The organism is Zhongshania guokunii, from assembly GCF_040892635.1.
In the GTDB taxonomy this organism is placed as follows: domain Bacteria; phylum Pseudomonadota; class Gammaproteobacteria; order Pseudomonadales; family Spongiibacteraceae; genus Spongiibacter; species Spongiibacter guokunii.
In genome coordinates, this window is the sequence record NZ_JBFRYA010000006.1 from 1 (window position 1) to 57,671 (window position 57,671).

Here is a 57,671-nt window from a genome sequence, read left to right on the forward strand (position 1 = left end):
TATTAGAAACTGGGAACCGATAAAAGACGTTTATCTTAACCCGGAAAAGCCAGCGGTCGTGGACGAGAAAAACAAGGCGGCATAAATCAATCTGAGGCGACAACTACCTTGAAAAACGCCGTACTTGATAGCCCTCATCAATCCAAGTGGGAAGGTATTTAGATAGTTCTCCGTCGGAATTGCGCACGGTATTGCGGTAATGAGAGCTATCCACTCCCTCGTGATGCCCCGCATTGTCGATATTCATCGGGTGTATCAACATAAAGTCGGGGTTGTGGCGGCGACGCAGTGATTCTGCATCGAGGTATACATAGCTGTCGGGATAGTGATCGCCATGATAGAAGCAACCGTGCTGAATTAATTGTTCAAGGTCCTCGGTATGGCGATCTCGCGCTGCATTGTAGGGGCTGCGGTTGTATAGCTCGCTAAACCAATGAAATGCGGCTGCCGCGGTGGTGAGCTCAGCCTTGCGAGCTAAGCTAAAAACGCTTTGTTGATTGGAGTTGCGGTTTACATCGTTGTGCACAATACCACTGAGCACAGGGGTAACTCCCGTTAGGATTGTTTCGTATAGCGGGCGAGACTTAGAGGGCAGCTCGCACTGTAGCTTGTAAAGGGTGGTTGCGCCCTGCGCATTTAAACCTTGAAGAAACCCCATACACTGTTCGGCAGTGTTGTAGGCAAGGCCATCAAGTACTATCAGTATTACTTTGTTAGACATATTCTCCTATCAATATCATGGCCGAATAACATCGGTCGATAACTCAAATTCATTGCGCCGAGATTAGCTTGTTAATATGAAGGATATGTGACAAAAAAATTAGGATGTGAAGCTTAAGGGATCATAGCTGTTTATATTTTTGATGGGTAATCATTTTCACCCATTAGCAGAATCAACGGGCAATGACTGTAGCTGCTGCGATTGCAACTTGCATTCTGGGAGGCTAAGTGGGACGGTTGAACGTCGTAAATGAATAATTTTCCCCTACTTGCGTATCATTTGTTTATTGAGAGCTGCTATGTTCAAACTTAAGGTGATGGTTTTTGTATTGCTTGCGTTTCTGCTTCAACCAGTTCTCGCACAAAATACCAAAAATGCTACCAAGCTTGTGTATGACGCCGAGCTTAGCACCTATGCGTATGATTTTGATGTGAATTATCTTGCCATTCAAGCTCAGCGGCAGTCGTTGAAAATGGCCTATATCTATCTCAAAGGTGATGCTGATAAGCCTGTTGTGACTTTGATGCACGGTAAAAACTTTAATGCCGACTATTGGACCGATACAGCGCTCTTTTTGCAGAGCAAAGGCTATGGAGTCCTGATTCCCGACCAGATAGGTTTTGGAAAATCCTCTAAGCCGGCTAATTTTCAGTATTCCTTTGCCGTAATGGCGCTGCATACACGCTCATTACTGGCATCTCTGGAAATTGAAGAATCGATTGTGATTGGGCATTCCATGGGAGGGATGTTGGCTAGCCGCTTTGCTTTGATGTATCCAGATGTTACTCGGCAGCTCGTTCTGATTAACCCAATAGGCCTGGAAAATTACCTGCAATACGTGGAGTACAAAGATACCGACTTTTTCTATAAAAATGAGTTAGCAAAAACGACCGAAAGCATAAATGCCTATCAGCAAAAAAATTACTATGATGGTAAATGGAGTGAGCGATACGAGGAGCTTACGCAGTTTATGGTTGGTCAGCTTAACGGCCCAGATAATGACTTAATTGCCTGGGTGAACGCGAAGACCTACGATATGATTTTCACTCAGCCTGTTATTACCGAGTTCAAAAATTTATCAGTTCCTGTCAGCTTGATTATTGGCACTCGTGATCGAACTGGTCCGGGGCGCAATTGGCAGCATTCAGGTACCGACTATGAGTTGGGTCGCTACGATCGTCTAGGGGCCGCGGCCGCTAAGATAATATCTGATGCTACGCTATTTGAACTGCCTGGTTTGGGGCATTTGCCGCAGATTGAAAACTTTGAGCGATTTAAAATGGCACTGTCGAGCGCCCTCGCTAGTTCGGCCCAGTAAGCTACTTATTGTGGGATTTATTGCGGTGGCCCGGTAGACGCCGCGCCGCCGCAGTTTCTCATTGTTCGCCTACGCTTTAGAAAAAGTCCTTTTTGTTGCCCGCGACACCTCAATGATCTCCAGTTTTGTTGAGCGATTATGCAGTAAGGGCCATTCTATTATTGCGCCTACTTGCTCACCGATAAGTGCAATTCCGATAGGTGACAGAATAGATATCCGCATTTCGGTAACGCTGGACTCCCATGGCATAACGATAGTTACTGTGCGGCGACCGCCCGTTATAAGGTCTTTGAAATGCGATTTACTATAAAGTGAAACGATGTTGCTAGGCATTAGGTCGTCAGGATAAACGTCGGCTTTTAGCAGCTCTTTATCGAGGGCAGCAGTCGCGTCAGATCGACTGATTTTAATCAGTCGCGCTAATTTTTCGTAATCTGATTCGGAAATAATCAATTCATTTTCAATAGGCATAACAAGCCCTCACCAATTTAAAAACAGTGCGCGTAGGTTTTCAGTCCGAGCATTTGAAGCGCTCAGAGCGATATGTTTATTTGATGGATTATTTTCGGGCGGTTAAGACAGTACTGCGCTTAACCGCCAATAGTGAGGAAGGCGCTAACGGGGTAGAGTTCCCGTAGGCCGAAGGAGAGTTGTTGTGTGGAATAAGGTCGTTTGTTCATAGGGAGAGATTACTATGTTTGTAGACTTAAGCAAGGCTTTCTCATTTGACCCTACCAGTGTTTTTTTGGCTGCTTGCTATTACTGGATATTGGCATAAGGTTTGAGGAATGATCCTAATTGGTGAGGAAGGGTGAAGAATGACGACTAATTTTCCGGTGAGCTTGGACGAATTTATGGCCGGTGTTGTACGTCGCAACCCCGGTGAACTGGAATTCCATCAAGCCGTGTTTGAAGTTGTACAAGATATTTTTGTGTTTATCCGCGACAAAGAAATTTATCACTCTGCGCAAATTTTGCGGCGCTTAGCGGAGCCTGACAGGGTGATCTCGTTTCGGGTGTGCTGGGAGGATGATGGCGGCAATATAAGGGTTCAGCGTGGTTATCGTGTTCAGAATAGTAATGCGATAGGACCCTATAAAGGTGGTTTGCGTTTTCATCGCAGTGTAAATCAAAGCATTCTCAAATTTCTTGCCTTTGAGCAGACCTTTAAAAATAGTTTAACCGGTTTGCCGATGGGCGGTGCCAAAGGTGGTAGTGACTTTAATCCGAAAGGTAAAAGTGAGCGTGAAATTATGCGCTTTTGCCAATCGTTTATGACCGAGCTTTATCGGCATATAGGAGAAGACACCGATGTGCCGGCTGGTGATATTGGCGTGGGTGCTAGGGAAATTGGTTATATGTTTGGCCAATACAAGCGTATTAGCAATCGTTATGTGGGGGTTTTAACCGGTAAGGGAGTTGATTGGGGTGGCAGCTTAGTCCGCACCGAGGCGACAGGTTATGGTTTGCTTTATTTTGTTGAGGAAATGCTCAAGTACCGGAATGAGCACCTTGAGGGAAAGCGAGTAGTTATATCGGGCGCCGGTAATGTTGCCCTGCACGCCGCAGAAAAGGCGATTGCGTTGGGTGCACAGGTGTTAACGGTATCAGACTCTGGTGGTTTTCTTCACGACCCAGTAGGTATTGATAGCGATAAGATCAAATGGCTTAAAGCCTGTAAGTTTCTGGGCGATGGTGATTTGGCCAGCTATCCTACGACGTTTGCCGGTACAGCGTATTACGCCGAAAAGCGTCCGTGGGCAATTCCATGTGATATTGCGCTGCCCTGCGCGACTCAGAATGAAATTAGCCTGGATGATGCTCGTACGCTTATCGCCAATGGCGTTAGCTTGGTGGCAGAGGGCGCAAATATGCCCACCCACAATGATGCCGTGCATTTGTTTCGCGACGCCAAAATTTTATTTGGCCCAGCTAAAGCGGCTAATGCTGGCGGTGTTGCGGTGTCGGGTTTGGAGATGAGCCAGAACAGCCAGCGGCTGTATTGGAAAGAAGAGCAGTTGCATAGCTTGTTGCGGGAAGTGATGCAAGATATCCATAGCCGCTGTTTGCGCTATGGCCTGCAAGACGACGGCCACGTGGATTATTCACGCGGCGCCAATATCGCCGGCTTTAAAAAGGTGGCCGATGCAATGCTGGCCTTTGGGGTGGTGTAAATAACCGATGGTTAATCTGGTGCTTGTTCAGCTTGCTTCTTTTTGACTAGCCGGCCAAACACAATTCCCACTTCAAAAAGAAACCACATCGGTACCGCCAGTAGGGCTTGGGAGATCACGTCGGGTGGGGTGAGCAACATGCCAAAAACAAAGCAGCCAATGATCACATAGGGGCGTTTTTGGGCTAAATCATTGGCGGTGGTTACGCCGGAGGCAATCAGAAGCACTGTCGCAATGGGAATTTCAAAGGCGATGCCAAAGGCCAAAAATAGCTTTAGGGCAGTGTCGAGAAAGCGGGCGATATCGGGAGTGTAATTGACGCCTTCGGGAGTGATGCCGCTAAAAAAGCCAAAGACCAGCGGAAAGACCACGTAATAGGCAAATGCTAAGCCGGCGTAAAACAAGATAACGCTCGAGGCGAGCAGCGGAGCGGCAATGCGTTTTTCGTGACGGTACATGCCAGGCGCCACAAATTGCCATATTTGGTGAAGTATCACGGGCATGGCCATGCAAAATGCCGAGACTAATACCAGTTTAAATGGGGTTAAAAACGTCGAGGCAATTTCGGTGGCGATCATGCTGGTGCCTTCCGGCAAATAGCGACGTAACGGCTCAGCAACAAAAGAGTAAATAGTATTGGCAAAGGGCATGAGGCCCACCGTGCAGACGAGTATTGCGAGCACAATACGCAGCAGGCGGTCACGTAATTCCGTTAGGTGGGCAACCAGTGGCTGGCCTTGATCCTGATCGGCATCCGTCATGATTTAGGGTCTTGTGGTGAGGGTTTGCTGGGTTTGTCGTCTGCGCTCACGGCGGGCTCGGGTTCTGCTGTCGTATCTGGGCTTGAGCTGGATTTGGGAGCGATACTGTTTTCAATATTGCTGAGCTCTTTGCCGGCTTTGTCTATTTCTTTATTAATTTGGTCTTTGCTTTCTTTTAACGACGCTATAATTGATTCGTTGTGAAGTTGACGACGAATTTCGTCGGCGCCGACCTCACGCTCGATTTCACTGCGAATATCGCTAAAACTGCGTCGCAAACGGCCTATCCACAGGGCAACCGTGCGCACTGTACCCGGCAGACGCTCGGGGCCAATTACCAGCAGACCGAGTACGCCAATAACCAAGAGTTCTGCAAAGCCGATATCGAACATTTACAGTTTGGTCTCTTCTTTGCTCTCGGTTTTTGTGTTGCTGTCTTGTGGCGTTTTGCCTTCGAGATTTTTGGCCTCCTCATCTTCCTCGCCTTTCATGCTGTCTTTAAAGCCTTTGAGCGCGCCGCCAAGGTCGGTGCCCATGCCTTTAAGCTTTTTGGTGCCAAAAAGTAAGACCACAATGGCGAGAATGATTAAAAGTTGCCAAATACTGATGCCGCCTAAGCCCATGAGTTTGTCCTTTTTTCTAAGTTTGAATAAAAGTTATTATTTACGCGCTGCTTTTTCATCAAGGCCAGATAGGCCAAAGCGTCGCGCCAGTTCGTCTAGTACCGGTTGGTGATTTTCGCCGAGTTGGGAGAGCATCACCAAGCTGTGAAACCACAGGTCGGCGGTTTCATAAATGAGTTTGCTATTATCGCCGCTGATTTCAGCGTCTTTAGCGGCGAGCACGGTTTCTATCGCCTCTTCGCCAACTTTTTCTAATATTTTGTTCAGCCCTTTGTGATGGAGGCTGGCCACATAGGAGCTGTCGGGGCTGGCGTCTTTGCGGGCCGCGAGTACCACGTCGAGCTGGGCTAAAATGGATTCTGCCATACTATTGGTCCACGCTTTTATACATTGTTGCTGGGTCTTTTAAGACTGCTTCGGTGCTCTGCCAATCGCGCTCCTGCAGTTGGCGATAAAAGCAGCTCTGGCGGCCAGTATGGCAGGCAATGCCGCCAATTTGTTCAACTTGCAGCAAGAGGGCGTCGCCGTCGCAGTCTAGTGACATACTGTGAATTTTTTGAACATGGCCGGAGCTTTCGCCCTTGCGCCACAGCTTACTGCGCGAGCGCGACCAGTACACCGCGTCGCCACTGGCAATACTCAGTAGCAGTGACTCTTGATTCATCCACGCCATCATCAATACGCGGCCACTGGCGGCGTCTTGGGCAATGGCGGCAACAAGGCCGTCGCTATTCCACTTTACTTGATCTAGCCAAGTGCTGTCTTGGGGTTTACTGCTCATGTGCGTTCCGTTGGGCATAACTGCGACATGCTTATATCTGCGCCCGTATTTACAAGGGCCATACTTTACCTCAGCGGCTGCGGATAAAGAAATATAAAGCGATACTAAAAAGGCCAATACTGATATTGGGCAGGCTTTGCAGGCCGAGTCTAATGCCTGGGTCGGCGAGCAGCGCGGCGGCTAGCGCAGCCATAATCGCAATGCGTTGATTGCGGGCGCGAGCTGATTGCTGGCGTAGTTGGGCGCTGAGCTCACTGTGCGGCGGGGGGCTATTGCCATTACCGTTGGCGGGCTGCTTAGCGGTACTGCTGCGCTCAAGTAGGGCCTCGGGTAAGTTGGGCAGTTGCTCCAGCCAGCCCGGCAGGCGATGACTGACCTTTTTAAGCACGCTTTGCGGTGAGTAGCGGTCGCGCACCCAACGCTCTAAAAATGGCATGGCGGTAGACCACAAGTCGAGCTGGGGATAGAGCTGGCGACCCAAGCCTTCAATGTTGAGCAGGGTTTTTTGCAGCAGCACCAGTGAGGGCTGTACTTCCATGTCAAAGCGGCGGGCGGTTTGGAAAAGTTGCAAGAGCAATAAACCGAAGGATATCTCTGACAGTGGCTTTTCAAAAATTGGTTCGCTCACCGTGCGAATTGCGGCTTCAAACTCATGCACGCGGGTTTCTGGCGGCACCCAGCCACACTCCACGTGCAGCTCGGCCACTTCGCGGTAATTGCGTTGGAATATCGCCAGTAAATTGCGCGCCAAATAATACTGATCGAAATCGCTGAGGCTGCCAATAATGGCGCAGTCGATGGCGATGTACTGCGGCGAATTGGGGCGGTTGTGGGCAATAAAAATATTGCCGGGGTGCATGTCGGCGTGGAAAAAACTGTCGCGAAACACTTGGGTAAAGAAAATCTCTACACCGCGCTCGGCGAGCTTTTTCATGTCGGTGCCCTGTTCGCGCAGGGTGGCTAAATCGGTGACGGGAATACCGTGAATCCGTTCCATCACTAAGACGTTGCGACGGGTGTAATCCCAGTAGACCTCCGGCACATACAGAATGTCGGAATCTTTAAAGTTGCGGCGCAGCTGGGAGGTGTTGGCGCCTTCGCGCTGCAGGTCGAGCTCGTCGAGTATGGTGTGGCGGTAGTCATCAACGACTTCGGCTGGGCGCAAGCGGCGGCCGTCGGGAATATAGCGGGCAATCAACACCGCAATGGTTTGCAGTAGTTTTAAGTCGGCGTTAATGGTGTGTTCAATACCTGGGCGCACTACTTTGACAACCACGTCGATATTGTTGTCGAGGGTGGCGGTGTGCACTTGGGCGATAGAGGCCGAGGCGAGTGGCTGGCGGTCGAAGGCAATGAAAAGCTCATCTATCGGCTTGCCCAGTGCCGTCTCAATAACCGCCACGGCTTGGTCGCTGGGGAACGGTGGCACTTGATCTTGAAGCTTGGCCAGCTCCATGGCGACGTCGTCGGCGAGCAGGTCGCGGCGGGTAGAGAGAATTTGACCAAATTTAATAAATATTGGCCCGAGTTGCTCTAGTGCAAGACGCAGGCGTTCGCCGCGGCTGTGTTGACCCTTGGGGAAGAGTCGCCAAGGTCCGCAGCGCAGCAGCAAGCGGGCGCGCAGTGGTAGGCGCTCAGCGGGAATTAGCGTGTCGAGGCGGTAGTGACAAATAATCCAGCAAATAGTGAGCAGGCGGCGCAGCCCCATAGCGTGTTTCCTTAGTTTTTATTGGTTTGGGGCGTTAGGCGCTGCTGTAGGCGGCGCATTTTGGCTTCGAGGCGTTCGCTGCGGGTTTTGAGTTCGTCAATATCTTGGTAAAGCTCAGCTGCCTGGCAGGGGTGGGGAACCAGCTGGCTTTCTTCTAATAAAAATTCTTCGAGTTGGCGGTGTAAATTTTTACGGGTACTGTTCAGCCAGTGGTGGCCGGCGCGCAGACCTGTGCCAATCTGATGGGCGGCAACATCACCAAAGGAGTCGGCTAGGGGCTGTTCCCAGTCGATGTCGAGTTCGGCGAGAATTTTGCGTAGCGCGAGTAGCGGCGCGGTATCGCCGCTGATTTGAATATTGCCATTAATCAGTGCCGCAGCGGGATCGGTAGCAGTGGCCACGCTGGCAAATTCGCGCCAGGTGCCGCTGAGTCGAGTGCTAATGCCGTCGTTGAGCTTGCCCAGCAGGCGCAGGCGACTGCCGCTCACGCCAATGCCTAAATTTAAATCGGGGTCTTTTAACTCCAGCGCAAAGCGCTGGCCGTCTAGCCCGCGCAGTTTGGCGCGGGCGCCGGGGTCGAGGTGCAGAGCCTTGTTAATTAGGTTTTCGAGGCCGGAAATCGCGGCACCTTGCAGTACCGGCGGAATCACGGTTTGACACCTCGGTGCACGGCAACCACTCCAGCGGTCATATTGTGGTAGCGCACATCCACAAAGCCGGCGTCGCTCAGCATGCCCTTGAGGGTTTCTTGGTCGGGGTGCATGCGAATACTCTCGGCCAAGTAGCGGTAGCTGTCTTCGTCGCTGGCGACCAGCTGACCCATTTTGGGCAGAATGTCGAAGGAGTAGCGGTCGTAGAGTTTGGCCACCACGGGGTTAACTGGCTTGGAGAACTCTAATACCAGCAGTCGGCCGCCGGGTTTGAGTACGCGGTTCATGGAGCGCAGCGCAGCGTCTTTATCGGTGACATTACGAAGGCCAAAGGCGATGGTGATACAGTCGAAATAATTGTCGGGAAAGGGCAGGCACTCGGCATTGGCCTGAACGTATTCGATATTGCCAACAATACCTTTGTTGGTGAGTTTTTCGCGGCCAACGGTGAGCATGGAATCGTTGATGTCGGCCAGTACCACTTTGCCATCGCTGCCGACTAAGCGGCTGAATTTTGCGGCGAGGTCGCCGGTGCCGCCAGCAATATCGAGGACTTTATTGCCGGGCCGCACTCCAGATAATTCAATGGTGAAGCGCTTCCACAAACGATGAACCCCGCCAGACATCAGGTCATTCATAATGTCGTATTTGGCTGCAACCGAGTGAAAGACACCTGCGACCATTTTGACCTTGTCTTTGCTGTCGACGGTTTTGTAGCCGAAGTGGGTGGTTTTGTCGTCTGCCATAAATTCTGCCTGCTTGGTATGGTCTTGGCGGGGCGGCCCGCGTAGTTAGGCCGCTATTGTAGCGTTTGCGTGGGCGCCCTGCACGATAGGATTTTGTGGGATTTTATACGCGCAGCTCAGATATCCAGTTCATCGCGAAGCTGTTGCATGCGCTGACGCTGCTCGTCGGGGCTGAGGGGCTTGCTAATGGTTTCTGGTAGGGCGATTTGCGCTGGCAAGCTCAGGGTTTCGCCATTAATCACGCGCTGGCAAATGTCTTCGTAGTGGCGCTTAAAAACAGGGTAAGCCGCGTGTTCGGTATTGCCTGCCAAAAAAAACCAGTCGCAGGCGCGGCCAGCGTGGTAAACCGCAGGGTGCGACCAAGAGTACTCCGCCTTGGGTTGCGGCGCGCGGCAGGCTTCGAGATAGGCGCTATGACTGTCGGGCAGGCCGAGTTCGCGTAGGTCGGGCTCGCAGTATTTTAAAATGCCTTTTACGGTGGGCAAAAATTCAGACTCGCGAATGGCGCGGTGGGTTGCGGCAATAATACGCTCAGGGCTGATGTGGCGCAGATTGCTAAACCAGATTTTTTTGGCGTAAGAGAGCTTTTCGGCATTGGAAAAGGCCTTGTTGTACTGGTTGTGGTAAACCAGTTCAAACTCGGCAAACATTTGATTGAGTGCGTCAATTACCGCGTCTCGATCGGGCAGTGGCTCAGAGTTCGTCGGCCCAGCTGCGGTCGGTGTGTTTGGCGATGAAGCCAGTTGCCGATTTGCTTGCTCCAGAAGCTTGTTGCTGTCTTGCATCGCTCTGTCCCAGTTGATGATTGTTTGCCCAACGGTATTTTACATGTTGGAGAAATTTTGTGTTCCACGAGCGGTGCGCCTGACCGCTGTCTTGCCAAAATAAAATGAATTCGGCAATTTGTGCTCTGGCAAATTCGGGGTCGATGCGGGCCATGCGCAAGATATCGAACACCGCGTCGTTGGGTTGCCAGTCGCCGCGAATTGGGGCTATTTCGTTTTCATTGCTGACGGTATTGGTGTAGCGCGCCCACTGCAAGCGAATATGCTGTATAAAGCGCGAATTCCAGTTGCTGTCGGCGGTGCCGCGCTCTCGCCAGAATAGGGTGAACTCGGGAATCGCGTCTTCTATAAAATTGTGACTGATGCCGTCGCGCTCTAAAATTTCGACGGCGTCGAGACTGGGTTTCCAGCTGTCGTTAATGGGCAGATTGCGCGACTCTTCGATTTTTTGGTACTGCTGCTTTTTCCAGCGCCGGCTTACATACTGGCTAAAGGCGCTGCTCCACGAGCTGCGGGTTTCGCCGGTTTCGCGATAGTGGGCAATAAACTCAGGTAGTACCGCGTTAATAAAAGCGGGATCGACTTGGTTGAAGCGCGTGAGATAGTCTATGCCGGCTTGGTCCGGCAGCCAGTCGGCGGCAATGATACTATTGCCGGGCACGGGGTGACGCGGGCTGGCAGTATTGGTGTGGCGATTGATGCGCGTACTGTTGGCCACCAGCTGGCCGCTGCGGTCGGGCTGCTGGGCCGGTAATGGTTGTTGAGGTTGCTGTGGCACACGAGCAGTGGGCGCTTGGGTGTTGTTGGCTCGCGGCGGGGCAGATTTCGACTGCGCCGAGTTGGGCTGGGCTAATTTGGACTGCGCCAAGGCGAGCCGAATATTTTGGGCATTGCTCATTAAGGCGGCGCCAATAATAATGACACCTTGGTCGCTGAGGGTGCGCAGCACTTCTTCAATTTTGTCCATGTCCCAAAAGGGCAGCTGTTTGTTGAGGCGCTGCTTGTCGATGATATACCAAGCAACACCTTGGCTTTCGCGACTGTCGAGCAGGGGCAACCAGTCGGCTAGTAATTGGTATAGCAAGGCTGCCTCTAAGCCGAGGGTTGCGGCGAGGGACGGGGATACCAATAGTTGACGTTCTACAAATGCAGCCGACATTCAATTTACTCTATGGATAGCGGGCCATTGTACGACCTTGCATGGGCCGCTGTCAGCCCTGTCTTTACCCCCTAGGTTTTAGGCTTGTATCGTCCATTTTTATCAGTGAGAGGGAGCGATTGCTTCAATATTATGGCAAAACAAAAAACCGCATATGTGTGTGTTGACTGTGGCTCAGATCACAATAAGTGGCAGGGCCAGTGCCAAGATTGTGGTGCATGGAACACCCTGTCGGAGCTGCGGCTAGGGCCGGCAAATAGCGCTAAAGCTGCGCCGGTGCGCCAAGGTTACGCTGGCGAGGTTGGCGGCGAAGTGCAAATGCTGGCCAATGTAAGTATTGAGGCGCTGCCGCGACGCTCCACGGGTTTTGATGAATTTGATCGAGTGCTGGGCGGCGGTTTGGTAGCGGGCTCCGCGGTATTGATTGGCGGCCACCCCGGCGCCGGTAAAAGTACCTTGCTGTTGCAGGTGTTGTGCCGTTTGGCGGCTCAGTGCGAATGCTTGTATGTGACTGGAGAGGAGTCGCTGCCTCAAATTGCGATGCGCGCTCAGCGCCTGAATTTAAGTGCAGATACTTTAAAGCTGTGTTCGGAAACGAGCTTGGAGCTAATTTTGGCTCAGGCGGTGGCGAATAAGCCGGCAATATTGGTGGTTGATTCTATTCAGGTTTTGCACAGCGAACAGGTCAGTTCGGCGCCGGGTAGCGTGTCCCAAGTGCGGGAGTGCGCGGCGGCCCTAACCCGCTTTGCCAAACAGAGCGGCACGGTGTTGCTTATGGTTGGCCACGTTACTAAGGATGGAGGCTTGGCTGGTCCGAAAGTGCTGGAGCATATAATCGATTGTTCCATCATGCTTGAAGGCAGCAGTGATAGCCGTTATCGGACCTTGCGAGGTAGTAAAAACCGCTTTGGCGCGGTGAATGAGCTGGGCGTGTTTGCGATGACGGAGCTGGGTTTGAAAGAGGTTAAAAATCCCTCGGCAATCTTCCTTAATCGCGGTGACGTAGTGTCTTCGGGTAGCACGGTGATGGTGGTTTGGGAGGGTACGCGACCCTTGTTGGTGGAGATTCAGGCCTTGGTTGACAGCTCCGGTTTTGGCAATCCGCGCCGAGTAGCAGTGGGCTTGGAACAAAATCGTTTGGCGATGTTGCTGGCGGTGCTGCATCGTCACGGTGGCCTGCAGGTTGGCGATCAAGATGTGTTCGTGAATGTGGTGGGCGGCGTCAAGGTTTTGGAGACTGGCTCGGATTTGGCGCTGTTGTTTGCCATTGTGTCGAGCTTTCGGGATCGGCCATTGCCGGAAGACTTGGTGGTGTTTGGTGAGGTCGGTTTATCTGGGGAAATTCGCCCAGTGCCCAGTGGTCAAGAGCGTCTGCAAGAGGCCCGCAAGCACGGTTTTCGCCGCGCAATAGTGCCTCATGGTAATGCGCCACGGGGGAATCTGGCGGGGATGGAAGTGGTGGGGGTGAAAACCCTCGCCGAAGCGCTGGAGGCGATTTAGGCCGCCAGCGACTTCGTTTCGGGCTTGGCGTTAGAATATTTCGATTGGGTCGTCACCAGCACTGCCACCGTAGGGGCTTTGTGGTTGGTTGAAGCCTTCGCTGGGCGCATTTTCACTGCGGAAGAATTCGAAGATGGCGTTCGCTTGCCCAGGGTGAGCAAGGTTGCCGGTATCGGGGTCAATTCGCACCGAAATAATACTGTCTGGCTGCTTTAGGTGGCGCTCAGGCTTGTTTAAGAGCGCTTCCTTCATGTAGTCAATCCAAATAGGTAGCGCTACCGAGCCGCCGTATTCGCGGCGGCCAAGATTGTGGTTTTGGTCAAAGCCGACCCATGTCGAGGTCACTACGCCGCCACTGTAGCCGGAGAACCACGCATCGGTAGGCCCGTTGGTGGTGCCGGTTTTACCGGCCGCATCGCTGCGGTTTAGCACTAGTGCTTTGCGTCCGGTGCCGCGGGTGATGACATCTTGCAGAATACTGTCGATCAGAAATGCTACTTCTTCACTGAGTACTCGCTTGGCAAAGTTGGCTTGGGTCATGTCGCTGCCGCGATTGATAATGTCGTCAAGGGAGTCAGCTTCGATGCTGTGATGGGCATTGTCGTCATCGTTATCATTGCCGCAGCTGCGACAGACAATTTCCGGTTCGGCGCGATAGAGGGTGTTGCCGTCGCGGTCGATAATGCGGTCAATAAGGTAGGGTTTTATTTTGTAGCCGCCGTTGGCAAATACCGCGTAGCCGGTGACGATATCCAGCGGTGTCAGTGAATGGCTGCCTAGCGCAAGAGACAAGTCGCGTGGCAATTTGCTGGGGTCGAAGCCGAAGCGGGCAACATAATCGATAGCCTTGCCGATACCAAGATCTCTTAGTACCCGAATAGATACCAAGTTGCGGGACATATACAAAGCCTTGCGCAGCCGCATGGGGCCATTAAATGTGCCATTGTCATTGCTGGGCCGCCAGGTATTGCCCAAGCCGGCATCGTCGAACACAATCGGCGCGTCGTTGATAATGGTGGCAGGGGTAAAGCCGTTGTCTAGGGCGGCGGTGTAAATAAAGGGTTTAAAGTTGGAGCCTGGCTGTCGCTCGGCTTGGGTAACGCGATTAAAGGCGCTTTTTTGATAATCATAGCCGCCCACAAGGCTGATAATGGCGCCGCTATCGGCATTTAATGAAACCAGCGCACCTTGAATTTTAGGCAGTTGCGACAGTTCCCAGTGGCGGGGCTCGTCGCTACTCATCCGCAAGCGAATTACGTCGCCGGCCTTGAGTAGTTCACCCGCAGTTTCTGGGGCATAGCTGACTCGATCTTCGCTAATATAGCGCACGGTGCCTTTAAGGCCATGTTCCCAGTTCAGCGTGGTTTGCTGGCCGGTGGCGAGTAGAACTGTAGCGCTTTGTTCGGCAACCGCTAGTACCAGGGCTGGATGCCAAGCGCCAATACTGCCCACTTCCTCGAGTTTTTTTGCTAGGCGTTGGCGCTGTTCCTCGTCAATATCCTTACTTAAGCTCCAGTGACGTTCGGCGCCACGGTAGCCGTGTCGGGTATCGTACTCAACGACGCCGTCGAGCAGGGCGTGATTGGCGACTTCTTGTAGGTGGCTATCAACCGTGGTGATAACGGTGTAGCCGTCTTCATAGGCGGTCTTGCCGTATGTGCTGAGCATGTGCAGGCGCACCATTTCTGACACATAGGGCGCGTCGACATCGAGCTGAGTGCCATAGGCTTTGGCGCTAATGGGTTCAACAATGGCGGTTTGATAATCGTTTTGAGTGATGTAGCCCAAGCTGAGCATGCGACCCAAAATCCAGTTGCGTCGTACCTTGGCGCGCTGCGGGTTAGCAACTGGGTTATAGGCTGAGGGGGCTTTGGGTAAGCCTGCGATCATCGCCATTTGGGCTAGATTAAGTTCTTTTATCGGTTTTCCGTAATAGACTTGGCCTGCAGCTTCTATACCGTAGGCGTGGTTGCCGAGGAAAATCTTGTTTAAATAGAGTTCGAGGATATCTCCCTTGCTGAGGGCCCGCTCTATTTCAATGGCGAGGAAGATCTCGGTAAATTTGCGGGTAAAGGTGCGTTCCTGACTGAGGAAATAGTTTTTTGCGACCTGCATGGTGATGGTGGAACCGCCGGATTGGATGCTGCCACTGGTGATTAATTGGGATGCAGCGCGCAGCAAACTGGTAACGTCAACGCCGTGGTGAACATAGAAGCGGTCGTCTTCAGCGGCAAGGAAGGCTTTGATGAATAGCTCTGGCACCTCTTGGAAACTGATCGGAGAGCGGCGTTTTTCGCCAAATTCACCTAATAACTTACCATCTGCGCTATATATCCGCAGCGGGGTTTGTAGTTGAATGTCTCTCAAGGCCTCGACGGACGGTAATTTCGGGCTAATATAAAGAAAGGCAGCGGCAAAAATCATGATGGCGCCGCAGCTGGCGAGCGCGCCTAGGCCGATGAAAAGACGGATGAAACGGGTCTTGCTTGGCATATTTTTCCTGTAAATCCAGAAGTCGGTAGAAATTCGAAGGCTAGGATAACTAAATCTGTGACATTATCGGCGTCTTTTTTTCATAACTATTTGCGCATTGGTATACACTGGTATTTAATCTTGTATATAAAAGTGCGCCCTAAGTCCACGATGTAAATAGGAAAATTACAGTGCTAGATGGCTTGTTTGGCGGTCAGAGTTCCCGCAGTCTGCTCGGTATCGATATAAGTTCCAGTGCGGTTAAGCTATTGGAACTGAGCCGGAATGGCGATAAGTATCGCGTAGAAAGCTACGCGGTAATGTCGTTACCCTCGCAGTCTGTGGTCGAAAAAAATATTGCTGACGTTGAGTCGGTGGGTGAAATCGTGCGCGCAGTGCATGCGCGATCGAAAACCAAGCTCAAACGAGCGGCTGTCGCGGTGCCGGGGTCGGCGATTATTACCAAGGTCCTGCATATGCCCGCAGGCTTGCACGATAATGCGATGGAAACCCAGATTTCCCTAGAAGCAGATCAGTATATTCCCTATCCCCTTGATGAAGTCTCGCTGGATTTTGAAGTTCTTGGTGAGTCGGAGGGCAATCCCGATCAAGTCGATGTAATGCTGGTGGCTTGTCGGCGTGACAATGTTGATACCCGCAGTGAGTCATTGGAAGTTGCTGGTTTGGTGCCAAAAGTAGTGGATGTTGAGGCCTACGCCATTGAACGCAGCTTTGAATTAATTGCGAGCCAGTTAGGTTGTGATGATAATACCGTGGTCGCCATAGTTGATGTAGGGGCGAGCATGACCTCGCTGAGCGTGGTGGTAGCCGGTGAAACCGTGTATACCCGCGATCAATTATTTGGCGGTCGCCAGCTAACGGAAGAGATCCAGCGCCGCTATGGTCTGACCGTGGAGGAAGCCGGTTTGGCCAAAAAGCAGGGCGGACTTTCCGATGACTATGACAGCGAGGTTCTAGCTCCGTTCCGCGAGGCTGTGATTCAGCAAGTCTCGCGCTCGCTACAGTTTTTCTATTCGGCCAGCCAATATAGCGGTGTCGATATTATTTTGTTGGCGGGTGGTGTTGCAGCGATGCAGGGTTTGGTTGAATTGGTGCAGGAGCGCTTGGGCATTAATACGATTGTTGCCAATCCCTTTGCGGCGATGTCAGTCGCGCCGGGGGTGGACGCCACTAAATTGACCAGTGATGCTCCGGCCATGCTGATTGCTTGCGGTTTGGCACTGAGGAGTTTTGATTAATGGCAACGATTAACTTATTGCCTTGGCGCGAGGAGCGCCGCGAGCTAATTAAACAGCAGTTCCTTGTGGTGCTTGGCGGGGTCGCGGTGCTTGGTGCGCTGCTGGTTATCCTCGCAATGTCGATCGTTAATAGTGCGATTAGCGATCAAGAAGCCCGCAATAATTATTTGCAGGGTCAAATTACTAAAATTAACAAGGAAGTGGCTGAAATCCGCGACCTTGAAAAGCGGCGTCAGCAATTGCTCGATCGCATGACTATTATTCAAGACCTGCAAGGCACGCGGCCTTTAATTGTGCGGGTGTTTGATGAAATGGTGAGAACCCTGCCAGATGGTCTGTTTTATACCTCGGTAGTTCGCAATGAGAAGCGGATTAATGTTGAAGGTATTGCCGAATCTAATAACCGCGTATCGAGCTTGATGCGTAAGCTCGATGCCTCGCCTTGGTTTGCAGACCCAAATTTGACGGCGGTAAGCGCGGCCTCGGCGTATGGCGACCAAGCCAGCAGTTTTAAATTGTCTTTCCAGATCAGTGCGCCTGCGCCTGATGATGAGAAATAGGGAGCGATAGCGGTGGCTGCGTGGCAGGAATTAGTTGAAGAGCTAAAAAGCTTTGATCTGGGTGAACTCAATGTCGAGAATATTGGCGCTTGGCCGCTACTGGTTCGAGCGGTAGCTTGGCTTGTGGTGTTTGTACTCTGTTTGGCCGGTGGGTATTTTTACGTGGTGGCTGATCTGCGGGTTAAATTGGCTGGGGTCGAAGCTAAAGAATTACAGCTCAAACAAGACTTTGAGAAAAAGGCGTTCAAGGCGGCGAAGCTCATTCCCTTGAAAAAACAGATGGCCGAAATGGAAGAGTCTTTCGGTATTTTGCTCAGTCAGTTGCCGGTCGATACCGAAGTGCCTGGCTTACTTGAAGATATGACAGAAAAAGCTGTTTCCAACGGTTTGGAAATTAGTAGTATTCAGTTGCAGACTGAGCGGGTTCAAGAGTTTTATGTTGAGCTGCCGATCGCTATTAAGGTCAGCGGTAGTTACCACGATTTAGCTGCGTTTGTGAGTGGCATAGCCGGCTTGCCGCGCATAGTAACTTTGCATAATTACAATATCAGCTCTAACAAAGACAGCAGTCAGCAAAGTATGTCGATTACCGCCAAAACCTATCGCTACAAAGATACGGAGGCGGGTTCATGAGCAAGTTTTCCGGTATCTCATTCGGTATATTGGCGGTGTTGGTGCTGTCTGCCTGTAGCGGCCACAATGAATTCGCTGATCTCGATGCTTTTGTGGCCGAAAAGCGGGCGGCACCGTCGGGGCAGATTCCCCCTATTCCAGCATTAAAAGCGTATCGCGCCTTTAGCTATACTGCATCGGGATTGCGCGCCCCTTTTAATCGCCCTGTTGATGTTAAAGAGATTGCTCGCCTTGAAGCGGCGAGTAGTGTTAAGCCCGACACCAAGCGCGAAAAAGAATATTTGGAACAATACTCACTTGATTCCTTGACGGTAGTGGGCACTGTTCGGCTCAGCGGAAAATTGTGGGCGCTGGTGAAAGACGCTGATGGCGGCGTGCATCGGGTGAGCAAAAATAATTACCTAGGGCGGAACTATGGCAAGATCATTGAGGTTGCGGAGAATTACCTGACGGTTATTGAGATTGTTTCCACCGGCGGGGATGGTTGGGTTGAACGGCCGCGCTCCCTTGAACTGAAAGTCCGTAATTAAGAATTCGATTGGCGGAGAAGTAGATGAATACCCGAATGCAAATACAAGGCGCAATGCAGTGCAAGCGCGCTGGTGCCGCGACCACACGTATGGGGCGACAGATCCTAAGTGGGGTGTGTTTGTTGTTGGCGTCGATTGCCGCCTCAGCAGCGAACTTGACCGATGTGCAATTTAACTCTTTGCAGGGCGGTAGCTTTGAGGCGCGTCTTAGTTTTGACGGGCCGGCTCCCGATGTGAAGGGCTATACCATTGAAAAGCCAGCGCGGATTGCGCTGGACCTAGTGGCTACCGGCAATAAGTTGTCGCAGAAGAAATTCCCTCTGTCTTACGATAATGCCAGTAGTGCAGTGGTGTTAGAGGGTAGAGATCGAACTCGCGTGGTATTTAATCTGATTAAGCTGGCGTCTTATCAGACGCGGGCTGAAGGCAATACGTTGGTTGTCGAAGTGGGCAGCGGTGGTGGCCAAGCCTATCTGAAAGAGAAATATAATAGCCCGCTGGTCGCATCTTCGAAGCCCGTGGTGGCAGCAGCTAATAATATAACCGACTTGGATTTCCGTCGTGGCGATAAAGGCGAAGGTCGTTTAGTGATTCAGTTGGCCGATGCCAAGGCGGATATTAATGTCTATGTAGAAGGCTCTAAGATAAAAGTCGATTTTGGTGGAGTTAGCCTGCCAAGTAATTTGCAGCGTCGTTTTGATGTAGCCGATTTCGCCACGCCGGTGAAATCAATTGAGGCTCGTATGGGTGAAAAGGGTGCAAAATTATCCTTAGAAGCGCAGGGCGAATACGACTATTTAGCTTATCAAACAGATACTGAATACGTGGTGAGTGTTAAGCCGCTAACGAAAAAAGAAGTGGCAGACCGCCGTCGCGAATTTGCCTATGTAGGTGAAAAGCTGTCGCTTAATTTCCAAGATATTGAAGTGCGCTCAGTGCTGCAGTTGATAGCCGATTTTACCGAGTTAAACTTGGTCGCCAGCGACACGGTTAAGGGCAATATTACCTTGCGTTTACAGAATGTACCTTGGGATCAGGCGCTGGAATTAGTGCTGAAAACTAAGGGCTTGGACAAGCGTCAGATTGGTAATGTACTAATGGTGGCGCCGGCCGCAGAAATTGCTGAACGTGAGCGTCAAGAAATTGAAGCGCAAAAGCAAGTTGAAGAATTGGCGCCTTTGCAAAGCGAATTTATTCGCGTGCGTTACGCCGATGCAGCGGAATTGTTCAAGCTATTTTCGCGCAATGGCGATCGGGATAATGGAAATGGCAACGGCAATGACGATGGCCCATCGACCGGCAGTATTCTTTCGCCGCGGGGCTCGGTGATTGTTGATGAGCGCACCAATTCTTTATTAATTACTGAAACTGCCGAGCGCTTAGATGAGTTTCGGCGTTTGATATCCCTTATTGACGTGCCGGTTCGTCAGGTGCAGATCGAGGCGCGTATCGTTCGCGCGAGCTCTGATTTTGACCGTTCGCTGGGGGTTAAGTGGGGCGGTGCCTACGTTAAGCAAGATGGCGATAAGGTTTATTCTGCCAACGGTGATATCGCTAGCGATCAAGCTACCCAGAATAATTATCTGAGCGCATTAGCGGCGGGCTCGCCAACCTATAACGCAGTGCCAGGTTTGGTTACCGATTTGGGTGTTTCCGGTGCGGCAGGTTCTTTTGCTCTTGGTTTTATTAGCCCAGATGTATTGTTGAACTTAGAGTTGTCGGCACTGGAGTCGAAAGGTCGTGGCGAGATTGTGTCGCAGCCACGGGTTGTTACCGGTGATAAAGAGCCGGCTGTTATTAAGTCCGGTACTGAAATTCCCTACCCCCAGTCCTCAGCGAATGGTGAAACCACCATCGCATTTAAAGAGGCAGTGCTTAAATTGGATGTTACGCCGATTATTACCCCAGATGACCGGATTATTATGGATTTAACCATTAATCAGGACACTATCGGCTCGTTGGTTATTTCTACCGGTTTAGGTGGTCAAGTGCCAACAATTGACACCACTGAGTTAAAAACCCGCGTTCTGGTCAGTAACGGGGAAACCGTGGTACTGGGTGGGGTTTACGATCAAATTGATGTGCAGTCGGAAACCAAGGTGCCATTGCTTGGCGATATCCCGTTCTTCGGACATTTGTTCAAGACCACAACTGTGACTCGTGAAAAGCAGGAGACCTTGATTTTTATAACACCGCGAATTCTCGCCGACAGCTTGGTAGATTGATTGGTGATGTTGAAATCGGGTGCAATATTTTTAGTGGGGCCAATGGGTGCAGGGAAAAGTACTATTGGGCGTTTGCTTGCAGAGACCTTGCGTTTTGAGTTTTGCGATGTAGATCGTGAAATTGAAGAGCGTAGCGGCGTTGATATCCCTTGGATCTTCGATATGGAAGGTGAAGAGGGCTTTCGCGACCGCGAAGAAAGTATGCTGGCGGCATTAAGCGATGGCTCCCAGGTGGTTATTTCTACCGGTGGTGGCGCAGTGCTGCGCAGTGTCAGCCGTAAATTAATGGTTGCTCGCGGTACTGTGATTTACCTTAAAACCTCAGTAGAAGAGCAGATTCGTCGTACTGCACGGGATCGTAAGCGGCCCTTATTGCAGACCGGCGATCCAGGTACCACCTTGCGCAATTTAATGGCGTTGCGTGAACCGTTGTACGAAGAGATTGCCGATTACACGGTGCTAACCGATAATCGCACGCCAAAGTCTGTTGTGCAGGAATTGTGTACTCAGCTCGGCGCCGGCGACCCCAGCGCACAATATTGATATACTCCGTATCCCGGTCTAGTGCCCCTTACTCTTTTCCCGGATACGTCATTAATGAAAAACCTCGAACTCGATCTGGGAGAGCGTAGCTATCCCATCTTTATCGCGCCCGGCATCCTTGCTGATGGCGCGCTGTGGCTGAAGTATATTGCTGGCAGCCAGGTGTGCATTGTAAGTAACGACACCATAGCCCCCCTGTATTTGGCTGACCTGAAGGCGCAGCTGAGTGAGAAAAATGTTTGTGAAGTAATACTTCCAGATGGCGAAGCACATAAAACCTTGGCCGTTCTCGAGCAGGTTTTCGACACCCTGCTGGCCAATAACCACAATCGCAGCACGACATTAATCGCTTTAGGCGGTGGGGTGGTTGGCGATATGTGCGGTTTTGCTGCGGCTTGCTACCAGCGCGGGGTACAGTTTATCCAGATACCTACTAGCTTGTTGGCGATGGTGGATTCTTCGGTTGGTGGTAAAACTGGGGTAAATCATCCGCTGGGTAAAAATATGATTGGTGCGTTTCACCAGCCCAATTGCGTGCTCGCTGATCTAAACGTGTTGAAAACCCTGTCGGATCGCGAATTTTCCGCAGGCATGGCGGAAGTCATTAAATATGGTTTGATTTGTGACGCCGAGTTTTTCGGGTGGCTAGAGCAAAACATAGCGGGTTTGATGGCCCGCGACGCCGAATTATTGAGCGAAGCGGTATATCGCTGCTGTGAAAATAAAGCGACGGTCGTTGCTGAGGATGAGCGCGAAGGCGGGCGGCGCGCAATTTTAAATTTGGGTCACACCTTTGGTCACGCCATTGAAACCGCCGAAGGTTATGGCAATTGGCTGCACGGCGAAGCTGTTGCAGCAGGTACAGCGCTGGCCTTGGCGTTATCGGTTAAGTTGGCTTGGTTGGCACCAGATGTTGCCGCTCGCGGTGTCGCGCTGTTAGAGCAGGCTGGACTGCCTGTTGAGCCGCCTTCGAATATGAATGTGGATCAATTTTTGCAGTTAATGGGACGTGATAAGAAAGTTGTCGACGGCCGCTTACGTCTTGTTTTATTGGTCGGCTTAGGCGAAGCAGTGGTAACTAGTGAGGCTTCTATCGAAATTATCACCGAGGTCTTGCTTGCTGCAGGCGTCAGTGCTTAGCTGTCGAAATTGGTGGTAATTGTTTAAAAATTGACCGCGAGGCAGGGCTAAGTTTGTCGCTTATGCTCTGTCCGTGTAGAATGTCACTCCTTTTTTCGGGTATGTGAAAAATCCTGAAACATTCTTTCCGACTATCTTTTTGTTTTTCTTAGTAAATTTTGCGAGAGTCGTTTTATGAGTACAGGCCTGTACAGACCTGAAGATGTGCGCGACAACTGTGGCTTTGGCCTGATCGCTCACATGCAGGGCACCGCCAGTCACGCTTTATTGCAGACTGCCATTGAGTCGCTGACCTGCATGACGCACCGCGGCGGTATTGCTGCCGACGGTAAAACCGGTGACGGCTGCGGCTTGCTGCTTAAAAAGCCCGATGCATTCCTGCGGACTATGGCCCGCGAAGCAAATGGCGTTGAGCTAACGGCAACCTATGGTGTTGGCCAAATCTTTTTGAGCCGAGATCCCCTGCGTGCCAAAGCGGCTCGGGAAGCCTTTGAGGCTGTCCTCAAAAACAACAACTTACAGCCTGCTGGTTGGCGTGAAGTTGCTATCGATCCAACGGTGTGCGGCGAAATCGCCCTGTCTAGCCTGCCTCGCATTGAACAGTTGTTCATTAACGTTGAGGGCATGGATACCCAACAGCTGCGTACTTGCCTCTTTGTGGTGCGCCGCGAAGTGGAAATTGCGACAAAAGATGATCCAGATTTTTATATCTGTAGCCTCTCGGCCGACGTAATCGCCTATAAAGGTTTGGTGATGCCGGTGGATTTGCCGCGTTTTTACCTAGACCTAGCAAACCCTGAGCTGGAAACGGCGATATGCGTATTCCATCAGCGCTTCTCAACGAATACGAGTCCACGCTGGCCGCTGGCCCAGCCATTTCGTATGCTGGCCCACAATGGTGAAATTAACACTATTGAAGGTAACCGCAACTGGGCAGAGGCGAGAACCAAAAACTTCAGCAGCCCGCTGCTGCCTGATGTTGCAGATTTAATGCCGCTAGTGAATCGCACTGGCTCTGACTCTTCGAGCTTGGATAATATGCTTGAATTGCTGGTTGCTGGGGGCATGGATCTATTCCGCGCGGTGCGTATGTTGGTGCCGCCAGCTTGGCAAAATATTGAACACATGGATGCGGATTTAAAAGCATTCTACGAATACAATTCCATGCATATGGAGCCGTGGGACGGCCCTGCTGGTTTGGTGCTTACCGACGGCCGTTACGCCGTGTGTATGCTCGACCGCAACGGCTTGCGCCCGTCGCGCTGGGTGATTACCAAAGACGGTTTTATTACCGTGGCATCGGAAATTGGCACTTACGGTTATCAGCCCGACGACGTTGTTGCCAAAGGACGAGTTGGGCCTGGGCAAATATTGGTTGTTGATACTGAAACTGGTGAAGTCCTTCACACCGAAGAAGTGGATAATCGCCTGAAGTCTGCACACCCCTATAAACAGTGGCTGCGCGAAAACGGCAATCGTCTGCAAGATCAGCTGGGTCAGGGTAATCGTCCCGAACTACCCGAGGGTGATACCCTCGTTGCCATGCAAAAGTATTTCCAAGTCAGCTTCGAAGAGCGCGAGCAGGTATTATCTGCTTTAGCTGATAGCGGCAACGAAGCTGTTGGCTCGATGGGTGATGATACGCCGATGGCGGTTCTGAGCCGTCAGCAGCGCTCGCTATACGATTACTTCCGTCAGAAATTTGCGCAGGTTACCAATCCGCCAATCGATCCCTTGCGGGAGTCGATTGTAATGAGTTTGGAAACGTTGCTCGGCGCTGAGCAAAATGTTTTTGAACAAACGGCTGACCACGCCGACCGTTTGATTCTGACTAGCCCAGTATTGTCGCCAGATAAATTTGACCGGCTGATGCACGTTGATTCGCCGCGCTACCCTCTAGCGCGGATTGAACTGGCGTATGACCCAGCATTGACCTCACTGCAAGACGCAGTGACGGCTGTTGCCGAAGCGGCTGAAGCCGCCGTGCGCAGCGGTAAAGTTATTTTGTTATTAAGTGATCGTGGTATTGAACCTGGCATGTTGGTTGTTCACAGCTTGCTGGCAACGGGCGCCGTGCATCACCACTTGATCAAACAGGGTTTACGCTGCGATGCCAATATCGTTGTTGAAACTGGCAGCGGTCGCGACTCTCATCAAATGGCCTGCTTGTTTGGTTTTGGTGCGACGGCGGTCTACCCTTATATGGCTTTCGCTGTTATTAGCGATATGTTGGAAGATGGCTCGATTCTCGGCGACGAGCAAACTGCGCACACCAATTACTGCAAAGGCATTAATAAAGGTCTGCTCAAAATTATGTCCAAAATGGGCATATCGACTATCGCTTCTTACCGTGGTGCCCAGTTATTTGAGGCTATCGGTTTAGCTGACGAAATTGTGAACACTTGCTTTAAGGGTGTTGCTAGCCGTATCGCTGGAGCAGGTTATGCCGAATTGCAACGCGATCAAGAAGCTTTGGCGACCATCGCATGGCTGCCGCGTAAGCCGCTAGATCAGGGTGGTCTACTGAAATACGTGCACGGCAAGGAATATCACGCGTTTAACCCCGATGTCGTGATGACTCTGCAAGACGCGGTTAAGAGCGGTGACTACGCGGTTTGGAAAAAATACGCCGACTTAGTGAATACTCGCCCCGTGGCAACCTTGCGGGACTTGCTGGGTATTAAAGACGACGTTAAACCGATACCGTTAGACGAAGTGGAGCCTATCGAAAGTGTGCTGCGCCGCTTTGATTCGGCGGGTATGTCGTTGGGTGCATTGAGCCCTGAAGCTCACGAGGCGCTGGCAACGGCAATGAACCGCTTGGGTGGTCGCTCTAACTCTGGTGAGGGCGGTGAAGATCCCGCGCGCTACGGCACTGAGCGGGTATCTAAAATCAAGCAGGTTGCTTCTGGGCGATTTGGTGTAACCCCTCACTATTTGGTGAATGCCGAAGTTCTGCAGATTAAGGTCGCTCAGGGTGCTAAGCCTGGTGAGGGTGGTCAGCTGCCTGGCGGTAAAGTGAACGCCTTGATCGCGCGCCTGCGCTATGCGGTGCCCGGCGTAACTTTGATTTCACCGCCGCCACACCACGATATTTATTCTATCGAGGATTTGGCCCAGCTGATTTTTGACCTTAAACAGGTTAACCCCAGCGCGCTAGTGTCGGTTAAGTTGGTATCTGAGCCCGGTGTTGGCACTATCGCCGCGGGTGTTGCTAAAGCCTATGCCGATTTGATTACCATTTCTGGTTATGACGGTGGTACGGCGGCCAGTCCAATTACCTCAATTCGCTATGCTGGCTCGCCTTGGGAGCTCGGTTTGTCCGAAGCCCAGCAAACTTTGCGCGGCAATGGCTTGCGCGGCAAAGTGCGGGTTCAGACCGACGGCGGCTTAAAAACCGGCCTCGACGTGGTTAAGGCTGCAATGCTCGGTGCTGAGAGTTTTGGTTTTGGCACCACGCCAATGGTGGCGTTGGGTTGTAAATACTTGCGTATTTGCCATTTAAATAACTGTGCGACCGGTGTTGCAACCCAAGATGAACGTCTGCGCGATGAACACTTTATTGGTACTGTGGAAATGGTGATGAATTTCTTCACCTTTATCGCAATGGAAACCCGCGAGTGGATGGCCAGCATGGGCATTCGCACCATGGCTGAGTTGATTGGCCGCACCGATTTAATGGAACAGAAACAGGGCCAGACTGACAAACACGGCTTGCTCGACTTGGCACCGATCTTGTACAAAGATCCGGCAATGGCCGGTCAGCCTGAGTTCTGCGAAGTGGATCTAAACGCACCTTTCGACAAGGGCGAGAAAGCCGAGGCAATGGTTGCCGCGGCGCTGCCGGCGATAGAAGCGAAAGCCGGTATTGAATTAGATTTCGCTGTTACTAACTGCGATCGCTCTATTGGCGCACGTCTGTCCGGTGAAATTGCCAAGCGTTATGGCAATCTTGGGATGGAAGATGCACCGGTTACCCTCAACCTAAAAGGCACTGCGGGTCAGAGCTTTGGGGTGTGGAATGCGGGCGGCCTTAACATGCTCTTGGAAGGCGATGCTAACGACTACGTCGGTAAGGGCATGGCTGGCGGTAAATTAGTAATTTACCCGCCCAAAGGTAGCGTGTTTGCTAGCCAGGATACCGCGATTATTGGTAATACCTGTTTGTACGGTGCTACAGGCGGTAAATTGTTTGCCGCGGGTATTGCCGGCGAGCGCTTTGGCGTGCGGAACTCTGGCGCCCATGCGGTAGTAGAAGGCGCTGGTGATCACTGCTGTGAATACATGACTGGCGGTAATGTGACCGTATTGGGTCCTACAGGGGTCAATTTTGGTGCAGGTATGACCGGTGGCTTCGCCTATGTGCTCGATGAAGCCAACCGCTTCGTCGATCGCTATAACAGTGAGCTAGTTGAAATGTGTCGGATTACCTCTGAGTCTATGGAGGCCTATCGGGCACACTTGCGCGGCAATATTCAAGAGTTTGTGACTGAAACTGGATCGGCTTGGGGTCAGCATATACTTGATAATTTTGACGACTACATCGGTAAGTTCTGGATGATTAAGCCTAAGGCGGCGAGCCTCAGCCGTTTGCTTGACTCCACCAGAAGACGTCCGGAATAAGCTAAGCCGAGTAGCGATGAGGTAAATCGAAAATGGCAGAACGTTTACAAAATACATTCCAGTTTCTTGATGTTGGTCGTCAGGATCCCGGCAAAAAAGACATGGTGCAGCGTAAAACTGCGTTTGTTGAAATTTACGAGCCTTATAAAGAAGAGGACGTAAAGCAGCAGTCGCACCGTTGCCTGAGCTGTGGCAATCCCTATTGTGAGTGGAAATGCCCAGTTCACAACTATATTCCCAATTGGCTAAAACTAGTCACTGAGGGCAATCTGTTCGAGGCGGCGGAGTTAAGCCACCAGACCAATAGCTTGCCTGAGGTATGTGGCCGAGTTTGCCCGCAGGATCGTCTGTGCGAGGGCGCATGTACCCTAAATGACGGTTTTGGCGCGGTGACGATTGGCTCTACTGAAAAGTACATAACTGATACTGCACTGGCCATGGGTTGGCGCCCAGATATGTCTAAGCGGGTGTGGACTGATAAGAAAGTTGCGGTGATTGGTTCTGGCCCTGCAGGTATCGGTTGTGCCGATGTATTGGTGCGCGCTGGTGTTAAGCCAGTGGTATTTGATCGCTATCCAGAAATTGGCGGTCTGCTGACCTTTGGTATTCCCGAGTTTAAACTTGAGAAGTCTGTTATCCAGCGTCGCCGCAAAGTGTTGGAAGACATGGGCGTCGAGTTCCGAGTTAACGTTGATGTTGGTGTTGATATCACACTCGAGTCCTTGCTCGAAGAATACGACGCCGTATTCCTCGGTATGGGTACTTACAAATACATGAAGGGCGGCTTCCCCGGTGAAGATCTGCCCGGTGTTTACGACGCCCTGCCGTTTTTGGTTTCTAATGTAAATCGCAATATGGGCTGGGAAAAAAGCGCAGCCGACTTTATTGATGTGAAAGGCAAGCGGGTTGTGGTTTTAGGCGGTGGTGACACGGCAATGGACTGTAACCGCACCTCGATTCGTCAGGGCGCCGAAAGCGTAGTTTGCGCTTACCGCCGCGATGAAGAAAATATGCCAGGCTCGCGTAAAGAAGTACAAAACGCCGGTGAAGAAGGCGTGCAGTTCTTCTTTAATCGCCAGCCAATCGCCATTGTTGGTGATGAGCATGTCGAAGGCATCAAAGTTGTAAGTACTCAGCTTGGTGAAGCCGACGAGAATGGTCGTCGCCGCCCCGAAGTGATTCCAGGCAGCGAAGAAGTGATTCCCGCAGACGTGGTCTTGGTTGCCTTTGGCTTCCAGCCCAATCCACCGTCGTGGATACAAGACGCTGGTGTTACCGTAAATAGCTGGGGCGGTATCGATGCCGCCGAGCAGCAAACCTATAAATTCCAAACCAGCAATCCGAAGATATTTGCTGGTGGCGATATGGTGCGCGGCTCAGACTTGGTGGTTACCGCCGTATGGGAAGGCCGCCAAGCCGCTGAGGGTATATTGGATTACTTAAAAGTTTAAATCGCAGGACGCTAGACGGGAGACGGAAAACGCAAAAACTGTGTGGCGTTCCATCCTAGCGTCTCCCGTTTACCGTCTAGCATTGAGCGACTTATGACTGAGCTAAAAAACGATACCTTCCTCCGCGCCCTGCAGCGCGAACCGGTGGAATACACGCCGGTATGGATGATGCGCCAAGCTGGCCGTTATCTTCCTGAATACCGTGCTACCCGGGGCAAGGCCGGCGATTTTATGTCGCTGTGCATGAATCCTGAGCTGGCCTGCGAGGTGACTTTACAGCCGCTAGAGCGTTATCCGCTGGATGCCGCTATTCTGTTTTCAGATATTTTGACTATTCCCGATGCGATGGGTTTGGGCTTGTATTTTGAAACTGGCGAAGGCCCGCGCTTTAAGAAAACCGTGCGCACCATGGCCGATGTAGATGCCTTGCCGATTGTCGATGGCGAGAATGACCTCACTTACGTTTGCGACGCGGTGCGTACTATCCGTCGTGAGCTCAATGGCCGCGTGCCGTTAATTGGTTTTTCTGGCAGCCCTTGGACTTTAGCTACCTATATGGTTGAGGGCGGTGGCTCAAAAGACCACGCCCGCTGCAAGGCCTTGGCTTTTGACCAGCCAGAATTGATGCACGCCTTATTAGATAAATTGGCTAAAAGCGTCACTGCCTATTTAAACGATCAAATCCGCGCTGGCGCCCAGGCGGTGCAAATCTTTGATACTTGGGGCGGGGCACTTAGTCACAATGCGTATCAAGAATTCAGCCTGCGTTATATGCAGCAGATTGTTGATGGCCTGATTAAAGAAAATGATGGTCGCAAAGTGCCGGTTATATTGTTCACCAAAAACGGCGGGCAGTGGTTAGAGTTGATGGCGGCAACAGGTGCCTCGGCGCTGGGCCTAGACTGGACTACCGATATTGGTGCGGCCAGAGCTCGGGTTGGCGATAAAGTTGCCCTGCAGGGCAATATGGATCCTTCTATGCTGCGGGCGTCGCCGGCGCGGATTCGCGAAGAAGTTGCGATAATCTTAGCCCGTTACGGTACTGGCCCTGGTCACGTATTTAATTTGGGTCACGGGATTACCCCTGAGGTAGACCCAGCTCATGCTGGCGCGTTCATCGAATGTGTTCGAGAGCTATCGGCGCCATATCACGGCAAGTAATTGCTAAGCTTTAATCGTAAAAAAGGCGGGTTATCCCGCCTTTTTTCATAGCTTTATAGATACCTCAATTACAGTTTAAGGCCTAGGGCATAACCTCCACAAAATGCTTCCATCTGTTTTGGAGGTTAATAAACCACTGGGGAGCGCCGTTACCGGTGCCGGAAAATTCCAGTTCCGGGTAGTGTGCGGTTACCCGATTAAGTATGCCGTGGTCTTTTTCATTAATATCGATAAGTAGTAAATGGCGACCGCTGGCCAAGGCCTGCTGGAAGCGCTTGAACTCGTGGTGTGGTTCTTGAATACCAAAGAGGCCGCCCTCCCAAGTGAAGAAGCCGAGCACCACAATGGCGAGGAATATAAAGGGCATCCAGCCCGCGGCGCTTGCTGTTGCGCCGGAGTAATGACCGACTGCCAGTACAACGGCCGCGGCGGCAGCGCCAATTAAAGCGCCGCGCTCCATTGAGTGGACAACATCTTTGCGTAATACTGCCTCAACGTCGTTGAGTTTTCGCGTTGTGACGCCGCGGTCATCATTGCTTAAGACGTGAATTTGCGGTGTAGATATTCCGTTTGCTTCAAGGTCGTGTTCAACAGCTTCAAGTTTGTCTAGATTGTCAGCCAGAAAAAAATAGCGTTTCATATTATTGTACTCCTAACCGTAGCTAGTATATGCAGTAGCACAGGGCCTGAGAGAATAAGGTCATTGCTGCTACAATCCTCTGCTTCAGTCTATCAGTCTCTGGGCAGACTGCCCCGTGCTTTATAGGGCGTTATTATTGTATTTTTGTCTAAGCGGCTCGGCTGTGATTGCCGATAAATCTAATGCCAAGGTGATTTTGGGAGCTAAATGAGCACTATAAACGGTGAAAAAGCTAGTATCGAGATTGTTGAGGGCGGTGTCCGCGCTTGGCTGGAGCAGGTTGTGGTGGGCTTGGGTTTGTGTCCCTTTGCCGCCAAACCCCTGCTGGAAGCGCGGGTGCGAATAGATGTTAGTTTGGCGCAAAATTTGGAAGAATTGGCAGGTGATTTACACCTAGGGCTGTGCCGATTAGAGGAAACTCCCGCCGCCGAATTGGAAACTAGTCTTTTAGTTGTGCCGAATATGCTGGCTGATTTTTACGACTATAACGACTTTCTCGATATCGCCGATGCCATGGTGGAGGAAGGTGATTGGGAAGGGGTGATTCAAATTGCCAGCTTCCATCCTCAATACCAATTTGCTGGAACTGAGCTAAGTGATGCGGAAAACTTTACGAATCGGGCGCCTTACCCGATATTTCATCTACTGCGCGAGGCTAGTCTTGAGGCGGTATTAGCTGTGTACCCTGATCCAGAGGCAATTCCAGAGCGAAATATTCAGCTGTTTCAGAATATGGATAAAGCCGCTATTAAGGCGTTATTCCCCTATTGTTTTCGCTAAGCCGACTTAGTTACTTGCTCGGCGGGAACTGATTTAGGATCTCGGCAACGGTCGCTTCGATCGCGGCTGCATTGGCTTTGGGGTCGTTGTTGTGCAGTTCGACAACGAGTGAACCCCGCCAGCTCAATTTCCTGTCGGTGGGGTCCAGGAAATCAATAATAATTTGTACATTGCGGTTGACGGTGTCTTTGCCAAGCGGGACGCCAACTGAACTACTCATACCAAAATTGCCGCCAAAACTGCCAATTCCCAAGCCTAGACGGGGGCTGCGGTCGATGGTGTCGGCGGCTTCGGCTAAATAGTACTGAACAATAAAGTCGGCAGTATGTGACGGTTGCGCTGGGGTAAATAAGCGAGCTTTAATCTGGTTTTGCAGGGAAGCTTTAACATTGTCGGTTATAAAGGGGGATACGCTTTTATCAGCGCCGCTGTTCTCCGACATAATATAGCGCTGGTAACGACTGAAATCGACGCTGGGATTGTAGTCGCTTACGACTTTGGTGGTGCTACAAGCGCTTAGCAGGGCGGCGAAGATAAGCATCGCTAGGCTGGTGGTTTTCATATATTTCTTCCTTATTGCCAATGTGGCCGGAAATTTTTGCCTAATTCTGCGCACGCTGCGTGCCTAGGACAGCTTAGCAGGTGATCGTTTACAAAGCCCAAGGCCTGCAAATTGGCATAACAAATAGTGCTGCCAAAAAAACGAAAACCGCGCTTTTTAAGATCTTTGCTAATTTGGTCTGATTCAGGGCTGGTAGCGGGGATTTCCGCCATACTCTGCCAGTGGTTTTGAATCGGCTTGTCGTTAAAATAAGACCACATATAGCGGGCAAAGCTCCCGTATTCTTTTTGGATGTCTAAAAATAAACGAGCATTGCTTATGGCACTTTCGATTTTTAAACGATTGCGCACAATGGCGGGATTGGTCTTTAAAACCTCGACCATAGCCTCGTCGAATTTAGCAACTTTACGAGGGTTGAAATTGGCAAAGGCCTTTTTATAACCTTCGCGTTTACGCAATATGGTTAGCCAGCTTAAACCAGCTTGCGCTGACTCCAAGGTTAAAAACTCAAAATGAGTGGCGTCGTCATCACAGGGAACTCCCCACTCCTGGTTGTGGTAGCGAATATACAGTGGGTCACTTAGACACCAGCCGCAGACTTCAGACACAGCGCGCACTCCTTTTCATTTTTCTGGCAGATTACACCATTCACTGCGCTGGCGGCTATGCCATAATGAGGGCCATTATTTCCTAATACGCAAATTCAACAGGGAGTTTTATGAAGATTATTAAGCCAGTTTTGGCCTTGTTATTGGCGGCAACTGTCGTCGCTTGCGCTGAGTCACCTACCGGTCGCCGTCAAGTGCTGTTGTTTTCCGATGGGGAAATGTCGCAGATGGGCGGCACCGCATTTGATGAAATGAAAAAGAAAATGACCATCAACAAAGACAGCGCCACCAATCGCTATGTTAGCTGCGTTGCTGATGCGATCACTGCTAGCTTGCCCTCTGAGTGGCGTGGCAGTTGGGAGGTTGTAGTGTTCGAAGAGGCGTCGGCAAACGCCTTTGCTTTGCCAGGCAAAAAGATTGGCGTGCACACTGGTATCTTCACCGTGGCTAAAAATGCAGATCAACTGGCGACAGTTATCGGTCATGAAGTAGGCCATGTATTGGCTCACCACAGTGCAGAGCGCATGTCGGTGCAAAGTGTCGCCGGTACCGGTACTCAGCTGGTAGGCGTGTTATTGGGTGAGGGCGCAGGTAAAGAAACTGTGATGGGATTGCTCGGTTTAGGTACCCAGTATGGCGTCGTACTGCCCTATGGCCGCGCTCAAGAATCAGAAGCGGATTTAGTGGGTTTGGACTTGATGGCCAAGTCTGGTTTTAATCCCCAAGCCAGTATTACGCTTTGGCAGAATATGAGTGCGGTTAGCGGCGGTCAGCCGCCTGAGTTTATGTCGACTCACCCCTCGCATGCCTCGCGTATAAAAGATTTACAAAGGCAGCTCGTTACTGCGACGCCACTGTATCAGCGTGCGCAGGCCAACGGCGTTAAGCCGGTATGCCGCCGCTAAGGGAAGTTGAAGCGTGTTTTAAAGCTAGGGGCGCTAGCGACGAGAGGAGGGTTGTCTCGTCGCTGGTCTTGCGGCTGATATTATTCGTCGCAACAGGCGCGGTGATTCATCGACAGCGCTGGTGCTAGGCAGTCTGGCTTGCCGATGACCTTGGCTGGTACACCAGCGACCATGGTGTGAGCAGGTACGTCACGCAATACCACGCTACCCGCCATCACTTGTGCACCCTCGCCAATATGGATATTACCCAATATTTTGGCGCCTGCACTGAGTAATACTCCGTCAGCAACTTTCGGGTGGCGGTCGCCTTCCTCTTTGCCGGTACCGCCAAGGGTGACCGACTGCATAATTGAAACATTATTGCCGACCACGGCGGTTTCACCGATGACGATCCCCGTGGCGTGGTCCATTAAAATACCGCGACCAATTTTGGCAGCCGGATGAATATCCACGCCAAACTCACAGGAAATCCGGTTTTGAAAATACAGCGCCAGCGAGGTTCGACCTTGCAGCCACAGCGCGTGAGCAATGCGGTAGGACTGCAGGGCGTGGAAGCCTTTAAAGTATAAAAAGGGTATCGACAGGCTTGAACACGCGGAGTCGCGCTCGAACACCGCGCAGATGTCGGCGCGTATGGCGCGGCCAATCTCTGGGTCGGTAATAAAGGCTTCTTCAATCACTTCTCGCACCAGTAGAGCGGACGCCGCTGGGCTGTTGAGGATATGCGCCAAGTGATAGCTCAGTGCGGTTTCCAAGGTGTCGTGGTTGAGAATAGTCGAATGCAGAAAACTGGCCAATACAGGCTCGCGCTCAACCTCGCAGGCGGTCTCCTTGCGGATGGTTTGCCATACGGGGTCGAGTTTGTCAGTTGTTTTGCTTGCGGCGTGAATAGTCATCGTCAACACGGTAATAGAAAATGTTGCAATAGTATAGCGCTGGCGGCGGCGTCTGTAACGCGGGTGAGGCTTAGCCTACACAACTGGATGTTGCCCTAATGGGCTGCGCTTAAGATTTGCGCACCGTCGCTACATTATTTGGTCTTTGGGCGTGGGATTATCTCAATTTTGGCAGGCACGCCTTCTGATCCAATCAGCAGCTTTTTTCCGTCGCGGCTAAATGTGCCAGCTTCAATCTGCGGCATTCTGTTCACATTTACCACCGTTGGTGTCTGGTTTAGCGCGTGCAGCCACGTTTGATTTTTCAGGCGGGGAAAATAATAGGTTTTGCCTGAGGTCACTATGATCGCCGCATCGCCTGCGAGGCTAAATTCCATGGCGGTGGGCGAAAAGCGGGTGATACGTCCAGCGCCTTGGGCTTGGTGTTTGTCCTCGCTGGGAATACTGCGCACTTCGCCAAGGTAATTCAGCGGAATCGGTTGGCCGGTGAGTGCATCTAGCGAAAAGCGATAGAGGCGGGGGTGAATGTCGCGTTTAGTTAGTATATAAACAAAGCGTTCGCGGCTGTCTACCGCCATAGCTTCGGCATCACGGGGGCCATCTTCATTGACCAGTAAAAAATGGCGGCTAATGGCCAATTCCATCTGTGGGCTAGTTAGCGTCTGGGGTTCCGTTAGCAAATAAACGTCGGTGAAGGGCCGGAAGGACAAATTGTCGCCAATATCGGCAATTAATAAGTAGCTGCCACTGCGGTCTCTGAAGCTGCTCATATCCTCCCAGTCAAAGGCTGTTGCGCCTTTGATCTTCAGTTCAGTTAGTACCCGGCCTTGCTCGTCAAAGGCAAATAGGCGCGAGCTGTCGCCACTGTCGTTGTGCGCCCAATAGCGATTGGCGCGGCTGGGGCTGGCACTGATGCCGCTCATTTCTCTGAGTTGGGGGGCGTTCACTTGAAACTGCTGACTAGCCGTTTCGTTTGCTGTGGCGGCTAAGCCGGCCTGCGGCCAAGCCGAAGTCAAAAGTAAACCCAGAACACAGAATAGTCTGACAAGTGCGCTAAGTTTGGGGCCGGCCATAATATTCCTACTGCTTCTGGTGGGGGCGAGCGCTGGGGCAGAGCGCTAAGTACCGAGTATAGAGTGTGCAAATGACACTTTGTTCCTAATTTATCACGCTAACAGAATGTTAGCTGGACTCGAGCTGCGCTCTATATAGACGCCGTCAAGATTGCTTGATAGATTGCATCTATGACGAACTCTATAGCAAGCAATACTCTGCCTAGCAGTAAACCTTATCACCACGGCGACCTGCGGCGGCAATTGTTGGACGCCGCGGCAAACATCATTCGCGACGAGGGCGAAGCCGCCTTGTCGATGCGCAAGCTGGCTCAGGAGGTGGGCGTATCGCGTACTGCACCCTACCACCATTTTAGCGATAAACAGGCCCTGTTGTGCGCAGTGGCAGAAGAGGGTTTTCGGCGCTTCCGGGTGCATGTCAGTTTTGGTCCGCAGGCGCATTCGAGCGGCGAAACAAACGCTGCGTTAAGTCCAGTACTCGACGAGGCGACTATCCGTAATTTTATCCGCAACTATATCGATTTTGCAGTGAACAATGCCGAATATTACCGACTTATGTTTGGCGGCCATTTATGGAAGTCGCAACAATTAACGGCTTCATTAAAGGATGAAGCCCACGCCTCTTTTAAATTGTATGTTGATCAGGTTAGGGCTTGGCAGCAATTTTCCGCTAAAGAAGCTGCGGTGGATGCCCTGCGCTATGCCCAAGTGAGTTGGTCGACTCTGCACGGCATGAGTTGTTTGTTAATTGACGGTATTTATCTCGACTCTGCGGCAATAGCCGCCATGACCGACACCGCGGCGCGGATGTTCTGGCAGCAGCTACGTGGTAGTGAGTTCTCGGGCTAGGCTATCTGGTACTCCAGATAAAGCTGCGCAAACCTTGCCTCGCTTAGGTACTTGCTGGACACTTCTCAGGCTTATTTTCGGTTACTTACAAAGGAGCTGCTGTGTCGGCCATTATCAAGGTAGCAAATTTAAATAAAGTGTATGACAGCGGCTTTCAAGCCTTAAAAAATGTCAATCTCGAGATCCGTCGCGGCGAGATTTTTGCGCTGCTCGGCCCCAATGGCGCGGGCAAGACCACGCTAATTAGTATTATTTGCGGCATCGTCAACCCTAGTAGCGGCAATATTAGCGCCGATGGCAACGATATTTCGCGGGACTATCGCGCTGCGCGCAGCAAAATTGGCTTGGTTCCTCAGGAGCTATGTACCGATGGTTTCGAAAGTGTAATGGCAACGGTGAAGTTCAGTCGGGGCTTATTTGGCAAGCCGCCAAATGCTGCGTATATCGAGCAGATTTTGCGGCAGCTCTCGCTATGGGACAAAAAAGACTCGCGCATAATGGCTTTGTCTGGCGGCATGAAGCGCCGTGTGATGATTGCCAAAGCACTGTCTCATGAGCCCGATATTTTGTTTTTAGATGAGCCCACGGCAGGCGTGGATGTAGAGCTGCGTCGCGATATGTGGGACATGGTGCGCGGCCTGCGTGAGCGCGGGGTGACCATTATATTGACCACTCACTATATCGAAGAGGCCGAGGAAATGGCCGATCGCATCGGTGTAATCAGTAAAGGTGAAATAATTCTGGTCGAAGACAAAAGCGCGCTTATGGACAAACTTGGCCAAAAACAACTGCGCTTGCAGCTGCAGCAGCCACTGACTGAAATTCCCCTTGAGCTGAAGGCCTACCCCTTGAGCTTGGGAAAAGAGGGGATGGAATTGATCTACCATTTTGACACCCTAGCGGAGCACACTGGTATCGCCGATTTGTTCCGGCGTTTGGATGAGCACGGCATCGACTATAAAGATCTGCAGTCGCGACAGCGCTCCTTAGAGGAAATTTTTGTCAGCTTAGTGTCGGCGGCGCGGGAAAGTAGCGCAGCGCAAAATGCGGAGGCGGCACAATGAATATGCACGCGATAAGAGCGATTTATAAATTTGAATTAGGCCGTACCTGGCGGACTTTGATGCAGAGTATTGCCTCGCCAGTCATCTCGACCTCACTGTATTTTGTGGTATTTGGATCCGCGATTGGTTCGCGTATGGTGGAGATTGACGGGGTGAGTTACGGGGCGTTTATCATTCCCGGTTTGGTGATGTTGGCACTATTGACCGAAAGTATTTCCAATGCGTCTTTTGGTATTTATTTTCCTAAATACAACGGCACGATATACGAGATTTTGTCAGCGCCGATTTCTATGCGCGAGATTGTGATTGGCTATGTGGGCGCAGCGGCGAGCAAGTCGGTTATTTTGGGTTTAATTATATTGCTCACCGCGCGCTTATTCGTGGACTACCATATCGCCCATCCGTTTTGGATGATTACCTTTTTGGTATTAACGGCGATCACCTTTAGTTTGTTTGGTTTTATCATTGGTGTTTGGGCCGATGGTTTTGAAAAACTACAGGTGGTGCCAATGTTAATCGTAACTCCCTTAACCTTTCTTGGTGGGAGTTTCTATTCAATCAGCATGCTACCGCCACTATGGCAGACCATTACCTTGGCGAATCCAGTGGTGTATCTGATTAGCGCCTTTCGCTGGAGCTTTTACGATGTTGCAGATGTGAATGTCGGGGTTAGTGCGGCAATGATTTTGGTGTTTATGCTTGCCTGTTTGGCCGTCATTTATTGGATATTTCGCACGGGCTATCGCTTAAAAAATTAACTGGCGCGGCGGAGTGCGGGAAATGTGAGCTTAGTCAAAATGGTAAACTTGTTTTTGTGCCGAGACCTGCTAATGTGGCCGCCATGAATAATAAAAACCAATTAATAAATTTAACAGTAGGTCGGCTTGAAGGTAATACGGTGCCGGTCTTTCTCTCTTGGGGCGATTGAGCTAGCTCAGTCGTCACATTGACCTCGCTAATAGTTTTAGTATTGAGTTGCAGCATAAATTATTTGGTGTTGCAGCAGCTACGCTTGGAGAGAAACTTTGAATACTGTAGATGATGCTTATTTATTGATTAAAGAGTCAGATTATTTGTCGCTAACTGAATTTATAAAACGCAATCGCTCAGAGGCCACAGCCGCGCTGGCTGAAGAAATTAATAAGGCCAAAGTCATTGCTGATGATGGTTTTCCAGACAATGTGGTGTCATTAAACGCAACGGTTGATTTCTATGATCCTGAGCTGAGCAAGGCCAGTAAGGTGACCTTGGTGCTGCCGTGGCAGGCAGATCTCACTAAGCGAAAAGTGTCGATACTGTCGCCGGTTGGCTGTGCGCTAATAGGTTTGCGCACAGGTGGCCGCGTTGATTGGCCTTTACTTAATGGTAAAGCCCGTAAGTTGGACATTACTGCTGTTAGTCAGCAGCAAAAACTAAAGCGTCGCGCGCTGGCCTGAAGTGGTCGAACTAGGTAGAGCAAGACGATCTTAAATACACTAATTTAACATCGTCTTGCTAACGGCGCCTCGCTTAGCAGGGGCCGCCGGCATTTACCCATATTGTTAAGGCGTCAACAAATTCACTTTGGCTGAGTGGCGGTGTAGTGCGATTTGCACCGGGGCTCCAGCCCCATAATACCAATTCATCTTCACTCATATGACGCAGTAAATCACTTAAACTGCGGTTGCCGTTTTTACTTAGATCCTTCAACGCAATACACAGCTCGCTGGCGTTTAGATCTTCCCACGCCATGCTGAGGGGCGCTAATCCCCAGTGTGGCGCACCGGGCACGGCATCGTCAGCGACATTTTCATCTTGATGACAAGCGGCGCACTGTAGCGTTGGCGCGCCGTGATTGTCGGCGCCACGGACCACTAATTGGTCGTGGCGGCGACGCTCGTCACCTTGGCGGGGGAATTCGGTTTTGGTGTGGCAGTTTAGGCAGCGCGGGTGGGTTAGTACCTCGTATAGTGGTTGAAACAAGGGCGATTGGGCCATGGCAGTGCTGCTTAGCAAGCCGAATAGCAGCACAATTGCCGCGCTCCGAAACAGGGCGTGTGGTTTTGCAAAAATTGCTGTGATCATTGGCTTCCCCGTTTAGGCAATAATAAAGTTGCTATTACTCAGCGGCAGTTCGCGAATCCGCTCACCGATAGCACCGAAAATAGCGTTAGCGAGGGCAGGACCAACGCAGGGCACGCCGAGTTCACCAACACCGCCGACGGTATTTCCGCTATTCACAATGACAGTTTCAATAGACGGAGTTTGGTGCATCCGTAGTACTGGGTAGTCATCGAAGTTACTTTGCTGAACGACGCCGTCTTCTAATGTTATTTCGCCAAATAGCACGCTTGATAAAGCAAAGATAACGGCTGATTCGACCTGGGCAATGACGAGGTCTGGGTTAATTGCGGTGCCGCAATCGACAGCACTTACGACACGATGGATAGTTAATTCACGGCTCGCTGATACGGAAACCTCAACTACCTGTGCCACAAAACTATTCCAATGCCCCATTACGGCGATACCTTGGCTTACGCCAGAAGCGCTTTGCCCCCAGTTAGATGCTTGGGCTACCGCGTCGAGCACTGCTCGGTGGCGCGGCTTTTCGCTGAGCAGCGCGCGACGAAAAGCATAGGGGTTTTGACCAACACGTAGGGCGAGCTCATCAATAAAGGTTTCTTGCGCGTAAACGTCCGAAAATTTGTTTACCGAACGCATCCATAGTGCAGGCATATTCGGTAGCACGGTAAGGTGGACGTCCATACTGACATTGTCGATTTTATAGGGCATTCCGGTATCAAAATCGGTTAGCTCACCTAGGGCCGGTAGCTCCAGTTCGTGCAGCGCGTCGAGTGCGTTCTCTGCGTATAGTGATGCAGTTACGTCTTGGGTAACCGCGCGATGGGTCCATGCGGTTACTTCATTGGCGCTGTTTAGTGAGGCGGACACCCGCACCGACGCGGCTGGCCGATAGTAGCCACCCTTCATGTCATCTTCCCGCGTCCAAATCACTTTGACGGGCTGTTGGAGGCTCTTGGCCACGAAGCAGGCATCGCGGACAAAATCGGCCAGTGGATTGCCGCGGCGACCAAAGCCGCCACCCGAGGGCATCATGTGGAAGTTTATTTGGTTGGGGAGTAGCCCTAAAACAACACCCGCAAAAATTTTGTCGAGGCTGGCAGACTGAGTGCCGGTCCAAATTTCGGCGCTGCTGCCGTCGTAATCCACTACGACATTTAGGGGCTCCATCGCGGCGTGGGCCATAAACGGAAAGTAGTAGTCTGCGCTCAGGGTTTCGCTACTCAAGGTTTGCGCAAGTAGGGTGGAGCCGTCGGAGCGAATAGGTACCCCTGGTAAATTAAGTTTAAAGCTGTATTCGTCGCGCTGACTGGCCGAGTCAGTGCGGCCGGCCAATAATTCATTCCAGCTGACCTGCAGCGCTTTGCGACCTTTCTCAGCGGACCAAAAATCGTCGGCTACTACTGCAACGCCGCCAGGAATAGTGTGTACACTGCGCACGCCTGGAACGGCAAGGGCGGCGTTGTTATCAACATTTAATGCTTGGCCGTTGAAGCGGGGCGGCCTGGCGATAAGTGCGGTGAGCATGCCGGGAATATCAACGTCCATGCCGTACTTAAAGCTGCCATCGGTCTTATCGCTGGCGTCGGTGCGCTGGGGCGAGGTGCCGATAATGCGGTAGCTAGCTGGGTCTTTGAGGGCCGGATTGGCGGGTACATTCTGCTCGGCGGCGGCGCTGGCAAGCTCGCCGTAACTGGCGCTGCGCCCGCCGATATCATCGATAACATGGCTGGCTTCAGTGCGCAGGCTGCTGGCGCTCACGTTCCAGCGCTCTGCAGCTGCGCTAATTAGCATTTGTCTTATGGTGGCGCCAACACTGCGTTGGGGGTCGAAATAGCCGCGGATTGCAGAGCTCGCCACGGTAAATTGCAATAGATTCTGAAAGTAGGGATTGTTAAAGCGTGCGGCCACCGGCGAAAGTTCAGCGCTAATTAGGCTCCAATCGGCGTCGAGCTCTTCGGCTACGATCATGGGAATCGCAGTTAGCGCGCCTTGCCCGATTTCGGCCGCGCCGACCAGCACGGTAATGCGGTTGTCGGTGCCAATGCGCATAAATTCGCCGACTTGGTATTCTTCATTTGCCGGTGGCGGGTTGTTATTGCCATTCTCGGGGCTGTTGGGTCTGGCTGTGGCGCCGCCAGACGAGCCACCGCCACAGGCAACAAGCAGGCCGCCGCCTGCCATTACGCTGACTTTAATAAAATCTCGGCGACTAAATTTTGAATGCTTTTTCATAGCCTGCTCCTACAGTTGCTCGCTAGCGATTTTATGTATTGCCTTGCGAATACGTGGGTAGGTGCCGCAGCGGCAGATATTGCCCGACATGGCGCGGTCGATATCTTGATCGCTGGGGGCCGAATTACTTTTGAGCAGGGCCGTGGCTGCCATAATCTGGCCAGATTGGCAGTAGCCGCACTGTGGGACATTTAGCTCGCGCCAAGCTTCTTGGACGAGGCTGCCGATATGCTCATTGCGAATGTCTTCAACGGTGCGCACCGCTTTATTGCCAACTGCGCCCACCGGCAATACGCAGGAGCGAGTGGGCTGTCCGTCGATATGCACGGTGCAAGCGCCGCACAGGGCTTGCCCGCAGCCGTATTTGCTGCCGGTTAGCTTAAGGTTTTCTCGCAACACCCATAGCAGGGGTTTGTCTTCGGGAGCGTCGACGGTGTGGGCAACTCCGTTTACTTGGATTGTTAGCATGTGTTAACTCCTGCTCGTACCCGCTATGGAGAATTGAGCGTATAGCGATGTACTGCGCCGCTTTTGGAAAAAAGTGCTAGCCGTTGTAGTGATGAGTAGTGGCCGCGCTTACGACGTTGTTTGGTTTTATTTTACTGCAGACTAACAGCAGCACTGAGTGTGCTGCTGAAAGTATCAGCAGATGTTGTACGTGTAAACACTGAGGGTGGATCAGTGTGATGGGGTTTTTGTTTTTAGTATTTTAGCGAGCTTAGTAGGGCAAGCGCAGCGGCGCTTCTTGCATCAAGGCCAGCTGTTCCCGCAATTGTAAAATGTGCTCGCCCCAGTAGCGCTCGGTGTTAAACCAAGGGAAGGCTTTGGGAAACGCTGGATCCTGCCAGCGGCGCGCTAGCCATGCGGCGTGGTGCATAATTCGCAGGCTGCGTAGCGCCTCGATGAGACCCAGTTCTTTGGGATTGAAATCGTAGAACTCATTGTAGCCTTCCACTAACTCCATAATGGCGCGCTGTTGGGCGTCCTGCTCGCCAGAGAGGAACATCCATAAATCCTGTATGGCTGGAGCCATGCGGCTGTCGTCAAAGTCGACCAGCCAGGTTTCTCCGTTGCGCGACAAAATATTGCCAACATGGCCGTCACCGTGGGTGCGGATATACTGAGGTGTAATGTCAGTAAAGCGTTGGTGAACAAGTTTCAGTAGATCGGCGCTGAGGCTGGCGTAAGCATCGCTTAAATTGCTTGGAATTACCCCGTCGAGGATAAAACTGCGGCTTTCGTCGCCAAAACTGGTGGTATCTAAGGTCGGCCGATATTGAAAAGGCGTGCTGGCGCCAACCAGATGCAGGCGGCCAATGAGGCGGCCGAGTTGAAAGAGATTGTCCATATCGTCGAGGGCTGGGGCGTGCCCCCCGCGACGGGGGTAAAGTGCGAAGCGGTAGCCTTCGAAGCTGAATAAACTAGCGCCCGCTTCATTGCGCCAGGGCGCAATGACAGGAATATCGGTATCAAAGAGCTGCTGGGTAAATTGGTGCTCCTCTAGAATCTGCTCGTCGCTCCAGCGTTCGGGGCGATAAAATTTCACTACTAGTGGTTCTTTGTCTTCCAACCCAAATTGGTACACTCGATTTTCATAGCTGTTTAGGGCAAATACCCGCATATCACTAATAAAGCCAAGGCTTTCAACAGCGTCGATGACTCTGTCTGGATTGAGTTCAGCAAAATCTTTTTGTTCAGTCTCGCTCATGAGGCGACTCCATATTCATTTACGAGGGCGACAGTTTTGATTTGTGCAAACACTTGCTGGCCAGCGTGTAGGTTTAAGCGGTCGTAGGATTTGCGGGTGATGCGGGCCAGTAAGTATTGCTCGCCAAGGGCCAAGCGCACCGTGACTTGCGAGCGGTTAACAGGGTTGTCGGTCTCAGCGTTGCTGTCGGTGTTTGTATCGCTGGTATTAATAGTACAGTTCAATATATTTAAAATGCTGCTTTGCGTTGGGGCGTCAAGGCTAATACTAATGTCTCTGGCGGCTACAAATAGCCGGACGGATTGGCCTGGGCGCGCCGAAATTTGTTTAACACTGAGCTGGTGGCCTGACGCCAACTGCAAGGTGCTCAGCTGGTAGTCTGCTTCATGTTCAACGAGGGTGGCATTGAGCACCGCGCCGGCATCCTGCTGGCGGCTAAGGGGCAAGTCTAAGCGGGTACTTAATTCCACTAGGTCGCCCTCGGCAATTAACTGTCCGTTTTCGAGTAGTAGCACATGGTCTGCGAGGCGGCTGATTTCGTGAAAGCTGTGGCTAACATAAATGATAGGCAGGCTGAGATGCTGGGGCAGAATTTGCAGTACATCCATCATCTCGTCTCTGGCGGCGTCGTGCAGTCCAGATAAGGGCTCGTCCATTAATAATAACTGGGGGTGACGCAGCAGAGCGCGGGCGATGGCGACTCGTTTGCGCTCGCCACCGGAGAGTTTGTTTACGTCACGGTTTAGCAATGCGGTAATTTGCAGCCACTCGCAAACCTCGTCGAAGCTGGGTCCTGTTGCGCGAAACTGGCGGTTTTGGGCGTAGCGTAAATTACCGGCCACGCTCAGGTGAGGAAAGAGCTGGGCGTCTTGAAATACCACACCGACGCCACGTTGCTCGCAGGCCAGAAATTGGCGCTGGGTTTGCCAGTCGTCGCCGCAAAACTGCACCATGCCCTGGGGCGCACGCTCTAGTCCGGCGATGCAGCGCAGCAAACTGGTTTTACCGCTGCCGCTGGGGCCACAGATGGCGGTGATGCCGATGCTCGGTAACGCCGTGTCGACGTTAAGCTCAAAATCGCCGCGCTGCATATGCAGGGATAATAATAAACTCATGTCTGCGCCTTTGATGTATAACTGCTGGCAAGCTCAAGGCCGCGGGCGCGGTGAAAGCGGTAAACGCCGCAGAGTACAATAAAGGAAAAGCCGATAAGTCCGCCGGCCAGCCAATGGGCGGCGCTGTATTGCAAAGATTCAACCCGATCATAAAGGGCGATGGACAGCACTTGGGTGCGGCCTGGAATATTGCCGCCAATCATTAATACCACGCCAAATTCACCTACAGTGTGGGCGAAGCCTAAGGTGGTGGCGACCAAAAAATTGCTGCGACACAGGGGCAGCACAACGCTGGCAAAGCGGTCGAGGCGAGATGCGCCCAAGCTTGCCGCCGTTTCGAGCAGTGCTTTGGGTACTTGCTGAAAGCCACTTTGCAGGGGCTGCACAACAAAGGGCAGCGAATACAATACTGAGGCAATGACTAGCGCACTAAAACTAAAAGCAAGAGTGCTGCCGGTTAAGGTGAACCAGAATTGTGCTATTGGCGAATTCGGCGCAAAGGCGATGAGCAAATAAAAGCCTAAAACCGTTGGCGGTAATACCAGCGGCAGAGCGACAAGGGCTTCAATTAAGGGTTTGCTACGCCACTGGGTATTGGCCAGCCACCATGCGAGTGGCGTTGCTATTAATAGCAGAATTAGCGTGGTCAGCCCTGCTAGCTTCAGAGTTAATAATATCGCCAGCCAGTCTTGGTGACTCATATTAGGTGGCCCGTAAATTGAGCGTGGGCATTGCGTGGGCGTTGGCGGCGGTGTTTGGGATTGTGCATGTCGCCTCCAAGTATGATTTTGATTTAGGCCTCTGAATGGCTATGGCTCTGCGTGTTGGCTTACGGTGTTCGCGCCAGACACCAGATATCAATTTGCCTAGCGCCATTGCGCGCCAGTATAGCGGCCACAGTATTGGCTGTCGCGGTCGTTGTTACCACATCGTCGACTATGGCAATGTGCTTGCCGCGGATTGGACTATTTGCGTTCAATGCAAACGCTTTGCGGAGATTGCTGCTGCGTTGAGCGGCGCTGAGGCCTTGCTGGGTAAGGGTTGCGCGGGGGTGGGTGAGCGCATGGCAGACGGGGATGTTCAGAGCGCGGCCCCAGTCGTCGGCGAGCAGAGCGGCTTGGTTGAAACCGCGCTGCCAGCGTCGTCGCCAGTGCATGGGTATCGGCACCAGAAGCTCGGGGCAGGGCGCGAGGTCGCCACCAAGGTTTGCCAGCCAGAGCTGTGCTAGCACCGAGCCATACTGCAGCTGTCCGTGATATTTAAAACCGGCGATGAGCCGGTCTACTGGAAAATCGTAGCGCAGCGGTGTTAGGCAGTGACTGAAGACTGGGGGCTTGCTAAGGCAGCGGCCGCAATGGCTGTGAGCGTCTTTGGGCGACAGCGGCAGGGCGCACCGTGCGCACTGCGGTCCCAGCCAAGGCAAATCGGCTTCGCAGGCGTGGCAGAGGTCGATTTGGCGACGGCTGGGTGTTTGGCATAAAATGCAGAGGCCTTTAAAAGCCTTATAAATCAGCTTGTTATAAAATCTGTTAACCATAGGCATCCTTGCAGGTTGACAGCTTGCGCCAAGCCTTTATCATACTAAGCTTTACGACTTCGCCCAAACCGGATTTTATCATGACTGCACACACGCCAACGACAATTCGTACTGACTGGACCAGCCAAGAGGTTCAAGCCTTATTTGCTCTGCCATTTAATGATTTGTTGTTTCAGGCGCAAACCGTGCACCGCGCTAATTTTGATCCCAATGCGGTCCAAGTCAGCACTCTGTTGTCGATTAAAACTGGCGCCTGTCCAGAAGATTGCAAATACTGCCCCCAGAGCAATCGCTACGACACCGGTCTTGAGAAAGAAAAGTTGATGGAGGTCGAAAAAGTCCTCGCCGAAGCGCGTGCGGCCAAGGCCTCTGGTACAACCCGTTTTTGTATGGGTGCGGCGTGGCGCTCGCCCAAGAAAAAAGATATGCCCTATGTGACCGCGATGGTGAAGGGCGTGAAGGAAATGGGTCTCGAAACCTGCATGACCTTGGGCATGCTCACCGGCGAGCAAGCAGCTGAATTGGCCGACGCGGGCTTGGATTACTACAATCACAATCTCGACACTTCACCTGAGTTTTACGGTGAAATCATCACCACTCGCACCTATCAGGATCGCTTGGGCACCTTGTCTAATGTGCGCGATGCCGGTATTAAAGTGTGTAGCGGTGGCATTGTTGGTATGGGCGAGTCCATCAAAGACCGTGCGGGTTTGTTACTGCAATTAGCTAATTTGCCGGTGCAGCCAGAGAGCGTGCCGATCAATATGTTGGTGAAAGTTGAAGGTACGCCGATGGCCGATGTGGCCGACCTCGACCCCTTCGATTTTATTCGCACCATCGCCGTGGCGCGGATTATTATGCCAAAATCCCATGTGCGCTTGTCTGCCGGCCGTGAATCTATGAATGAAGAAATGCACGCTCTGGCGTATTTTGCCGGTGCTAACTCCATTTTCTACGGCGAAAAACTGCTTACTACCGCCAACCCTAGCGCGAATAAAGATCTTGAGCTGTTTGGCCGCCTTGGTATTAAGCCTGAAGAGCGTCACGTTGAGCACGACGACGAAACCCAGAGCGAGGCCTTGCTTGGCGCCGTGCAGCAAGTGCAGAACGATCGCTTTTTTTACGACGCCACCGCTTAATCGTCAGCGCTGTAATTCATTGTGATGAATGAGGTTTTGCAGCGCCGCCTAACAGCGCGGCGGGAGCAGTCCCGTTACCGAAGCCGCCGTGTGCTTGAGTCTGCTCAGGGCGCGCGACTGCGCGTTGATGGTCGCGAGATGCTGCAATTCTGCAGCAACGATTACCTCGGCTTAGCTAACCACCCTAAGCTTGTTGCTGCAATGCAGGGCGCTTCCGCCGTGATGGGCGTGGGCGGCGGTGCTTCGCATTTGGTCTGTGGTCATTCGGCGCTGCATCACCAGCTTGAAGAGCGCTTGGCCAAAATCACCGGCCGCGAGCGCGCCTTGTTATTCTCAACCGGTTATATGGCCAATCTCGGCACGGTAACCGCCTTGCTGGGCAAGGGCGATCATATTCTTGAAGATCGCCTCAATCACGCTTCTTTGCTCGATGCTGGCTTACTGAGTGGCGCGCGCTTTCAACGTTTTCAGCACAATGACATGGCCGATCTTGAGCGCCGTTTGCAAAAGTTACCCGTCGAGGGCAATCGCCTTATTGTGGTTGACGCGGTCTTTAGCATGGACGGCGATATGGCGCCCTTGGCTGAACTGGCGGCGCTGGCTCAGAAATATGGCGCATGGCTAATGGCCGATGACGCTCACGGCTTTGGGGTGTTGGGCGAAAGCGGGGCCGGCAGCGCAGAGTTTTTTGGCCTAAATCAGCAGCAATTGCCGGTGCTAATGGGCACCTTGGGCAAAGGCCTTGGCAGCTTTGGCGCGTTTGTGGCGGGCAGTGAAGAGCTCATAGAAACCTTAATTCAGTTTGCGCGTCCCTATATTTATACCACTGCCATGCCACCGGCCGTAGCGGCGGCAACTATTGCTGGTTGCGATTTATTGGCTGATGAGTCGTGGCGGCGCAGTCATTTACAAGATTTGATAGGGTATTTCCGCCAGCGGGCAGAAAGTCTAAATTTACCCCTCATGCCGTCGCCAACGGCTATTCAGCCTTTGCTCATTGGCGACGAACAAACAGCAATGGCAATTAGCGCTCAACTTGAAGCGCGAGGTATTTTGGTATCGGCAATTCGCCCACCCACAGTACCGGTGGGGAGTTCGCGGCTGCGAATTACCTTGTCAGCGTCGCACAGCCAAGCCGATGTAGACGAGCTGTTAACCGCCTTAAGCGACGTGCTCGCCGAGGTTCTTGGGGCTACTGACTGCTAATGTTTATTTATCGCGAGCATTTGGCGGCTTACCGCAAAGACGCCGCCGAGTTGGTGCTGTTGCACGGCTGGGCCAGTGACTCCTCAGTTTGGCGGCCACTGCTGAGCGGCTTGCGTCGTAATTTTAATATCACCTTGATTGACCTCCCGGGCTTCGGCCGAAGTGATGGCTTGGAAGCTGGCGCAGATCCCGATCAAGTCATTGACAGCATTTTGCCATTTTTGCCTGCCACCGCGCTTTACTGCGGTTGGTCTTTGGGGGGCATTTTGGCAACGCGATTGGCGGCGCGTTTGCCAGCGCGGGTACAAGCTTTGATCTGCGTTGCCAGCAATGCGGTGTTTGTCGCCGACGCCGATTGGCCAGCGGCGATGCCGCCTGCTGATTTTGAGCAATTCGCCGCTTTAATAGCGAATAAGCCCAGTGCAGGTTTGCGTCGTTTCGAATTATTGCAATTACATGGCGATAAGCATGCTCGCCAATTGCGAGTTGAGCTGGCGGGTTTGAGCGCGGCACCAAAACCAGTCTATCTTTCTAGTAGCTTGGCATGTTTGCGGGCTATCGATAATCGCCAAGCGCTTGCTGAGCTGACGTGCCCCTGTCTCTATCTGTTTGGCGATGAGGATGCGCTGGTGCCGAGTTCGGCAGCAGCAGTCTTCGCTGAGCGTTTTCCGCAGCACCGTGTTCAGTTAATGGCGGGGCGCGGGCATTTATTGTTTTTGGCTGAAGGCGATGTGTTTATCGCGTTGTTGGCTGAGTTTTGTCAGGCGCAGGGGCTATTATTGAGCGGCGCAGCGAGCCAAATGAACAAGCAGGATATTGGTCGCTCATTTAGCCGCGCGGCATTAAGCTACGACGGCGCGGCGTTGTTGCAGCGCAGGGTCGCCGATGGCTTGATGGCCTATCTTCCCCAAGCGCTTGTTGGTCCGGTCATGGACTTAGGTTGTGGCACTGGCTACAGCTTGCCTGCCTTGCGCGCGCGGACAGGGGCGGAGGCGCTACTTGCTGTTGATCTCGCGCCGGGTATGCTGCGTTACGCGGCAGATCAGTATAAGGGGGTTGCTGAGTACTTTGTGTGTGGTGACGCTGAAGACCTACCTCTGGCAGACGGCAGCATCGGTACTATTTTTTCCAGTCTCGCCCTGCAGTGGTGTGAGAACTTGACAGCGCTGCTATCTGAAATCGAGCGGGTGTTGGCGCCAGGTGGTGATGCTTATATAGCAACCTTAGGCCCAGATACTCTGCATGAGCTACGCAGTGCGTGGTCGCAGGTAGACGGCTACGTACACGTAAACCAGTTTGCTGAAAGATCGTCGCTAACGCGGGCTATTGTGGACTCGGGCCTAGAAGTTAAGGCTTGGGATGAGTCCACTGAGCTAATGTACTACCAAAAATTGTCGGAACTGACCCGCGAGCTGAAAAATATCGGCGCTCATAATGTAAATGGTGGTCGCCCAAGTGGCTTAACTGGCCGCCAGCGCTTACAATCGCTTACTCAGCATTACGAGCAATACCGAGGTGTAGATAATAACTTGCCGGCGAGCTACCAGCTTTGGTATATACACCTTCGTAAAGAATAGTCGTTCTGCGCTATAATGGTGAGTAATGCGTATATATTGGGGCAAGAGCCTTAAGTTGGTGCATTTTTTTCGCCTTGGTCTATGTTGTAGCAAATAAAAATCATCTAGATTCGGCAAAAATCGTCACCTAGTCGTCTTATCTAGCGTGTATAAACTAATTGTGCACTTAGAATTACTGAGGTATTCCACAGGGTAATGCGCTATTAGCCAAAATATTGTGCTGTTTTATTCGTGGCGCAGAGCTTGCATGATATTAATAAGTCGGTGTGTGGTCGGGCTTGACGTAATTCGTAATTGTTTCACAAAAATGCCTTTAAATTTTCGGGATTTAATTGATAGGATGGTGATGTATTGCTATAAGTACCTACAGCTGGAGCAGCCAGCATAAAAACTTAGTGGTGCTAGCGACTTATATAGCTATCTTAGTTTAATATGCAAATGACTCTAGAAGTGGGCTCTTTGGTCAATCATAATGTTGTAAGAAAGGGGTGTGACACCAGTTGACTGGTTGTTATCCGGGTGGGGGTCTGGCGCGCTTTGCGTCGATGCTGGCAATATTTAGTTCAAAATGAAAAAACGGAGTTTTACCATGATTAATTCGAAAAAAATGCGGCTTACTATGTTTGCTGCCAGCATTGTTGCCGCTGGTGCGCTGACTGGGTGTTTTAATGACGAAAGTGCAGATCCAGTAAGCTCAACACCAACTGAGTTTTCTACTACTGCTGCTTACGGTGCTCTTGTTGGCGCAGATTGTGTTGTTAATGGCACAGTTACAGCAGCTCTTGATCAGTATGTCACGAATGCAGATGGTGTTGGCTCTATCAGCGCTACTATCGGCGCTGGTGAATACCCGCTTATCATTAGCTGTACTGGCGGTAACTACTACAACGAAGCGTCTGAGGCTACTGAAGCTAATGACGAAACGCTGAAATCGATCATCCCATCAGCCGGTGCACTTACTGATGCGGGCGGCAGCGTTGCTGTTACTACTCTGACCAGCATGGCGGCGGCACTCTATGAGTCTCTTCCAGCTGCACAGCGTAATGCATCTACTGCTAACCAGTCTTTGACCAATGTTATTAAAGCGTTGGCTCCAGGTTTGGGTAATGGCGATGGCTTAGATTTGTTGCGCGCGCCAACTGTTGTGAAAAGCTCAGCTAGTACTGTTGCAAACAATGATGCAGGTTATTATGCTTCTATCCTCGCTGGTTTGGCTAAAGCAGGTGCAGGTTTGACTCCAGCTCTATCACCTTCAAAATTGGCTGCGAAGCTAGCTGCAGAGACAGTTACAGGTACATTGGACAATAACGTTGTTTCTGTTCTTAAAGCTAAGACTGCTGAATTTGCAGGTGCTAAAGGCGATTCAGCGTTACAGCAAAAATCTAATGATGCTCCGGCTCCTACTACTACAGTAACCAAGCCTACGACTGGCGGGACTACTGGCGGTACTGGCGGCACTGGCGGCACCGGCGGTAGCGGTGGTCAGCCTTAATAGTTAGGTTAGTAAGAAAGGGCGGCTATCAGCTGCCCTTTTTTTTGCGTTAAAATAACGATCAATTAAAATTTGTCACTGAGAGGTTTCCCTTGAGAAGGAATATTGGGGCTGGGCTGATATTGGCCGTACCGACGCTTGCATTTGCGCAAGGGAATATGAATATGCAGGGTGTGAGCGGCCTATTAAATGTGCCAGACGCTTCGGTACTGGAATACGGTACAGCGACAATCGCTTGGGATAACCAGGTGGATGGCCGTTTTGCTCGGCCGCGAACCTTGAATGCTACTGGCAATGATATCAATTTTGCCGCAGGGGCCTTTCCGCATTTCGAAATGGTTGGTCGCAATGTAGCGCCGGAGACTACCTCGGGTGGTTCGGACTTATCGTTTAATATCAAAATACAACTCCCTTGGGAGTTGTTGCCGGGTTTGAATTTCGCGATTGGCGAGATGGATTTTGGCGGTTCCGTTAATGAATACGATACCAAGTATGCAGTAGCAACTTGGCAATACGGCCCGATTCGCACCACCTTGGGCGCGGGTACTTACGATGGTCGAGTCGAGGGCACTGGCCGATTAGACGGGATATATGGCGGCGTAGAATTTGCCGCGACAGATTGGTTAAGCGTGATTCTAGAAGATGATGCTTACTCGATGAACACCGGTATTCGCCTTTCAACACCGGATCAGTGGCTACCTGGTGGTTGGCAGGCCTCGATGTTGTGGATGTATTCGACTGAAGAAGGTGTAGATGATCGGCAAGATTGGTACGGCTTTAATGTGAAAATCCCTTTGGCAGCAGAGTATGCCAGAGTTTTGCCTAAGAAAAGGCCGCGATCATTAGCGGTGGCCGAGGCAAATAATGTTACCACTGAATCCTATGATGGTGATGATGCGCTGCTAAGTAATCCTTTAATGGCGCCGCCCTCTAGCTCCCCTTCAGAAGCAATGTCTCGTTTAGATAATGCTAATGCTGAAAAAGCGCTAAAAAACCGTTTCTTGGCGGCTAATTTTGAACAGGTTCGCGTCCAAAAATACGGCCGTGAGTGGATAATTGCCTTTGAAAATCTGCAATATGATGCCAATGACGTCGACGCCTTAGGTGTTGCAGCTGGCGTCGCTGCGATGTCTTTACCAGAGGGTGATCGCTTTTATTTACAATTAGAAAAATACGGTGTGGCTACTTTCGGTTTAGGTGGGGAAGTCGCGGCCTGGAAGACCTTCTTGAGCGGTAATGGCGCTATTCCAGACTCCGAGATGGTAACCGCGCCAAGTAGTAAACTGCGCCGGCGCAGTACTAATGGCGGTGTATTTGCCTCGAGCCTGAAAAACAGTATCGATTATTTGGCATTCCGTCCAGATGTGCGGATACGTCCAATTTTGTCGTCGACGGTTGGTACCGAGTACGGTGTTTTTGACTATTCACTCGCAGCGCGAGCTGACGTGGTTTTGCCGCTATGGCAGGGCGCGGCATTTAATGTCAGCCGCGACTGGAATGTTAACGACACCAAGGACTTCACTCGCGAAGGGATTTATGGCGGTGTTTTTTATAATCAGCGTGTGACCGAAGGTGTTAAAGAACGTATTTTTAGCCAAACTTTTCGTCATGGCCGAGGCTTTACCAGCATGATTTCCTATGGGCGCTTCTATGGCTCGATTGATGGCACGTCGATTGAAAGTCGCTGGGAACCTGGCGATGGTCGCCACCGTTTTAAAATTATAGCTACCGATTTTGAAGAAAAGCATCGCCCAGATAACACCCATAATGCGCGCTTGTGGTCGTATCGTTATTTTGCTCAGAGTATCAATACTTCAGTGGATATTACCGGTGGCGATTTCTATAACGAAGATTCGGGCTACCGGCTGGAGTTTACTCAGCATATTGGTGATGTAAGGTTGCATCTTCTATATAAAACCTCTGAAGATAATTCCTTTGCAACTCTGGGATTTACGATTCCATTAACGCCCCGCAAAGGTATGACTCGGGTTGCTGGTGTGCATGTTGAGGGGCAGGCTAACTGGGCCTATGGTATTACCACCATTCTTGGCGAGCAGGGTAATCGTTTGGTATTTGGCCCTAATATTATCCCGACCGTTTATAACGACTTGCGTAATACTAATTTCAACGGTGATCGCCTAAATGGCGCTTATATTCGCGCTAATCAAGAACGTTTGGTTGATGCTTGGCAGCGCTACGGTGCGAGCAAATAATGGTTTTTGTCATTGAGAGTGCAGGTCTTGAAGTCTAGGCACTACTTCATTGCGGGCACCGACACCGATGTTGGTAAAACTCTGGTTGCCTGCGGCATTTTACGTGCAGCAGCTAATTTAGGTTTAACGACTTTGGCGGTAAAACCGGTTGCGGCGGGTGCTGAGCAAACCGCCGACGGCTTGCGCAATAGTGATGCGGTGCTGCTCATGGCGGCAATGACTGAGTCATTGCCCTATGCCCAGGTTAATCCGGTGTTATTGGCGCCACCGATTGCACCGCATATTGCTGCAGAGCAAGCCGGCAAGCGTCTCAGTGTGTCGCAGTTAGTGGGTTTTTGCCGTGGTGTGATGATGCGCAAGGCAGATATGGTGCTAATCGAAGGTGCTGGTGGTTGGCGTGTTCCTTTAAATCAGCGGGAAATGTTGTCTGGTCTAGCAATCGAATTGCAAACACCGGTGATCTTGGTGGTCGGTATGAAGCTAGGCTGTATTAGTCATGCTGTACTTACCGCCGAGGCTATCAAAGCAGACGGCTTGGTTATTGCGGGCTGGGTAGCCAATAAAATTGATTCTGATATGGCGTGTTTTGACGAAAATTTGGCGACACTTCGCCAGCTGTTACCTGCGCCCTGTCTAGGTGTAGTTCCTAATTTAGCGCAGCCAGATGCTGCGCTGGTGGCTGAATACCTCGATATATCCCTCATCTAATAGCTGCCCGAATATATCGGGCGGCTAGCTCTGTTTTCCAAACCCAAACAAATTTCCTGCAGTCGCTGTGACATAGTGAATTGTCAGCTATGCTGATGACTGTGCGCTGCTGTTGGTGGCGGATATATTGCTGCGGCTTCATGCGGCAGACCCTAAATTTGCTGCTTTAATCGACATATTTTTCCGGGTCATTGACCGAAATGCCTTTTTTGTAAATCCAAAAACACTTGCAAGACGTAATAAAAGCGCTATAGTTGTCACTGTCAACATTGCCCGGCAGGCACTGCCGCGGCCACCATGCACATGAGGTCATTACCATGCCGCAATATACAGCTCCGCTCCGCGATATTAATTTCGTGTTAAAAGATGTACTCAAGAGCGATAAACATTTCGCTAGTCTCGCTACTCGTGAAGAAGTAAGCGAAGACTTAATGGACGCGATCATTAGTGAAGGCGCCAAGTTCTCTGAAAATGTGCTTTCCCCATTAAACCAGCCTGGCGACCAGGAAGGCTGTACATGGTCGGAAGACGGCGTAACCACACCAAAGGGCTTTAAAGAAGCTTATAAGCAATATGCAGAAGGCGGTTGGCCGTCGATGACCGCTAACCCTCAGTTCGGTGGTCAAGGCTTGCCAAATTCTTTGGGCTTAGTTGTCACTGAAATGGTCAGCTCGGCCTGCTGGTCTTGGGGTATGTATACCGGTTTGTCGCAGTCTGCCGCGCGTTTGCTTGAGGCTTATGCCAGCGATGAATTGCAGGAAACGTATTTAGGTAAAATGACTGAAGGTACTTGGGGTGGCACCATGTGCTTAACCGAGTCTCATTGCGGTTCAGACCTTGGTTTGCTGCGCACCAAAGCCGAGAGCAATGCTGACGGTAGCTATAACGTCACCGGCACCAAAATTTTTATCTCGGGCGGTGAGCATGACATGATGGAGAATATCATCCATTTGGTGCTGGCGCGGGTTGAAGGCGCGCCAGAGGGCACCAAGGGTATTTCACTGTTTGTAGTGCCTAAGTTTCTGCCCGACGAAAATGGTGAAGTCGGTGAGCGCAACGGCGTGCACTGCGGCAGCATCGAACACAAAATGGGTATTAAAGCGTCTGCTACCTGTGTAATGAATTTCGACAGCGCTAAAGGCTTTTTGGTCGGCGAAGAAAATCGCGGCTTGAATGCCATGTTCCATATGATGAACTCAGCGCGTTTGGGTACAGCTTTGCAAGGTTTGTCAGCGGGTGAAGCGTCATTCCAAGGTGCACTGGCGTACGCTAAAGACCGCCTGCAAATGCGCTCATTGAGCGGCCCGAAAAACCCGAATGGCCCAGCTGATCCATTGATTGTTCACGCCGATGTGCGCCGTATGCTGCTCACCCAAAAGGCCTTTGCTGAAGGCAGCCGCGCCTTTATCTATTGGGTTGCGCAATTGGTTGATACCTTCTATTTCTCTGGCGATGAGCAGGCGCGCAAAGACGCAGAAGAGCTTTCTGAGCTGCTGACTCCAATCGCCAAGGCCTTTGTAACCGAAACCGGCCTAGAATCTGCCAACTACGGCATGCAGGTTTTTGGTGGCCACGGCTTTATTTCTGAGTGGGGCATGGAGCAGATTGTTCGTGATTTGCGCATCTCTACTTTGTATGAAGGCACTACTGGTATCCAAGCCCTCGATCTATTGGGTCGTAAAGTAATGGGCAGCGGCGGCAAGCAGTTGATGGTGTTTACTAAAATCATCCACAACTTCTGTAAAGAGCAGCAAGACAAACCAGGCATGGCGCCTTTTGTCACTAAGCTTGCTGAATTGAATAAAGAGTGGGGCGAAATCACCGGTAAATTGGGTGAAAAAGCCATGAGCAATGCCGACGAAGTGGGCGCGGCCTCAGTAGATTACCTCATGTATGCCGGCTATGTGTCGCTGGCGTTTATGTGGGCGCGGATGGTATCGGTAGCGCTGGATGGTGATGCCGACGACGCTTTCCTGCAGGCCAAAGTGAAAACTGCCAATTTCTATTATCAGCGTCTATTGCCGCGTACTGAGTCGCATAAAATTGCGATGCTGAACGGTGCCGATAGCCTGATGGACATGCCTGAAGATGCCTTTGCATTTTAATTGGTACTAAAAACCCATTTTGATTGCGGCGACCTTGTGTCGCCGCTTGTCTAGAGGATCTCCGAATGCCTGAATATAAAGCCCCCCTGCGCGATATGCAGTTTGTGTTACACGATGTTTTTCAAGCCGAACAGCTCTGGGAAACCATGCCTGCAATGGAAGACGTCAACCGTGAATTGGCCGACGCAATTCTGGAAGAAAGCGCCAAAATAAACGAGAGCCTGATTGCACCTTTGAGCCAGCCTGGCCACGAAGAGGGTGTCACCTGGGTAGATGGCGTAGTGACTACACCCAAAGGTTACCCCGAAGCCTTTAAACAATTGGCTGACGGTGGTTGGGGCGGTCTGTCTGGTGCGCCAGAGTATGGTGGCCAGACCATGCCAAAGATGTTGGTGCTATTGTTTGAAGAAATGCTGTACTCCTCCAACATCGCCATGGGTCTTTATTTAACGCTGACCTCGGGTGCAGCACTGGCGATTGCCAGCCATGCATCCGAAGAGCTCAAAACCAAATTCCTGCCAAACATGTATTCGGCCAAATGGGCTGGCGCTATGTGCTTGACCGAAAGCCACGCCGGTACTGACCTCGGCATGATTCGGACCAAGGCTGTGCCCCAAGCTAATGGCAGTTACAGCGTTAGTGGCACCAAAATATTCATCACCGGCGGCGATCACGATCTGACTGAGAACGTCATCCATTTGGTGTTGGCGAAACTGCCAGACGCTCCAGCTGGATCTAAAGGTATTTCTCTTTTCTTGGTGCCAAAGTTTAAAGTTAACGACGATGGTAGCCTGGGCGAAGCCAATGGCGTGAGCTGCGGCAGCATTGAACACAAAATGGGTATTAATGCGTCAGCGACCTGCGTAATGAACTTCGACGGCGCTGAAGGGTATTTGGTTGGTGAAATCAATCGCGGCCTGCAGGGTATGTTCACCATGATGAACTACGAGCGTTTATCGGTGGGTATTCAGGGCTTGAGCGCGGCAGAAGCGGCGTATCAATGGTCTTCTATCTACGCTCGCGAGCGCACTCAAAGCCGTGCACCATCGGGTCCAGTGAATAAAGATGGCGCCGCAGATCCGATTATTGTGCACCCGGATGTACGCCGCATGCTGCTCACCCAAAAAGCCTATGTAGAAGCAGGGCGCGCTTTTGCGGTATACGTTGGCAAGCAATTGGATTTGTCTAAATTTGCCAGTGGCGACGCCCAAGAGCGTGGCGCGGCTATGGTTGAATTGCTAACCCCAGTAGCCAAAGCATTTCTTACCGATAAAGGCCTTGAAGGCACTGTGCACGGCCAGCAGATTTTTGGTGGCCACGGCTATGTGCGGGAATGGGGTATGGAGCAGTTGGTGCGTGATGTGCGCATTAGCCAGATTTATGAAGGCACCAACGGTATTCAAGCACTGGACTTAATGGGTCGTAAGATTGCTGCTAACGGCGGTCAAACCTTGGCGTTGTTAGTTGCTGAAATGCGCGAGTTTAGCGCTTCAGCTTCGGCGGTGCAGGGTATGGATGAGTTTCTAAGCCCGCTGAATGAGGCGGTAGATAACCTCGAGTCACTATCTGCTTATGTGCTTGAACAGACTAAAAATGGCGATGCTAACGCGATTGGCGCGGCTTCGGTCGAATTCCTCCATGTTATGGGCTTCACGCTTTACACCTATATGTGGGC

52 protein-coding genes (1 of these 52 running past the window's edge) are annotated in these 57,671 nt (G+C 51.6%); 27 read left to right on the forward strand and 25 right to left on the reverse strand.

The annotated features are described in order from the left end of the window. Positions 1 to 103 precede the first annotated feature (103 nt). The gene (locus AB4876_RS08030; protein WP_368381127.1) at positions 104 to 721 is read right to left on the reverse strand and encodes an alkaline phosphatase family protein; all 618 of its coding nucleotides are present in this window, start codon (positions 719 to 721) and stop codon (positions 104 to 106) included. Positions 722 to 1,019: 298 nt separating this feature from the next. Here AB4876_RS08030 and AB4876_RS08035 point away from each other — a divergent pair, with 298 nt between their 5' ends. Next, positions 1,020 to 2,039, forward strand: a complete 1,020-nt coding sequence (locus tag AB4876_RS08035; protein ID WP_368381128.1) for an alpha/beta fold hydrolase — start codon at positions 1,020 to 1,022, stop codon at positions 2,037 to 2,039. A 69-nt stretch (positions 2,040 to 2,108) separates the two neighbouring features. Here AB4876_RS08035 and AB4876_RS08040 read toward each other — a convergent pair whose 3' ends face one another. Continuing rightward, complete coding sequence (locus AB4876_RS08040; RefSeq protein ID WP_368381129.1) at positions 2,109 to 2,510, reverse strand: GreA/GreB family elongation factor; 402 nt, start codon at positions 2,508 to 2,510, stop codon at positions 2,109 to 2,111. A 347-nt stretch (positions 2,511 to 2,857) separates the two neighbouring features. Here AB4876_RS08040 and gdhA point away from each other — a divergent pair, with 347 nt between their 5' ends. Further along, positions 2,858 to 4,213 (forward strand): NADP-specific glutamate dehydrogenase, encoded by a 1,356-nt coding sequence (gdhA, locus tag AB4876_RS08045; protein ID WP_368381130.1) that lies wholly within the window; start codon positions 2,858 to 2,860, stop codon positions 4,211 to 4,213. A gap of 11 nt (positions 4,214 to 4,224) precedes the next feature. Here the strand turns inward: gdhA and tatC are convergent, their stop codons facing one another. The 10 genes from tatC to AB4876_RS08095 all read right to left on the reverse strand — a co-directional run bounded on the left by tatC (position 4,225) and on the right by AB4876_RS08095 (position 11,426). Then, positions 4,225 to 4,974 (reverse strand): twin-arginine translocase subunit TatC, encoded by a 750-nt coding sequence (gene tatC / locus AB4876_RS08050; RefSeq protein WP_368381131.1) that lies wholly within the window; start codon positions 4,972 to 4,974, stop codon positions 4,225 to 4,227. Further along, a complete protein-coding gene (tatB, locus tag AB4876_RS08055) occupies positions 4,971 to 5,366 on the reverse strand; it encodes a Sec-independent protein translocase protein TatB (RefSeq protein WP_368381132.1) in 396 nt (131 codons plus the stop codon). The genes tatC and tatB overlap by 4 nt, the downstream gene beginning before the upstream one ends. Further along, positions 5,367 to 5,597, reverse strand: coding sequence for a Sec-independent protein translocase subunit TatA (tatA, locus tag AB4876_RS08060; protein WP_368381133.1), 231 nt, complete (start codon positions 5,595 to 5,597; stop codon positions 5,367 to 5,369). A gap of 36 nt (positions 5,598 to 5,633) precedes the next feature. Further along, positions 5,634 to 5,963, reverse strand: a complete 330-nt coding sequence (locus AB4876_RS08065; protein WP_301028082.1) for a phosphoribosyl-ATP diphosphatase — start codon at positions 5,961 to 5,963, stop codon at positions 5,634 to 5,636. Position 5,964: 1 nt separating this feature from the next. Then, the gene (hisI, locus tag AB4876_RS08070) at positions 5,965 to 6,378 is read right to left on the reverse strand and encodes a phosphoribosyl-AMP cyclohydrolase (protein WP_368381134.1); all 414 of its coding nucleotides are present in this window, start codon (positions 6,376 to 6,378) and stop codon (positions 5,965 to 5,967) included. A 70-nt stretch (positions 6,379 to 6,448) separates the two neighbouring features. After that, positions 6,449 to 8,086, reverse strand: coding sequence for a ubiquinone biosynthesis regulatory protein kinase UbiB (ubiB, locus tag AB4876_RS08075; RefSeq protein ID WP_368381135.1), 1,638 nt, complete (start codon positions 8,084 to 8,086; stop codon positions 6,449 to 6,451). Positions 8,087 to 8,097: 11 nt separating this feature from the next. After that, complete coding sequence (locus AB4876_RS08080) at positions 8,098 to 8,736, reverse strand: ubiquinone biosynthesis accessory factor UbiJ (RefSeq protein WP_368381136.1); 639 nt, start codon at positions 8,734 to 8,736, stop codon at positions 8,098 to 8,100. After that, a complete protein-coding gene (ubiE, locus tag AB4876_RS08085; protein ID WP_368381137.1) occupies positions 8,733 to 9,482 on the reverse strand; it encodes a bifunctional demethylmenaquinone methyltransferase/2-methoxy-6-polyprenyl-1,4-benzoquinol methylase UbiE in 750 nt (249 codons plus the stop codon). Before ubiE ends, AB4876_RS08080 begins: the two co-directional genes overlap by 4 nt. A gap of 116 nt (positions 9,483 to 9,598) precedes the next feature. After that, a complete protein-coding gene (locus tag AB4876_RS08090) occupies positions 9,599 to 10,267 on the reverse strand; it encodes a replication protein P (protein ID WP_368381138.1) in 669 nt (222 codons plus the stop codon). Then, entirely contained in the window at positions 10,176 to 11,426 is a 1,251-nt protein-coding gene (locus AB4876_RS08095) for a DnaT-like ssDNA-binding domain-containing protein (RefSeq protein ID WP_368381139.1), read from the reverse strand. The genes AB4876_RS08090 and AB4876_RS08095 overlap by 92 nt, the downstream gene beginning before the upstream one ends. A gap of 132 nt (positions 11,427 to 11,558) precedes the next feature. Here AB4876_RS08095 and radA point away from each other — a divergent pair, with 132 nt between their 5' ends. Beyond that, on the forward strand, positions 11,559 to 12,926 hold the full coding sequence (gene radA, locus AB4876_RS08100; RefSeq protein ID WP_368381140.1) for a DNA repair protein RadA: 1,368 nt from the start codon (positions 11,559 to 11,561) through the stop codon (positions 12,924 to 12,926). Between the two features lie 30 nt (positions 12,927 to 12,956). On the opposite strand, the gene AB4876_RS08105 is transcribed toward radA, so the two are convergent. Next, positions 12,957 to 15,419: a penicillin-binding protein 1A gene (locus AB4876_RS08105; RefSeq protein WP_368381141.1), complete on the reverse strand. Its 2,463-nt coding sequence runs from the start codon at positions 15,417 to 15,419 to the stop codon at positions 12,957 to 12,959. A 170-nt stretch (positions 15,420 to 15,589) separates the two neighbouring features. Between AB4876_RS08105 and AB4876_RS08110 the strand changes: the two genes are divergently transcribed. The 10 genes from AB4876_RS08110 (at position 15,590) to hemE (ending at position 29,523) form a co-directional block, all read left to right on the forward strand. Then, a complete protein-coding gene (locus AB4876_RS08110; RefSeq protein ID WP_368381142.1) occupies positions 15,590 to 16,657 on the forward strand; it encodes a pilus assembly protein PilM in 1,068 nt (355 codons plus the stop codon). Next, positions 16,657 to 17,217 (forward strand): PilN domain-containing protein, encoded by a 561-nt coding sequence (locus AB4876_RS08115; RefSeq protein ID WP_368381143.1) that lies wholly within the window; start codon positions 16,657 to 16,659, stop codon positions 17,215 to 17,217. The genes AB4876_RS08110 and AB4876_RS08115 overlap by 1 nt, the downstream gene beginning before the upstream one ends. Positions 17,218 to 17,229: 12 nt before the next feature. Beyond that, complete coding sequence (locus tag AB4876_RS08120; RefSeq protein ID WP_368381144.1) at positions 17,230 to 17,850, forward strand: type IV pilus inner membrane component PilO; 621 nt, start codon at positions 17,230 to 17,232, stop codon at positions 17,848 to 17,850. Beyond that, complete coding sequence (locus AB4876_RS08125; RefSeq protein WP_368381145.1) at positions 17,847 to 18,380, forward strand: pilus assembly protein PilP; 534 nt, start codon at positions 17,847 to 17,849, stop codon at positions 18,378 to 18,380. Before AB4876_RS08120 ends, AB4876_RS08125 begins: the two co-directional genes overlap by 4 nt. A 23-nt stretch (positions 18,381 to 18,403) precedes the next feature. After that, positions 18,404 to 20,605, forward strand: a complete 2,202-nt coding sequence (locus AB4876_RS08130; protein WP_368381146.1) for a type IV pilus secretin PilQ — start codon at positions 18,404 to 18,406, stop codon at positions 20,603 to 20,605. 6 nt (positions 20,606 to 20,611) lie between these two features. Further along, positions 20,612 to 21,148: a shikimate kinase AroK gene (aroK, locus tag AB4876_RS08135; RefSeq protein ID WP_368381344.1), complete on the forward strand. Its 537-nt coding sequence runs from the start codon at positions 20,612 to 20,614 to the stop codon at positions 21,146 to 21,148. A 54-nt stretch (positions 21,149 to 21,202) separates the two neighbouring features. Then, positions 21,203 to 22,288 carry a 3-dehydroquinate synthase gene (gene aroB, locus AB4876_RS08140; protein WP_368381148.1) on the forward strand — a complete coding sequence of 362 codons (1,086 nt, stop codon included), beginning with the start codon at positions 21,203 to 21,205 and terminating at the stop codon, positions 22,286 to 22,288. A gap of 174 nt (positions 22,289 to 22,462) precedes the next feature. Further along, positions 22,463 to 26,911, forward strand: a complete 4,449-nt coding sequence (gltB, locus tag AB4876_RS08145) for a glutamate synthase large subunit (protein WP_368381149.1) — start codon at positions 22,463 to 22,465, stop codon at positions 26,909 to 26,911. A 32-nt stretch (positions 26,912 to 26,943) separates the two neighbouring features. Next, on the forward strand, positions 26,944 to 28,362 hold the full coding sequence (locus AB4876_RS08150; RefSeq protein WP_368381150.1) for an FAD-dependent oxidoreductase: 1,419 nt from the start codon (positions 26,944 to 26,946) through the stop codon (positions 28,360 to 28,362). Between the two features lie 93 nt (positions 28,363 to 28,455). Beyond that, positions 28,456 to 29,523, forward strand: coding sequence for a uroporphyrinogen decarboxylase (gene hemE / locus AB4876_RS08155; RefSeq protein WP_368381151.1), 1,068 nt, complete (start codon positions 28,456 to 28,458; stop codon positions 29,521 to 29,523). An 82-nt stretch (positions 29,524 to 29,605) separates the two neighbouring features. Here the strand turns inward: hemE and AB4876_RS08160 are convergent, their stop codons facing one another. Continuing rightward, complete coding sequence (locus AB4876_RS08160) at positions 29,606 to 30,163, reverse strand: NAD/FAD-utilizing enzyme (protein WP_368381152.1); 558 nt, start codon at positions 30,161 to 30,163, stop codon at positions 29,606 to 29,608. Positions 30,164 to 30,370: 207 nt separating this feature from the next. Between AB4876_RS08160 and AB4876_RS08165 the strand changes: the two genes are divergently transcribed. Continuing rightward, positions 30,371 to 30,943 (forward strand): DUF1415 domain-containing protein, encoded by a 573-nt coding sequence (locus AB4876_RS08165; protein WP_368381153.1) that lies wholly within the window; start codon positions 30,371 to 30,373, stop codon positions 30,941 to 30,943. Positions 30,944 to 30,953: 10 nt separating this feature from the next. On the opposite strand, the gene AB4876_RS08170 is transcribed toward AB4876_RS08165, so the two are convergent. Beyond that, positions 30,954 to 31,505 carry a DUF4136 domain-containing protein gene (locus AB4876_RS08170; RefSeq protein ID WP_368381154.1) on the reverse strand — a complete coding sequence of 184 codons (552 nt, stop codon included), beginning with the start codon at positions 31,503 to 31,505 and terminating at the stop codon, positions 30,954 to 30,956. 11 nt (positions 31,506 to 31,516) lie between these two features. Then, positions 31,517 to 32,113, reverse strand: coding sequence for a DNA-3-methyladenine glycosylase I (locus AB4876_RS08175; RefSeq protein WP_368381155.1), 597 nt, complete (start codon positions 32,111 to 32,113; stop codon positions 31,517 to 31,519). A gap of 110 nt (positions 32,114 to 32,223) precedes the next feature. Between AB4876_RS08175 and AB4876_RS08180 the strand changes: the two genes are divergently transcribed. Further along, a complete protein-coding gene (locus AB4876_RS08180; RefSeq protein ID WP_368381156.1) occupies positions 32,224 to 33,018 on the forward strand; it encodes a M48 family metallopeptidase in 795 nt (264 codons plus the stop codon). An 80-nt stretch (positions 33,019 to 33,098) separates the two neighbouring features. Here AB4876_RS08180 and cysE read toward each other — a convergent pair whose 3' ends face one another. Further along, on the reverse strand, positions 33,099 to 33,914 hold the full coding sequence (gene cysE, locus AB4876_RS08185) for a serine O-acetyltransferase (RefSeq protein WP_368381157.1): 816 nt from the start codon (positions 33,912 to 33,914) through the stop codon (positions 33,099 to 33,101). A gap of 134 nt (positions 33,915 to 34,048) precedes the next feature. Beyond that, positions 34,049 to 34,987, reverse strand: a complete 939-nt coding sequence (locus AB4876_RS08190; protein WP_368381158.1) for a hypothetical protein — start codon at positions 34,985 to 34,987, stop codon at positions 34,049 to 34,051. Between the two features lie 171 nt (positions 34,988 to 35,158). Here AB4876_RS08190 and AB4876_RS08195 point away from each other — a divergent pair, with 171 nt between their 5' ends. The 4 genes from AB4876_RS08195 (at position 35,159) to AB4876_RS08210 (ending at position 38,336) form a co-directional block, all read left to right on the forward strand. Then, positions 35,159 to 35,836 carry a TetR/AcrR family transcriptional regulator gene (locus AB4876_RS08195; RefSeq protein ID WP_368381159.1) on the forward strand — a complete coding sequence of 226 codons (678 nt, stop codon included), beginning with the start codon at positions 35,159 to 35,161 and terminating at the stop codon, positions 35,834 to 35,836. Positions 35,837 to 35,937: 101 nt separating this feature from the next. Continuing rightward, positions 35,938 to 36,900, forward strand: coding sequence for an ABC transporter ATP-binding protein (locus tag AB4876_RS08200; RefSeq protein ID WP_368381160.1), 963 nt, complete (start codon positions 35,938 to 35,940; stop codon positions 36,898 to 36,900). Next, positions 36,897 to 37,658 carry an ABC transporter permease gene (locus tag AB4876_RS08205; protein ID WP_368381161.1) on the forward strand — a complete coding sequence of 254 codons (762 nt, stop codon included), beginning with the start codon at positions 36,897 to 36,899 and terminating at the stop codon, positions 37,656 to 37,658. Before AB4876_RS08200 ends, AB4876_RS08205 begins: the two co-directional genes overlap by 4 nt. Before the next feature lie 267 nt (positions 37,659 to 37,925). After that, positions 37,926 to 38,336: a GreA/GreB family elongation factor gene (locus tag AB4876_RS08210; protein WP_368381162.1), complete on the forward strand. Its 411-nt coding sequence runs from the start codon at positions 37,926 to 37,928 to the stop codon at positions 38,334 to 38,336. A 73-nt stretch (positions 38,337 to 38,409) separates the two neighbouring features. Here AB4876_RS08210 and AB4876_RS08215 read toward each other — a convergent pair whose 3' ends face one another. The 7 genes from AB4876_RS08215 to AB4876_RS08245 all read right to left on the reverse strand — a co-directional run bounded on the left by AB4876_RS08215 (position 38,410) and on the right by AB4876_RS08245 (position 45,556). Then, entirely contained in the window at positions 38,410 to 38,964 is a 555-nt protein-coding gene (locus AB4876_RS08215) for a hypothetical protein (RefSeq protein WP_368381164.1), read from the reverse strand. A 12-nt stretch (positions 38,965 to 38,976) separates the two neighbouring features. Then, on the reverse strand, positions 38,977 to 41,196 hold the full coding sequence (locus AB4876_RS08220) for a xanthine dehydrogenase family protein molybdopterin-binding subunit (RefSeq protein WP_368381165.1): 2,220 nt from the start codon (positions 41,194 to 41,196) through the stop codon (positions 38,977 to 38,979). A 9-nt stretch (positions 41,197 to 41,205) separates the two neighbouring features. Beyond that, entirely contained in the window at positions 41,206 to 41,664 is a 459-nt protein-coding gene (locus AB4876_RS08225; protein ID WP_368381166.1) for a (2Fe-2S)-binding protein, read from the reverse strand. Between the two features lie 250 nt (positions 41,665 to 41,914). Beyond that, entirely contained in the window at positions 41,915 to 42,904 is a 990-nt protein-coding gene (locus AB4876_RS08230) for a serine/threonine protein kinase (RefSeq protein ID WP_368381167.1), read from the reverse strand. Then, positions 42,901 to 44,019, reverse strand: a complete 1,119-nt coding sequence (gene modC / locus AB4876_RS08235; RefSeq protein WP_368381168.1) for a molybdenum ABC transporter ATP-binding protein — start codon at positions 44,017 to 44,019, stop codon at positions 42,901 to 42,903. Before modC ends, AB4876_RS08230 begins: the two co-directional genes overlap by 4 nt. Further along, complete coding sequence (gene modB / locus AB4876_RS08240; RefSeq protein WP_368381169.1) at positions 44,016 to 44,720, reverse strand: molybdate ABC transporter permease subunit; 705 nt, start codon at positions 44,718 to 44,720, stop codon at positions 44,016 to 44,018. Before modB ends, modC begins: the two co-directional genes overlap by 4 nt. 128 nt (positions 44,721 to 44,848) lie before the next feature. Further along, positions 44,849 to 45,556: a ComF family protein gene (locus tag AB4876_RS08245; protein ID WP_301030462.1), complete on the reverse strand. Its 708-nt coding sequence runs from the start codon at positions 45,554 to 45,556 to the stop codon at positions 44,849 to 44,851. Positions 45,557 to 45,636: 80 nt separating this feature from the next. Between AB4876_RS08245 and bioB the strand changes: the two genes are divergently transcribed. The 8 genes from bioB to AB4876_RS08285 all read left to right on the forward strand — a co-directional run. Beyond that, positions 45,637 to 46,695, forward strand: a complete 1,059-nt coding sequence (gene bioB, locus AB4876_RS08250; protein WP_368381170.1) for a biotin synthase BioB — start codon at positions 45,637 to 45,639, stop codon at positions 46,693 to 46,695. Positions 46,696 to 46,719: 24 nt separating this feature from the next. After that, positions 46,720 to 47,901 (forward strand): 8-amino-7-oxononanoate synthase, encoded by a 1,182-nt coding sequence (gene bioF, locus AB4876_RS08255; protein ID WP_368381345.1) that lies wholly within the window; start codon positions 46,720 to 46,722, stop codon positions 47,899 to 47,901. Continuing rightward, positions 47,901 to 49,478, forward strand: a complete 1,578-nt coding sequence (gene bioC, locus AB4876_RS08260; RefSeq protein WP_368381171.1) for a malonyl-ACP O-methyltransferase BioC — start codon at positions 47,901 to 47,903, stop codon at positions 49,476 to 49,478. Before bioF ends, bioC begins: the two co-directional genes overlap by 1 nt. A 589-nt stretch (positions 49,479 to 50,067) precedes the next feature. Beyond that, the gene (locus AB4876_RS08265) at positions 50,068 to 50,970 is read left to right on the forward strand and encodes a hypothetical protein (protein WP_368381172.1); all 903 of its coding nucleotides are present in this window, start codon (positions 50,068 to 50,070) and stop codon (positions 50,968 to 50,970) included. 164 nt (positions 50,971 to 51,134) lie between these two features. Further along, complete coding sequence (locus AB4876_RS08270) at positions 51,135 to 53,183, forward strand: YjbH domain-containing protein (protein ID WP_368381173.1); 2,049 nt, start codon at positions 51,135 to 51,137, stop codon at positions 53,181 to 53,183. 27 nt (positions 53,184 to 53,210) lie between these two features. Continuing rightward, positions 53,211 to 53,891, forward strand: a complete 681-nt coding sequence (gene bioD / locus AB4876_RS08275) for a dethiobiotin synthase (RefSeq protein ID WP_368381174.1) — start codon at positions 53,211 to 53,213, stop codon at positions 53,889 to 53,891. Positions 53,892 to 54,208: 317 nt separating this feature from the next. Then, positions 54,209 to 55,996, forward strand: a complete 1,788-nt coding sequence (locus AB4876_RS08280; protein WP_368381175.1) for an acyl-CoA dehydrogenase C-terminal domain-containing protein — start codon at positions 54,209 to 54,211, stop codon at positions 55,994 to 55,996. A 65-nt stretch (positions 55,997 to 56,061) separates the two neighbouring features. Beyond that, positions 56,062 to 57,671, forward strand: partial view of an acyl-CoA dehydrogenase C-terminal domain-containing protein gene (locus tag AB4876_RS08285; RefSeq protein WP_368381176.1) — the 5' portion only. 181 nt of this gene lie beyond the right edge of the window; the window shows 1,610 of its 1,791 coding nt (coding positions 1-1,610); its start codon is at positions 56,062 to 56,064; its stop codon lies beyond the right edge, outside the window.

Bases quoted from the DNA above. Each gene is read 5' to 3' on its own strand.
- AB4876_RS08030 (WP_368381127.1), bottom strand. From the start codon at position 721: ATGTCTAACAAAGTAATACTGATAGTACTTGATGGCCTTGCCTACAAC.
- AB4876_RS08035 (WP_368381128.1), top strand. From the start codon at position 1,020: ATGTTCAAACTTAAGGTGATGGTTTTTGTATTGCTTGCGTTTCTGCTT.
- AB4876_RS08040 (WP_368381129.1), bottom strand. From the start codon at position 2,510: ATGCCTATTGAAAATGAATTGATTATTTCCGAATCAGATTACGAAAAA.
- gdhA (WP_368381130.1), top strand. From the start codon at position 2,858: ATGACGACTAATTTTCCGGTGAGCTTGGACGAATTTATGGCCGGTGTT.
- tatC (WP_368381131.1), bottom strand. From the start codon at position 4,974: ATGACGGATGCCGATCAGGATCAAGGCCAGCCACTGGTTGCCCACCTA.
- tatB (WP_368381132.1), bottom strand. From the start codon at position 5,366: ATGTTCGATATCGGCTTTGCAGAACTCTTGGTTATTGGCGTACTCGGT.
- tatA (WP_368381133.1), bottom strand. From the start codon at position 5,597: ATGGGCTTAGGCGGCATCAGTATTTGGCAACTTTTAATCATTCTCGCC.
- AB4876_RS08065 (WP_301028082.1), bottom strand. From the start codon at position 5,963: ATGGCAGAATCCATTTTAGCCCAGCTCGACGTGGTACTCGCGGCCCGC.
- hisI (WP_368381134.1), bottom strand. From the start codon at position 6,378: ATGAGCAGTAAACCCCAAGACAGCACTTGGCTAGATCAAGTAAAGTGG.
- ubiB (WP_368381135.1), bottom strand. From the start codon at position 8,086: ATGGGGCTGCGCCGCCTGCTCACTATTTGCTGGATTATTTGTCACTAC.
- ubiE (WP_368381137.1), bottom strand. From the start codon at position 9,482: ATGGCAGACGACAAAACCACCCACTTCGGCTACAAAACCGTCGACAGC.
- AB4876_RS08090 (WP_368381138.1), bottom strand. From the start codon at position 10,267: ATGCAAGACAGCAACAAGCTTCTGGAGCAAGCAAATCGGCAACTGGCT.
- AB4876_RS08095 (WP_368381139.1), bottom strand. From the start codon at position 11,426: ATGTCGGCTGCATTTGTAGAACGTCAACTATTGGTATCCCCGTCCCTC.
- radA (WP_368381140.1), top strand. From the start codon at position 11,559: ATGGCAAAACAAAAAACCGCATATGTGTGTGTTGACTGTGGCTCAGAT.
- AB4876_RS08105 (WP_368381141.1), bottom strand. From the start codon at position 15,419: ATGCCAAGCAAGACCCGTTTCATCCGTCTTTTCATCGGCCTAGGCGCG.
- AB4876_RS08115 (WP_368381143.1), top strand. From the start codon at position 16,657: ATGGCAACGATTAACTTATTGCCTTGGCGCGAGGAGCGCCGCGAGCTA.
- AB4876_RS08125 (WP_368381145.1), top strand. From the start codon at position 17,847: ATGAGCAAGTTTTCCGGTATCTCATTCGGTATATTGGCGGTGTTGGTG.
- AB4876_RS08130 (WP_368381146.1), top strand. From the start codon at position 18,404: ATGAATACCCGAATGCAAATACAAGGCGCAATGCAGTGCAAGCGCGCT.
- aroK (WP_368381344.1), top strand. From the start codon at position 20,612: ATGTTGAAATCGGGTGCAATATTTTTAGTGGGGCCAATGGGTGCAGGG.
- aroB (WP_368381148.1), top strand. From the start codon at position 21,203: ATGAAAAACCTCGAACTCGATCTGGGAGAGCGTAGCTATCCCATCTTT.
- gltB (WP_368381149.1), top strand. From the start codon at position 22,463: ATGAGTACAGGCCTGTACAGACCTGAAGATGTGCGCGACAACTGTGGC.
- AB4876_RS08150 (WP_368381150.1), top strand. From the start codon at position 26,944: ATGGCAGAACGTTTACAAAATACATTCCAGTTTCTTGATGTTGGTCGT.
- hemE (WP_368381151.1), top strand. From the start codon at position 28,456: ATGACTGAGCTAAAAAACGATACCTTCCTCCGCGCCCTGCAGCGCGAA.
- AB4876_RS08160 (WP_368381152.1), bottom strand. From the start codon at position 30,163: ATGAAACGCTATTTTTTTCTGGCTGACAATCTAGACAAACTTGAAGCT.
- AB4876_RS08165 (WP_368381153.1), top strand. From the start codon at position 30,371: ATGAGCACTATAAACGGTGAAAAAGCTAGTATCGAGATTGTTGAGGGC.
- AB4876_RS08170 (WP_368381154.1), bottom strand. From the start codon at position 31,505: ATGAAAACCACCAGCCTAGCGATGCTTATCTTCGCCGCCCTGCTAAGC.
- AB4876_RS08180 (WP_368381156.1), top strand. From the start codon at position 32,224: ATGAAGATTATTAAGCCAGTTTTGGCCTTGTTATTGGCGGCAACTGTC.
- cysE (WP_368381157.1), bottom strand. From the start codon at position 33,914: ATGACTATTCACGCCGCAAGCAAAACAACTGACAAACTCGACCCCGTA.
- AB4876_RS08190 (WP_368381158.1), bottom strand. From the start codon at position 34,987: ATGGCCGGCCCCAAACTTAGCGCACTTGTCAGACTATTCTGTGTTCTG.
- AB4876_RS08195 (WP_368381159.1), top strand. From the start codon at position 35,159: ATGACGAACTCTATAGCAAGCAATACTCTGCCTAGCAGTAAACCTTAT.
- AB4876_RS08205 (WP_368381161.1), top strand. From the start codon at position 36,897: ATGAATATGCACGCGATAAGAGCGATTTATAAATTTGAATTAGGCCGT.
- AB4876_RS08215 (WP_368381164.1), bottom strand. From the start codon at position 38,964: ATGATCACAGCAATTTTTGCAAAACCACACGCCCTGTTTCGGAGCGCG.
- AB4876_RS08220 (WP_368381165.1), bottom strand. From the start codon at position 41,196: ATGAAAAAGCATTCAAAATTTAGTCGCCGAGATTTTATTAAAGTCAGC.
- AB4876_RS08225 (WP_368381166.1), bottom strand. From the start codon at position 41,664: ATGCTAACAATCCAAGTAAACGGAGTTGCCCACACCGTCGACGCTCCC.
- AB4876_RS08230 (WP_368381167.1), bottom strand. From the start codon at position 42,904: ATGAGCGAGACTGAACAAAAAGATTTTGCTGAACTCAATCCAGACAGA.
- modC (WP_368381168.1), bottom strand. From the start codon at position 44,019: ATGAGTTTATTATTATCCCTGCATATGCAGCGCGGCGATTTTGAGCTT.
- modB (WP_368381169.1), bottom strand. From the start codon at position 44,720: ATGAGTCACCAAGACTGGCTGGCGATATTATTAACTCTGAAGCTAGCA.
- AB4876_RS08245 (WP_301030462.1), bottom strand. From the start codon at position 45,556: ATGGTTAACAGATTTTATAACAAGCTGATTTATAAGGCTTTTAAAGGC.
- bioB (WP_368381170.1), top strand. From the start codon at position 45,637: ATGACTGCACACACGCCAACGACAATTCGTACTGACTGGACCAGCCAA.
- bioF (WP_368381345.1), top strand. From the start codon at position 46,720: ATGAATGAGGTTTTGCAGCGCCGCCTAACAGCGCGGCGGGAGCAGTCC.
- bioC (WP_368381171.1), top strand. From the start codon at position 47,901: ATGTTTATTTATCGCGAGCATTTGGCGGCTTACCGCAAAGACGCCGCC.
- AB4876_RS08265 (WP_368381172.1), top strand. From the start codon at position 50,068: ATGATTAATTCGAAAAAAATGCGGCTTACTATGTTTGCTGCCAGCATT.
- AB4876_RS08270 (WP_368381173.1), top strand. From the start codon at position 51,135: ATGCAGGGTGTGAGCGGCCTATTAAATGTGCCAGACGCTTCGGTACTG.
- AB4876_RS08280 (WP_368381175.1), top strand. From the start codon at position 54,209: ATGCCGCAATATACAGCTCCGCTCCGCGATATTAATTTCGTGTTAAAA.